Annotated in this window: 44 protein-coding genes, 1 pseudogene and 1 riboswitch; of the genes and pseudogenes, 18 read left to right on the top strand and 27 right to left on the bottom strand. The window is 71.5% G+C overall.

The annotated features are described in order from the left end of the window. Positions 1 to 123 precede the first annotated feature (123 nt). The 3 genes from AC2CHE_RS17495 to AC2CHE_RS17485 form a co-directional block, all read right to left on the bottom strand. Positions 124 to 1,224, bottom strand: a complete 1,101-nt coding sequence (locus AC2CHE_RS17495; protein WP_484505958.1) for an L-dopachrome tautomerase-related protein — start codon at positions 1,222 to 1,224, stop codon at positions 124 to 126. Positions 1,225 to 1,364: 140 nt separating this feature from the next. Further along, the gene (locus AC2CHE_RS17490) at positions 1,365 to 3,332 is read right to left on the bottom strand and encodes an ABC transporter ATP-binding protein (protein WP_484505957.1); all 1,968 of its coding nucleotides are present in this window, start codon (positions 3,330 to 3,332) and stop codon (positions 1,365 to 1,367) included. Between the two features lie 207 nt (positions 3,333 to 3,539). Further along, positions 3,540 to 3,875, bottom strand: a complete 336-nt coding sequence (locus AC2CHE_RS17485; protein WP_484505956.1) for a YnfA family protein — start codon at positions 3,873 to 3,875, stop codon at positions 3,540 to 3,542. A 185-nt stretch (positions 3,876 to 4,060) separates the two neighbouring features. On the opposite strand from AC2CHE_RS17485, the gene crcB (AC2CHE_RS17480) reads away from it, so the two are divergent. Together crcB (AC2CHE_RS17480) and crcB (AC2CHE_RS17475) are read left to right on the top strand one after the other, a co-directional pair. Beyond that, positions 4,061 to 4,549, top strand: coding sequence for a fluoride efflux transporter CrcB (crcB, locus tag AC2CHE_RS17480; protein ID WP_484505955.1), 489 nt, complete (start codon positions 4,061 to 4,063; stop codon positions 4,547 to 4,549). Then, a complete protein-coding gene (crcB, locus tag AC2CHE_RS17475) occupies positions 4,546 to 4,920 on the top strand; it encodes a fluoride efflux transporter CrcB (protein ID WP_484505954.1) in 375 nt (124 codons plus the stop codon). Before crcB (AC2CHE_RS17480) ends, crcB (AC2CHE_RS17475) begins: the two co-directional genes overlap by 4 nt. Positions 4,921 to 4,964: 44 nt before the next feature. Here crcB (AC2CHE_RS17475) and AC2CHE_RS17470 read toward each other — a convergent pair whose 3' ends face one another. After that, on the bottom strand, positions 4,965 to 7,616 hold the full coding sequence (locus tag AC2CHE_RS17470) for an HAD-IC family P-type ATPase (protein ID WP_484505953.1): 2,652 nt from the start codon (positions 7,614 to 7,616) through the stop codon (positions 4,965 to 4,967). A gap of 207 nt (positions 7,617 to 7,823) precedes the next feature. Further along, positions 7,824 to 8,579, bottom strand: a complete 756-nt coding sequence (locus AC2CHE_RS17465; protein WP_484505952.1) for a potassium channel family protein — start codon at positions 8,577 to 8,579, stop codon at positions 7,824 to 7,826. 312 nt (positions 8,580 to 8,891) lie between these two features. On the opposite strand from AC2CHE_RS17465, the gene AC2CHE_RS17460 reads away from it, so the two are divergent. The 5 genes from AC2CHE_RS17460 (at position 8,892) to AC2CHE_RS17440 (ending at position 14,997) form a co-directional block, all read left to right on the top strand. Continuing rightward, the gene (locus AC2CHE_RS17460; RefSeq protein ID WP_484505951.1) at positions 8,892 to 10,508 is read left to right on the top strand and encodes a potassium/proton antiporter; all 1,617 of its coding nucleotides are present in this window, start codon (positions 8,892 to 8,894) and stop codon (positions 10,506 to 10,508) included. 59 nt (positions 10,509 to 10,567) lie between these two features. After that, the gene (locus AC2CHE_RS17455; RefSeq protein WP_484505950.1) at positions 10,568 to 11,509 is read left to right on the top strand and encodes an ABC transporter ATP-binding protein; all 942 of its coding nucleotides are present in this window, start codon (positions 10,568 to 10,570) and stop codon (positions 11,507 to 11,509) included. Then, positions 11,506 to 13,113 (top strand): ABC transporter permease, encoded by a 1,608-nt coding sequence (locus AC2CHE_RS17450; protein WP_484505949.1) that lies wholly within the window; start codon positions 11,506 to 11,508, stop codon positions 13,111 to 13,113. The genes AC2CHE_RS17455 and AC2CHE_RS17450 overlap by 4 nt, the downstream gene beginning before the upstream one ends. 282 nt (positions 13,114 to 13,395) lie before the next feature. After that, a complete protein-coding gene (locus AC2CHE_RS17445) occupies positions 13,396 to 14,022 on the top strand; it encodes a universal stress protein (protein ID WP_484505948.1) in 627 nt (208 codons plus the stop codon). A gap of 111 nt (positions 14,023 to 14,133) precedes the next feature. Beyond that, positions 14,134 to 14,997 (top strand): zf-HC2 domain-containing protein, encoded by an 864-nt coding sequence (locus tag AC2CHE_RS17440; RefSeq protein ID WP_484505947.1) that lies wholly within the window; start codon positions 14,134 to 14,136, stop codon positions 14,995 to 14,997. A gap of 9 nt (positions 14,998 to 15,006) precedes the next feature. Here the strand turns inward: AC2CHE_RS17440 and AC2CHE_RS17435 are convergent, their stop codons facing one another. After that, the gene (locus AC2CHE_RS17435) at positions 15,007 to 15,582 is read right to left on the bottom strand and encodes a sigma-70 family RNA polymerase sigma factor (protein ID WP_484505946.1); all 576 of its coding nucleotides are present in this window, start codon (positions 15,580 to 15,582) and stop codon (positions 15,007 to 15,009) included. Positions 15,583 to 15,698: 116 nt separating this feature from the next. Here AC2CHE_RS17435 and AC2CHE_RS17430 point away from each other — a divergent pair, with 116 nt between their 5' ends. Together AC2CHE_RS17430 and AC2CHE_RS17425 are read left to right on the top strand one after the other, a co-directional pair. Next, positions 15,699 to 16,544: an MEDS domain-containing protein gene (locus tag AC2CHE_RS17430; RefSeq protein ID WP_484505945.1), complete on the top strand. Its 846-nt coding sequence runs from the start codon at positions 15,699 to 15,701 to the stop codon at positions 16,542 to 16,544. After that, positions 16,541 to 17,500 (top strand): anti-sigma factor RsbA family regulatory protein, encoded by a 960-nt coding sequence (locus tag AC2CHE_RS17425; protein ID WP_484505944.1) that lies wholly within the window; start codon positions 16,541 to 16,543, stop codon positions 17,498 to 17,500. The genes AC2CHE_RS17430 and AC2CHE_RS17425 overlap by 4 nt, the downstream gene beginning before the upstream one ends. Before the next feature lie 58 nt (positions 17,501 to 17,558). On the opposite strand, the gene AC2CHE_RS17420 is transcribed toward AC2CHE_RS17425, so the two are convergent. The 4 genes from AC2CHE_RS17420 to AC2CHE_RS17405 form a co-directional block, all read right to left on the bottom strand. Further along, positions 17,559 to 17,732: a CsbD family protein gene (locus AC2CHE_RS17420; protein WP_484505943.1), complete on the bottom strand. Its 174-nt coding sequence runs from the start codon at positions 17,730 to 17,732 to the stop codon at positions 17,559 to 17,561. Positions 17,733 to 17,803: 71 nt separating this feature from the next. Further along, positions 17,804 to 20,053 (bottom strand): heavy metal translocating P-type ATPase, encoded by a 2,250-nt coding sequence (locus AC2CHE_RS17415; protein WP_484505942.1) that lies wholly within the window; start codon positions 20,051 to 20,053, stop codon positions 17,804 to 17,806. An 11-nt stretch (positions 20,054 to 20,064) separates the two neighbouring features. Beyond that, positions 20,065 to 21,036: a hypothetical protein gene (locus AC2CHE_RS17410; RefSeq protein WP_484505941.1), complete on the bottom strand. Its 972-nt coding sequence runs from the start codon at positions 21,034 to 21,036 to the stop codon at positions 20,065 to 20,067. A gap of 32 nt (positions 21,037 to 21,068) precedes the next feature. After that, positions 21,069 to 21,278 carry a heavy-metal-associated domain-containing protein gene (locus tag AC2CHE_RS17405; protein ID WP_484505940.1) on the bottom strand — a complete coding sequence of 70 codons (210 nt, stop codon included), beginning with the start codon at positions 21,276 to 21,278 and terminating at the stop codon, positions 21,069 to 21,071. Between the two features lie 115 nt (positions 21,279 to 21,393). Here AC2CHE_RS17405 and AC2CHE_RS17400 point away from each other — a divergent pair, with 115 nt between their 5' ends. The 3 genes from AC2CHE_RS17400 (at position 21,394) to AC2CHE_RS17390 (ending at position 24,631) form a co-directional block, all read left to right on the top strand. Further along, the gene (locus tag AC2CHE_RS17400; RefSeq protein ID WP_484505939.1) at positions 21,394 to 21,690 is read left to right on the top strand and encodes a metal-sensitive transcriptional regulator; all 297 of its coding nucleotides are present in this window, start codon (positions 21,394 to 21,396) and stop codon (positions 21,688 to 21,690) included. A 276-nt stretch (positions 21,691 to 21,966) separates the two neighbouring features. Next, a complete protein-coding gene (locus tag AC2CHE_RS17395) occupies positions 21,967 to 23,313 on the top strand; it encodes a YibE/F family protein (protein WP_484505938.1) in 1,347 nt (448 codons plus the stop codon). Between the two features lie 166 nt (positions 23,314 to 23,479). After that, positions 23,480 to 23,611, top strand: a riboswitch (cyclic di-AMP (ydaO/yuaA leader). A 3-nt stretch (positions 23,612 to 23,614) separates the two neighbouring features. After that, the gene (locus tag AC2CHE_RS17390; protein ID WP_484505937.1) at positions 23,615 to 24,631 is read left to right on the top strand and encodes a coiled-coil domain-containing protein; all 1,017 of its coding nucleotides are present in this window, start codon (positions 23,615 to 23,617) and stop codon (positions 24,629 to 24,631) included. Positions 24,632 to 24,707: 76 nt separating this feature from the next. On the opposite strand, the gene AC2CHE_RS17385 is transcribed toward AC2CHE_RS17390, so the two are convergent. Continuing rightward, positions 24,708 to 25,406, bottom strand: a complete 699-nt coding sequence (locus AC2CHE_RS17385; RefSeq protein ID WP_484505936.1) for a carbonic anhydrase — start codon at positions 25,404 to 25,406, stop codon at positions 24,708 to 24,710. A 207-nt stretch (positions 25,407 to 25,613) separates the two neighbouring features. Here AC2CHE_RS17385 and AC2CHE_RS17380 point away from each other — a divergent pair, with 207 nt between their 5' ends. The 4 genes from AC2CHE_RS17380 to AC2CHE_RS17365 all read left to right on the top strand — a co-directional run bounded on the left by AC2CHE_RS17380 (position 25,614) and on the right by AC2CHE_RS17365 (position 28,738). Then, positions 25,614 to 25,940, top strand: coding sequence for a helix-turn-helix transcriptional regulator (locus AC2CHE_RS17380; protein WP_484505935.1), 327 nt, complete (start codon positions 25,614 to 25,616; stop codon positions 25,938 to 25,940). A 97-nt stretch (positions 25,941 to 26,037) separates the two neighbouring features. Then, complete coding sequence (locus AC2CHE_RS17375) at positions 26,038 to 26,436, top strand: hypothetical protein (protein ID WP_484505934.1); 399 nt, start codon at positions 26,038 to 26,040, stop codon at positions 26,434 to 26,436. 228 nt (positions 26,437 to 26,664) lie between these two features. Continuing rightward, complete coding sequence (locus tag AC2CHE_RS17370; RefSeq protein ID WP_484505933.1) at positions 26,665 to 27,450, top strand: hypothetical protein; 786 nt, start codon at positions 26,665 to 26,667, stop codon at positions 27,448 to 27,450. A gap of 91 nt (positions 27,451 to 27,541) precedes the next feature. Next, entirely contained in the window at positions 27,542 to 28,738 is a 1,197-nt protein-coding gene (locus AC2CHE_RS17365) for an AI-2E family transporter (protein ID WP_484505932.1), read from the top strand. 68 nt (positions 28,739 to 28,806) lie between these two features. On the opposite strand, the gene AC2CHE_RS17360 is transcribed toward AC2CHE_RS17365, so the two are convergent. Continuing rightward, positions 28,807 to 29,469, bottom strand: coding sequence for a dienelactone hydrolase family protein (locus tag AC2CHE_RS17360; RefSeq protein ID WP_484505960.1), 663 nt, complete (start codon positions 29,467 to 29,469; stop codon positions 28,807 to 28,809). Between the two features lie 166 nt (positions 29,470 to 29,635). On the opposite strand from AC2CHE_RS17360, the gene AC2CHE_RS17355 reads away from it, so the two are divergent. After that, positions 29,636 to 29,815 carry a hypothetical protein gene (locus tag AC2CHE_RS17355; protein ID WP_484505931.1) on the top strand — a complete coding sequence of 60 codons (180 nt, stop codon included), beginning with the start codon at positions 29,636 to 29,638 and terminating at the stop codon, positions 29,813 to 29,815. 16 nt (positions 29,816 to 29,831) lie between these two features. Here the strand turns inward: AC2CHE_RS17355 and AC2CHE_RS17350 are convergent, their stop codons facing one another. The 15 genes and pseudogenes from AC2CHE_RS17350 to AC2CHE_RS17280 form a co-directional block, all read right to left on the bottom strand. After that, positions 29,832 to 32,207, bottom strand: a complete 2,376-nt coding sequence (locus tag AC2CHE_RS17350; protein ID WP_484505930.1) for a glycoside hydrolase family 65 protein — start codon at positions 32,205 to 32,207, stop codon at positions 29,832 to 29,834. After that, positions 32,204 to 32,956, bottom strand: coding sequence for an HAD family hydrolase (locus AC2CHE_RS17345; RefSeq protein ID WP_484505929.1), 753 nt, complete (start codon positions 32,954 to 32,956; stop codon positions 32,204 to 32,206). The genes AC2CHE_RS17350 and AC2CHE_RS17345 overlap by 4 nt, the downstream gene beginning before the upstream one ends. A gap of 110 nt (positions 32,957 to 33,066) precedes the next feature. Next, entirely contained in the window at positions 33,067 to 33,651 is a 585-nt protein-coding gene (locus tag AC2CHE_RS17340) for a hypothetical protein (protein WP_484505928.1), read from the bottom strand. A 337-nt stretch (positions 33,652 to 33,988) separates the two neighbouring features. Continuing rightward, positions 33,989 to 34,465 carry a hypothetical protein gene (locus AC2CHE_RS17335; protein ID WP_484505927.1) on the bottom strand — a complete coding sequence of 159 codons (477 nt, stop codon included), beginning with the start codon at positions 34,463 to 34,465 and terminating at the stop codon, positions 33,989 to 33,991. 136 nt (positions 34,466 to 34,601) lie between these two features. Beyond that, positions 34,602 to 35,237 carry a DUF305 domain-containing protein gene (locus AC2CHE_RS17330; protein ID WP_484505926.1) on the bottom strand — a complete coding sequence of 212 codons (636 nt, stop codon included), beginning with the start codon at positions 35,235 to 35,237 and terminating at the stop codon, positions 34,602 to 34,604. 3 nt (positions 35,238 to 35,240) lie between these two features. Further along, positions 35,241 to 36,266, bottom strand: coding sequence for a DUF1996 domain-containing protein (locus AC2CHE_RS17325; RefSeq protein WP_484505925.1), 1,026 nt, complete (start codon positions 36,264 to 36,266; stop codon positions 35,241 to 35,243). Between the two features lie 226 nt (positions 36,267 to 36,492). Continuing rightward, entirely contained in the window at positions 36,493 to 37,551 is a 1,059-nt protein-coding gene (locus AC2CHE_RS17320; RefSeq protein ID WP_484505924.1) for a glycoside hydrolase family protein, read from the bottom strand. 195 nt (positions 37,552 to 37,746) lie between these two features. Beyond that, positions 37,747 to 39,663, bottom strand: a complete 1,917-nt coding sequence (locus AC2CHE_RS17315) for a sigma-70 family RNA polymerase sigma factor (RefSeq protein WP_484505923.1) — start codon at positions 39,661 to 39,663, stop codon at positions 37,747 to 37,749. 144 nt (positions 39,664 to 39,807) lie between these two features. Further along, positions 39,808 to 40,272, bottom strand: coding sequence for a DUF4442 domain-containing protein (locus tag AC2CHE_RS17310; RefSeq protein ID WP_484505922.1), 465 nt, complete (start codon positions 40,270 to 40,272; stop codon positions 39,808 to 39,810). A 315-nt stretch (positions 40,273 to 40,587) separates the two neighbouring features. Beyond that, positions 40,588 to 41,889, bottom strand: coding sequence for an ABC transporter ATP-binding protein (locus AC2CHE_RS17305; protein ID WP_484505921.1), 1,302 nt, complete (start codon positions 41,887 to 41,889; stop codon positions 40,588 to 40,590). Positions 41,890 to 42,035: 146 nt separating this feature from the next. Then, positions 42,036 to 44,225 carry a bifunctional glycosyltransferase/CDP-glycerol:glycerophosphate glycerophosphotransferase gene (locus AC2CHE_RS17300; RefSeq protein ID WP_484505920.1) on the bottom strand — a complete coding sequence of 730 codons (2,190 nt, stop codon included), beginning with the start codon at positions 44,223 to 44,225 and terminating at the stop codon, positions 42,036 to 42,038. Between the two features lie 15 nt (positions 44,226 to 44,240). After that, positions 44,241 to 46,388: a DUF5941 domain-containing protein gene (locus AC2CHE_RS17295; protein WP_484505919.1), complete on the bottom strand. Its 2,148-nt coding sequence runs from the start codon at positions 46,386 to 46,388 to the stop codon at positions 44,241 to 44,243. Beyond that, positions 46,385 to 46,990: pseudogene (locus tag AC2CHE_RS17290) on the bottom strand (ABC transporter ATP-binding protein); the annotation flags it as partial. The pseudogene AC2CHE_RS17290 and the gene AC2CHE_RS17295, both read right to left, overlap by 4 nt. A gap of 140 nt (positions 46,991 to 47,130) precedes the next feature. Then, complete coding sequence (locus AC2CHE_RS17285; RefSeq protein WP_484505918.1) at positions 47,131 to 47,958, bottom strand: ABC transporter permease; 828 nt, start codon at positions 47,956 to 47,958, stop codon at positions 47,131 to 47,133. A 118-nt stretch (positions 47,959 to 48,076) separates the two neighbouring features. Next, entirely contained in the window at positions 48,077 to 49,453 is a 1,377-nt protein-coding gene (locus AC2CHE_RS17280) for an L-serine ammonia-lyase (protein ID WP_484505959.1), read from the bottom strand. A 504-nt stretch (positions 49,454 to 49,957) separates the two neighbouring features. Here AC2CHE_RS17280 and AC2CHE_RS17275 point away from each other — a divergent pair. Beyond that, positions 49,958 to 50,164: a PspC domain-containing protein gene (locus AC2CHE_RS17275; protein ID WP_484505917.1), complete on the top strand. Its 207-nt coding sequence runs from the start codon at positions 49,958 to 49,960 to the stop codon at positions 50,162 to 50,164. Positions 50,165 to 50,272 lie beyond the last annotated feature (108 nt).

Raw genomic sequence — 50,272 nt, 5'->3', positions numbered from 1 at the left:
TTGGTGGCCGCCGCGGCGGTGCTCCTGCTGCGCCGCCGCTCCGGCACCGACCCGGCGCGCTGAGCCGTACCGGCAGCGACCCCGGCGCGATGAGCCGTACCGGGGCTGCCGGCGGGCGCGGGCTCAGCGCCGCAGCAGCACCGGTCCGGCGTCGATCCGGATCCGGAACAGCGCGTACGGCTTGCGGCGCAGATCCCTGCCCTGCTGGAGGCTGGGCTGCCGGTGCAACTGGTTCGCGGTGACGTAGAGGTGCCCGTCCACCGCCACCGACAGGGTGTCCGGCCAGAGCAGCCGAGGGTCGTGGACGACCGTCTCGTACTCGCCGTCCGGGTGCCGCCGCAGCACTGCGTTGTGCTCGTACGCGGTGAGGTAGATCCGCCCGGCGTCGTCGGTCTCCAGGCCGTCGGAGCCGGTGCCCTTGTCGCCCTCGTGGACCACCGTCGCGGCGACCTCCTCCGCGCTGGCCGAGACGTCGGCGAGCGCGTCGGTGGCGACGCTGTACCACTGGCGCGAGGCCAACGGACAGTAGTAGAGCCGGGAACCGTCGGCGGAGATGGCGATCCCGTCCGCGCCGATCGTCAACGGACTCGGCGGCCCGTCGGCCGGTCGTTGCAGGAGGGGTCTCCCCTCCACCACCGGCCGGAAACGGGACAGTGGCTCCGCCTTGGTCGAGGGATGGTCGTGCAGTCGTCGCCAGGAGGCACCGCTGGCCAGGTCGACCACGATGATCCCGTTCGGCCCGGCCGCCGAGGAGTCGGTGATGTACGCCAGGCCCGCCTCGCCGCGCCGCAGGTCGAAGCGCACGTCGTTGAGGTACGTGGTGGGCGGCGCCACGTCCGGCGGAAGAGTGATCACCTGGGCGACGGTGTCGCTGACCAGGTCGATCCGGACCAGTTTGGGGCCGCCCGGTCGAGTCGGTTGGAATCTCGGGCTGCCGGTGTCGAGCACCCAGAGCCGGTCGACGGGGTCGACCACCACGCTCTGCACCGAGACGAAGGCAGCCGGGTCGTCGTCACGCGGCTGGTTCCACCGCTCGTCCGGGTACGGCACCTCGGCACCCTCGCGCAGCTCGACCACGGTGACGGGCACCTCGTCGCCCCACCGGGGAAAGTTGACGAAGATCCGGCCGGTGTGCGAGACGCTGACCCCGGTGGGCATCGGCCCGGTGAAGGCATGGACCAGTTCCAGCTCGCCGACGGGCTCGTCGGACACGGGCTCGCTCATCCGCTGCTCCTGCCGTCGGGCCACGTGCCCGTACCCTTGCCCGGGTCGCCCACCGGACGCGGCCGGTGCAACCCCCGTTCCCGTCGTCGGATGCGGCAAACCCGACGGCGCGGCTGCTCCGTCCGACGCGCCGGCGGGTCTCAGCCAGCGGCCGGGTACGGACGTTGCCGGGGCGCGGGTGAGCGGTCGGTGTCCGCGTAGCCGGCGGCCTGGAGGGCGAACAGCTCGGCGTACCGACCACCGGCGGCGACGAGTTCGTCGTGGGTGCCCTGCTCGATCAGACGACCGTGATGCAGCACGAAGATCCGGTCGGCGTGTCGGACGTTGGCCAGCCGGTGCGTGATCAGGATGGTGGTGGCCCGGCCACGCCGGTCGCGGATGGCCTGGAACAGCGCGTCCTCGGCCCGCGGATCGAGCGCCGAGGACGGCTCGTCCATCACCAGCAGCTCGGCGTCGCGGAGGAAACCACGAGCCGCGGTGATCCGCTGCCACTGGCCGCCGGAGAGGTCCTGCCCCTTGGCGAACGTGCGGTCGAGCAGCGTCTCGTACCCGTGCGGCAGCTCACGGATCATCTCGTCGGCGACCGCCCGGGCGGCGGCGGCCTCGATCCGGTCCTGCCGGGCCTCGGTGTCGATGTCCCCGATGGCGATGTTCGTGGCGGCGGTGAACGGCCACTTGTGGTACTCCTGAGTGACCACGGCGATGCGACCACGCAACTCGTCGCGGGCCAGCTCGGGCAGGGGCCGTCCGTTCCAGCGGATCACCCCGTCGCTGGGCGTGCGCAGGGCCGCGATCATCGCGGCCAGGCTGCTCTTGCCGGATCCGTTCTCCCCGACGAAGGCCACCGTCTGCCCCGCCTCGACGGTCAATGTCACATGATCCACCGCCGGCACGTCGCGATCCGGGTAACGCAGGCTCACCGCCTCTACGGTCAGCACCCGCAGCCGGTCGGGTGTCGCCACCGCCGCCTGCTCCGGCAGGTAGGTGGCGGCGCGGGTCATGAACCCGGTGTAGTCGCGGAAGTGCTGGCCCTCGGTGTAGACGCGGTCCATCTGGAAGGTCACCACGGCCAACGAACGCTGCGCCGCCTGCACCGCGATCACACAGGTGGCCGCCGCCGCGAGCGGGATCTGCCCGTCGATGAGCAGCAGGCCGAGCAGCACGTAGACCACGGCGGTGGCGATGCCCCCGATCATCGAGCCCACCGTGACCGTCGTGGTCACCCGACGCGCCAGGGCCAGCTCGATGTCGGTCTCCACCGCCATCACCCGGTCGTACTGGTCGAGCAGGAACCGGCGCAGGCCGTACGAGCGCAGTTCCGGCGCCGACGCCCGTTCGGCCATCAGCCGGTGCAGCAGCCACATCCGACGTCGCCGGACCGAGCCGGCGATGTAGGTCTGGTACCGCAGGTGCCCGGCCCGCAGCGACGCCCACGCGTTCGGCACGGTCGCGACCAGCAGCGCCGGCAGCAGCAGCGGATGGATCACCGCCACGGCCACGGTCACCGCGACCACCCCCACCAGCCCGGCGAGCAGGTTCATCGAGGCGGGCACCAGGTCCACGGCGGAACCGGTGCCCCGGGAAGCGCGTTCCATGTCGTCGGCGAAAGCGTCCGCGTCGAAGGCCTCCAGTCGCACCGCGGTGGTCACCTCGAACAGCCCGCGCTCCACCTCCCGGCTGACCCTGGGCGTCAGCCCGTTCAGGGCGTAACCGGTGGCGATCGCCATGCCGGACCGCGTAGCGGTGGCGACCGCCAGCACCGCGAGCGCCGGCAGCGCGGCCACCACCTTCTCCCCGGTCGGCCCACCGGCGAACAACTCCACCAGCACCCGCTGCGTCGCGAGCAGCCCGAACGCCGACATCACGCCGGCACCGACCGTCGCCACGGCGACCACCGAGGTACGCAGCCGGTCGGCCCGCCAGCTGATCCGCAGGGCTGCCCAGATCAGCCGGGGCAGTTCGGCGAAGACGGCGAGCAGACCGGCCTGGGTCCGCGCCCGCATCCCCGTCTCCCACCACATGGCCCGCATCTCGGGGAGCACCGACTCCCCGGCCGACGACCCGGCCTGCTCCGCTCGGTCACGACGCCGGGTCGACGTGGCGGCCATGGCACACCTCCCTGGTCCGTGAACGTGGCCGCCATCTCCGGCCGGGCGATGGCACCGAGGTACGGAGCGGGGCGACCGCCAGTCGTAGCCGGCAGCATTCGACCAGCCACCTATAGTCACCGTCGAAGCGACCGAGGTCCAGCCCTGTCGGCGCGCCGACCCGCCCGGCCGGTCCGGTCACCGCCTCTCGGCGAACTCCGGCAGCCGTCAGGCACCGCGCGGGGCGTACATGATGACGGCGACGCCGAGCAGGCAGATCGCGGCACCGGTGAGGTCCCAGCGGTCCGGACGGAAGCCGTCGAAGATCATTCCCCAGGCGAGCGAACCGGCGACGAAAACCCCGCCGTACGCGGCCAGGATGCGGCCGAAGTTCGGGTCGGGCTGAAAGGTGGCGACGAAACCGTACGCGCCGAGGGCGAGCACCCCGGCGGCGATGAACCAGAGCCCCCGGTGCTCCCGCCAGCCCTGCCACACCAGCCAGGCCCCGCCGATCTCGGCGATCGCGGCCAGGGCGAACAGCAGGACGGAACGCAGCACGGTCACCGCCGGACCCTACCGTCACCGGGTGGCCGCACCCCCCGGTCGACGTCGGGCGAGCGGCGTTATCCTCGGCGCAGGGCACCCACCGGAGGTGCCCGTGGCGGTGGGGCCCGCCACCGGTGCCGGTGCGGGACAACCGCGGCACCGCCGCCAACGGTCCCTGCCAGACACCCGCGTACTGGTAAAGGATGAGCGTGGACGCACAGCGACCGCCCGTCGATCCGGATGTTGATCTCAGTGTTCCGCGTCAGCGCGCGGAACTGCGGGGCGGGACCGCCAGTCTACTCGCCGCGATCGCCGTCGGCGGAATGGTCGGCGCGCTGGCACGTCACGGGCTGACCGTGGCCTTTCCGCATCCGCCGCGCGGTGTTCCGTGGGCCACCTTCGCCGTCAACGTCGCCGGCTGCCTGCTCATCGGGGCGCTGATGGTGATGATCACCGAGGCGTGGACCACGCACCGCCTGGTCCGGCCCTTCCTCGGCGTCGGCGTGCTCGGCGGCTTCACGACCTTCTCGACGTACGCCGTCGAGGTGCAGCAGGCGGTGGCGGCCGGAACGGTGCGGACCGGCCTGCTGTATCTCGCCGGTACCCTCGTCGCCGCCCTCGTGGCGGTCCGGTTGGGCGTGACCCTGACCCGGCTGGCGACCGGCGTGGACCGGGACCGGAGCGTCGGATGACCGTCATCCTGGTGGCGCTCGGCGCCGCTCTCGGCGCGCCGCTGCGCTACCTCGTCGACCGGGCGGTGCAGGCACGTCACGAAACCGTCTTTCCGTGGGGCACCCTCGTGGTCAACGTGGTCGGCTCGCTCCTGCTCGGCGTCCTGATCGGTGGGGCCACCGTGGGTGCGGTGCCCGGTTCCCTGGTCGCCCTGCTCGGCGTCGGTCTGTGCGGCGCGCTGACCACCTACTCGACCTTCGGCTACGAGACGATCCGGCTCTTCGAGGACGGTGCCCGGCTCTCCGCGCTGATCAACGCCGGCGTCAGCGTCGTCGCCGCGCTGGGTGCCGCGCTCGTCGGCGTCACCCTCGCCGAGACGATGTGGGGCTGAACGCGGCGCGTTCTCGCGATCGCCGGCAGCGTGGGGTGGGACGTTCAGCCGAGATTGTGGCGCAGCCGCTTGTCCACGGCGACCACGGCGGCGGAAACCGCCCCGACAGCCAGGATGCGCAACCACACGTCGGGCCCGATCGGCGCCGTGTCGAAGATCGCGTTCATCGGTGGCAGGTACGTGATGGCGAGTTGGCACAGGGCCTGCGTGGCAACGCCGAGCAGCAGCAGGCGGTTGGTGAAGAAGCCGATCCGCCATGCCGAGCGGCTCAGCGACCGGCAGCTGAACAGGTAGAAGGTCTCGACCACGACGAAGACGTTCATGGCTGCGGTACGCGCCTGCGCGACCTCGGCACCGTTGGACTGTTCCCACTGGAACACCCACCACGCGCCGGCCACCAGCAGCGTGGCCACCAGCAGGATCCGGATCACCAGAGGGCCGGTCAGCAGCGGCCGGGCCGGGTCGCGGGGCTGCCGTCGCATGATGCCGCGCTCCTTCGGCTCGAAGGCCAGCATCAGGCCGAGCAGGACCGCGGTGGTCATGTTGATCCAGAGGATCTGGGTGGGCAGCAGCGGGAGCGTGACACCCAGCACGATGGCGACCAGCACCACCAGCCCTTCACCGAGGTTCGTCGGCAGCGTCCAGACGATGAACTTGATGATGTTGTCGAAGACCCCGCGGCCCTCCTCCACCGCGGCCTCGATGGTGGCGAAGTCGTCATCGGTGAGGACCATGTCGGCCGCCTCCTTGGCCACCTCGGTCCCGGATCGGGCCATGGCGATGCCGATGTTCGCCTGCCGCAACGCGGGTGCGTCGTTGACGCCGTCGCCGGTCACCGCGACGACGTGACCTCGTTGCTGAAGGGTCTCGACCAGCCGGAGTTTCTGTTCCGGGGAGACCCGGGCGAAGACGGCGGCCCGGTCCACCGTCTCGCCGAACCCCTCGGCGGGCAACTCTTCGAGATCGGTCCCGGTGACCACCCGGTCCGGGCGGTCCGAGTCGAGCAGGCCGAGCCGGCCGGCGATGGCACCGGCGGTCGCCGCATGGTCGCCTGTGATCATCTTGACGTCGATGCCCGCCGAGTGGCACGCCCGCACCGCCGGGGCGGCGGCGCTGCGGGGTGGGTCGAGCATCGCCTGCAACCCGGTGAGGACCAGGGTGCCGGGCAGCGCGACCTCGTCGAAGCCGTCGTCCGCGCCGTCCGGTGGTCGTACGGCGGTGGCCAGCACCCGCAGCCCGCGACCGGCCAGATCCTCGGCCGCCCGGAGCGCGGCGTCGGCGCGGAGCGGGCGGACTTGCCCGTCGGCACCCAGCTCGCCCCGGCACATCGACACGATCCGCTCGACACCACCCTTGACCAGGACCACCGCGCGGCCCGTGGCCCGCTCGTCGTGCAACGTCGCCATGTACTGCCGCTTGGAGTCGAAGGGGATGGTGTCCCGGCGTGGATAGTCGGCGGACAGCCGGCCGTGGTCGATTCCCGCCTTGGTTGCGACCACCTGCATCGCGCCCTCGGTCGGATCACCGGCCAGCAGCCACTCGCCGTCCTGCTCGCGTACCCGCGCGTCGTTGCATCCGGCCCCGGCCAGCAGGGACCAACGCAGCGCCTCGCCGCCCCGGCCGTCGTCGCGGACCTCCCCTTCCGGCCGGTAGCCGGCGCCGGTCACCTCGAACTCGGCGTCCGGAGTCCACAGCGCCCGGACCGTCATCTGGTTCTCGGTGAGCGTGCCGGTCTTGTCGGAGCAGACGACCGTCGTGCTGCCCAACGTCTCGATCGCCGGCAGACGACGGATCACCGCCCGTCGGCGGGCCACCCGGGTGACCCCGATCGCCAGGGTGATGGTGACCGCCGCCGGCAGCCCTTCGGGGATCGCACCGACGGCGAGCGCCACGGCCGCCGTGAACGTCTCGACCACGTCCTGGCCACGAAGCAGGCCGACCGCGAACGTCACCGCCGCCAGCACCAGGATGATCACGGTCAGCACCTTGCTGAACCGGGCCAGCTTGCGGGTCAGCGGGGTGGCCAGCGCCTCCGCCGCACCGACCAGACGGTGAATCTGGCCGAGTTCGGTCTCGGCCCCGGTGGCCACCGCGATACCGGCGCCGCCACCGGCCGCGACGAGCGTGCCCGACCAGACCATGTTGCGCCGGTCGGCCACCGGTGTGCCCACCGGCAGCTCCGCCTCCAGCTTGTCCACCGGCACGGATTCGCCCGTCAGCGCCGACTCGTCGACCCGCAGCTCGGCCAGCCGGACCAACCGCAGATCCACCGGCACCTTGTCGCCCGCCTCCAGCACCACCAGGTCACCGGGGACCAGATCGTCGGAGGAGATCGCCCGCAACTCGCCGTCGCGGATCACCCGCGCCTCGGTACGCACCATCGAGCGCAGACTGTCCAGCGCCGCCTCGGCCCGCGACTCCTGGGCGTACCCGATCGCGGCGTTGATCAGCACCACCGCGAAGATCACCGCGGAGTCGACGTACTCGCCGAGGACCGCGGTGACCACGCCGGCCGCGATCAGCACGTAGATGAGCGGGTTGTGGAACTGCCGCAGGATCCGACGCAGCAGGCCGCCACCACCGGCGGCGGGCAGCACGTTGGGTCCGTACCGGGCCAGCCGCCGGGCGGCCTCGGCATCGCCGAGACCACGCTGCGGATCCGTCTCCAGCAGCAGCACCACCTCGTGGGTGGACATGCCGTGATGTTCGTTGGACCGCGACCCCGCTGACTGTTCGAGCGTCACCGTCACCCCGCCGACGATCAGAAGACCGGTTCCGCGACCGCCGGCCCGGGTCGCCGCCCGCGTCCCGGCGGCCGGCCGGACGCCGCGCCCACCATCTTGCGGGACGAACTCCGTCCGGCAGGCCGGAACGCCCGATCACGCACCGCCGGCCGGCATCGTTCAGTCGGCGGACCGCTCGGCCGGATCGGGGTCGAGACGTCGCCGCAGGGCGGCGATCTCGGCGCGCAGGGCCGCCACGTCGTCGCCGGTGACCTCCGCCGGCTTGTCGGCGGAGGCCGAGACGCGGTCGACGATCCAGGTCGCCAGCGAGCCCGTGACGAAACCGATCAGGCCGATCCCACCGATCATCAGACCGAGGGCGACGAATCGCCCCGCGGTGGTCACCGGGAAGAAGTCGCCGTAGCCGACGGTGGTGATGGTGACCGTCGACCACCACAGCGCATCGTCGAAGGCGGTGATGTTGGCATCCGGCGCGAGTCGTTCGGCGTCGAGCACAGCCAGCGCGGAGACCAGCACCAGCAGTGCCGTGGTGGCGGCGACGTAGACGGCCAGCCGGCCGCGCGCCCACACCTCGGTGCGGCGGTTGATGGTCAGCACCACCATGACCAGGCGTACCGCGCGCAGTGGTCGCAGCATCGGCAGCGTCAGCACCGCCAGGTCGAACAGGTGCTCCCGGAGGAACTTCCGCCGGTTCGTGGCCAACCGCAGGCGAACGAGGATGTCCACCCAGAACAGCGCCCAGACGATGACCGCCGTGGCGGAGCAGGCGGCCCGCCATGCCGGGCTGAGGTCCGGGCGCAGGATCGGTGCCGCGTACACCACCAGGAACACCACGGACAGCACGGTGAGCGGTGCGGCGCTGACCCGCTCCCATGCCTCCAGCCGATCGGTCCGCTGTGCCGTCTCGCCGCTCATGAGCCGTCTCCCGTCTGCTCCGTCGTCGTACGCGTGACCGGGCCATGGTCGCGCAGCCGCACATCGGTCCCCACAGGCGGTCCGCGGACCGTCCGGGCAGTGCGTCACCGTCACGCTCGGCATTCGGTGGCTGCTCGCCCGGTAACGTGAGGGCGGGGACACACCGTGGCACGGGTTGCCGCCCGGCTGACAGAGCCGGGCGCGCCGGCTGTGCGGCCTCGTGGGGGCGGGTGTCGGCGTTTGTACCCCACAGCGGGCGCGAGCGTGAGGGAGCGGATGCATGGGTCGACTGCGGCTGGGGCGGGTTCCGGAATGACCCTGCAACAGGTCAATCTGCTGATGATCGCCGCGGCGGCGACCGTGCTGGTCAGCGTCACCGCCGCCCGGTTGGCCACCCGGGTCGGCGTACCGATGCTGCTGGCGTACCTCGGCATCGGGCTGCTGCTCGGCGAGAACGGGCTCGGGCTGCGCTTCGACGACGCCGCTCTGGCACAGGCCCTGGGCACGGCGGCGCTTGCGGTGATCCTGGTGGAGGGTGGTCTGACCACCCGGTTCTCCGACATCCGGCCGGTGCTGGCGCCGGCGACCGCGCTCGCCACCGCCGGGGTGCTGATAAGTGTCGGGGTCACCGCCCTCGGCGCGCACCTGCTGCTCGACGTCTCGTGGCAGCTGGCTCTGCTGCTGGGCGCGGTGGTGTCCTCCACCGACGCGGCGGCGGTCTTCTCGGTGCTGCGTACCCTGCCGCTGCCCCGTCGGCTGGCCGGGCTGGTGGAGGCCGAGTCGGGGCTTAACGACGCACCCACCGTCATCCTGGTGCTCGCCTTCAGCGCCACCGGACTGACCGCGACCAGCCCGGTGGAACTGCTGGTCCAGATGATCTACCAGCTCGGCGCCGGTGGCGCGATCGGCATCGTGATCGGCATCGCCGGAGTGTGGTTCCTGCGTCGGCTCACCCTGCCCGCCTCCGGCCTCTACCCGATCGCCACCTTCTCCTGCGGCATCCTGGCCTTCGCCACCGCCGGGCTCGTCCAGGCCAGTGGTTTCCTCGCCGCTTACCTTGCCGCGTTGATCCTGGGCAACGCCCGGCTGGCGCACCGCCGGGCCACCGTGTCGGTGGCCGAGGGACTCGGCTGGATCGCGCAGATCGGTCTGTTCGTCATGCTCGGCCTGTTGGCCAATCCCAGCGAGCTGCCCGCCGCGATCCTGCCCGCCCTCGCCGTGGGTCTGGTATTGCTGCTGCTCGCTCGCCCACTGTCGGTGCTGGTCACCCTGCTGCCGTTCCGGATTCCGCTGCGCGAACAGGTGCTGCTGTCCTGGGCCGGGCTGCGGGGCGCGGTGCCCATCGTGCTGGCCACCATTCCCGTCGTGGCCGGCGTCGGTGGCAGCGGGCAGCTGTTCAACATCGTATTCGTGCTGGTCGTGGTCTTCACGCTGGTGCAGGCTCCGACGCTGCCGTGGCTGGCCAAACGCCTGCGGCTCAGCTCGGCCGGGATCGGTCCGGACCTGCAGGTCGAGTCCGCGCCGCTGGACGCCATCGACGCGGACCTGCTGCACCTCACCGTCGAGCCCGACTCCCGAATGCACGGCGTGCACATCCGCGAGCTGCGGCTGCCGCCGCCGGCCGCGGTCACCCTCGTGGTCCGCGACGGGACCACCTTCGTACCCGAGCCGGACGCCCGGCTGCGCCACGGTGACCAGCTGCTGGTGGTCACCACGCCACATGTCCGGGACCGGGCGGAACGCCGTCTGCGGGCGGTCGCCCGGGCCGGACGGCTCGCCCACTGGCGCGGCGAGACCGGCGACCCGGAGCGGCCGGCCAGGGTCCGGCGTCCCCCGGAGACCCCCACGGTCCCGCCACGCGCGGCGCCGTCGCCGTCGCCGGACACCGGCGACGAGTCGCCCTCCACCCTCGTACCGACGGCTGGTTGAGCAGCACGGCGAGTGGCCTGCTTCCCACCGTTGCCGGCCGGGCCTAGGGTGAGGCTGGTGTGCCGGGAAGCCTGGTCGGCGGTCGTGTCCTCAACAACCCCGCGGAGGCCGCCGTGCACCCACCCGCCATCCGTACCGAGCACCTCACCAAGCGGTACGGCTCCCTGCTCGCCCTCGACGATCTCGACCTGATCGTCGACGCCGGTGAGGTGTTCGGCTTCCTCGGCCCCAACGGCGCCGGCAAGTCCACCACCATCCGGCTGCTGCTCGGCCTGGCCCGCCCGACCGCCGGCCAAGCGTGGATCTACGGCACTCCCGCCGCCGAGGTGGCCACGGCACACCAGCGGATCGCGTACGTCCCGGCCGATGTGACGCTCTGGCCACAGCTCACCGGCGCGGAGATCCTGGAGTTGCTCGGCTCGACCGGGCCGGGCGTCGACGCCGCCTACCGGGACGAGCTGGTGGCCCGGTTCGCCCTCGACCTGTCGAAGCCGGGACGGGCCTACTCCACCGGCAACCGGCAGAAGGTGGCACTGGTCGCCGCATTCGCCACCCGCGCCCCGCTGCTCGTCCTGGACGAGCCGACCGCCGGCCTGGACCCACTGATGGAACGCGAGTTCCGCCGCGCGGTGAACGAGGCCCGCGACGCCGGAAGCACGGTGTTCCTCTCCTCCCACCAGTTGGCGGAGGTGGAGGCCGTCTGCGATCGGGTGGGCATCCTGCGCGCCGGGCGCCTGGTCGACGTCGCCACCATGCCCGAGCTGCGTCGGCTGCACCGCACCGAGGTGCTGGTGCGCTTCGCCGGCCCGGTGCCGGAGTTGACCGACGTCGAGGGGATCGACGGCGTTCAGGTCGACGGGGCTGCCCTGCGATTCACCCTCACCGGGCCGCCCGGCCCGGCCCTGCGGGCGCTGGCGGCGGCCGACGTCACCACCCTCACCATGCGCGAGCCCACGCTGGAGGAGATCTTCCTCGACTACTACGGGGAGGGGAGCCGGTGACCGCCATCCGAGACCGAGGCACCGCCAGGGCCGCCGTCACCCGGCTCGCGCTGCGCCAGATCCGTCGGCCCGCGCTCGTCGTGTCCGCGGTAACGGCCGGCGTCACCGCCGTTGTCGTCGCCGGGTACGAGAACACGGCCGGCACCCCCCTCGACGCCGCCGCGTTGGCAGCCCTCGCCGAGAACCCGGCGGTCCGCACCCTCTTCGGCGAACCGTTCGCGCTGGACACCGCGGGTGGGTTCACCGTCTGGCGGACCGGCACCGTACTGGCCGTCCTGCTCTCGGTGTGGGGGGTGCTCGCCACCACCCGGGTCACCCGGGGCGAGGAGGAGAGCGGTCGGTGGGACCTCCTGCTGGCCGGCCGGCTGGCGGTGCCGGCCGTGCTCGGTCGGCACCTCGCCGTCCTGGCCGCCGCCATGGTGATCGCCGGGGGTGCGGGCGGCGTCGTGCTCGTCGCGGCCGGCACACCACCGGGCGGGACACTCCGGTACGCGGCGGGTCTCGTGCTGGTCGCTCTCTGCGCCGTCGCGACGGCGCTGTTGAGTGCGCAGGTGATGCCGACCCGGGCCGGGGCGAGCGGGTTGGCCCTCGCCGTGCTCGGTGTCGGGCTGCTGGCCCGGATGGTCGGGGAAGGTGTCGCCGCGTTGGGGTGGTTGCGCTGGCTGTCGCCGTACGGGCTGCTCGCCCTGATCCGCCCCTACCACGACGACCGGCTGTTGCCGCTGTTCGTGCTCGCCGGTGCGGCGCTCCTGGTCGGTGCGGCCGCGATGGCGTTGTCCGGGCGTCGTGACGTGCGGGCCGGACTGGTTGCCGCGCCGGCCGGTCGGCCGGCCCGGAAGTGGCTGCTCGGCACGGCCGACGGGTTCGCGGTACGGCGGATGGTGCGCCCGCTGGCCGGCTGGGCCGCCGGGATCGGCGCGTACTTCCTGCTGATCGGTCTGCTGGCGACATCGATGGTCCGCTTCTTGTCGGACAATCCGCGCTTCGCCGAACTTGCCGCGCACGCCGGCTTCACCGAACTGGGCAGCGTACGCGGCTACACCGCATCCCTGTTCGTCCTGCTCGCCGTGCCGGTCGGCGTCTTCGCCGCGGCCCGGATCGCCGAGTTCGTGGCCGCCGAAACGGATGGCCGGCTGACGTCGCTGTACGCGCAGCCGGTCAGCCGCGGCCGGCTGCTGACCGGCGAGACGCTCGCCACCCTCGCCGGGGTGGCGGTACTCGTCACCGTGGCGGCGACGGCGACCTGGGTCGGCGCCAATCTGGTGGACGCCCCACTGCCGCTGGCCGCGGCCCTGACCGGCACCTGGAACGTGCTGCCGGTCGTGCTGCTCTGCCTCGGCGCGGCGATACTCGCACTCGGCTGGCTGCCCCGGGCCACCGCGACCGTCGGTGTCCTACCCGCGGTCGGTGGGTTCCTGCTCCAGGTGCTCGCCGACAGCGCCGACCTGCCGGGGTGGGTGGCCGCGATCTCACCGTTCACTCATCTGGCGGCTGTTCCGGCCGAGTCGGCCTACTGGACGGCGTGGTGGACCATGATCGGGATTGCGGTCCTCGCCGCCGTCCTCGGCATGTTCGGCCATCGGCGTCGCGACCTGCTGGGTTGATCATCGGACGACGGTACGCAGCCGGCCGTAGCTGTGCCAGGCCGGGAGGAGACGCGGCCTGACCGGCCGGGTGGGCCATGGTCCCGGTGCGCGCCACCGTGCCCGGCAACCGGGTGTTGGAGGCGACACTGCCGGGCCGGGTCACGAACGGACGGGACACCCCCGGCAACCTCCTCACGGCGGACGGACCGTGCGCTTACCCCCGGCCTGGCGGGGTAGTCGCGGGTATGGCCGAACCCGTCCCTGCCAACTCGAAGGCCCCATCCACCGGCGGGAAACGTCGTGTCTGAGTGGTGGTACGCGGCACTGGTGGCGGTGCTGTGGCTGACCGTCGGTCTGGGCACGGCTGCGGTTTTCGTCACCCGGGGCGGGCATCGTAGCCCGCTCTGGTATCTGGTGGGTGCGCTGCTCGGGCCGCTGTTCGTGCCGATCGCGGTCGAGCGGGGCCGGGCCCGCCCGCAGTTGGTCGACGTACGCCACCGGCCGGCCGAACCGGTCGGCACCGGGCTGCGCGTCCTGGTCGGGGTGGACGGCTCGGCGCACTCCGACCGGGCGCTGCGAGCCATCGGCCACGCCCTCACCGGAAGCACCAGTGAACTCGTCCTGGTCACCGTGACCAGCCCCGACCTGACCGACGCGGAATCCCGGCGGGAGCACGAGCAGGCCCGCCGCATGATCGACGAGTGGGCCGCCGGACTGCCCGACGGGCTGCCCCGGCCCACCACCGTGGTCGTCACCGGTCATCCCGTCGACGCCCTGCTGACGGTTGCCGACGACCGGGACGTGGATCTGCTGGTGGTCGGCCGGCACGGACACGGGATAGGCGACCGCTTGCTGGGCAGCGTCGCCGAGGGCCTCGCCCATCGGTCCACGCGGGCCGTCCTGCTGGGCAGCCTGCCGGGCCGCTGACCTCCCACGGCCCGCGCCAGAGTGCCGCGCCCGGCGCCCTGACCTCGGTGCCGGCCGGTTACGGCGATTCCGACCGGGAACCATGCCGGTCCGGGGAGCGACTATAGGTACATGCGGTGTGAGCAGTGGCGGGAGATTCTGTCGGCGCAGTTGGACGGTGAGGTCACGGCGGACGAGCAGCGCAGGGTCGGTGGGCACCTGGAGACCTGCGCCGGATGCCGGACCTGGCTGGATTCGGCGGCGAAGGTGACCCGCCGGGCGCGTACCCAGGTGGTGACCCCGCTGCCGGATCTGACCGAGGCGATTCTCGCCGCCGCGCCGCCGCCCCGCCGGCGCCGGCGCACGCTCGTCGCCGCCGCGCTGCCGACCCGTTGGTCGCCGGCTGCCGGCGGGCGAGCCAGTCTGGTCAACGGGCTGCGGGCCGCGCTGGGTCTACTCGGTGCCGTGCAACTGGTGCTCGGGCTGGCGCAGATCGGCCGGGCCGAGGTCGCCGAGCACCTGCACTCCAACGGCCAGCACCTGTGGCACGAATCCGCCGCATGGAACGTCGCGGTGGGCGCGGGCTTCCTGTTCGTCGCGTTGCGTCGGACCTCACCGTCGGGGCTGCTGCCGATGCTCGGTGCCTTCGTGGTCACCCTGGTGTTGCTGTCGGTCAACGACCTCGTCGCCTCGCAGGTCGCGGTGGAACGGCTGGTGAGTCACGGCTTCCTGGTGGTCGGCTACCTGATCACCTTGTTGCTGGCACGAAGCTCCCGCCAGCCCGGCACACCGAGCGACCGGCACCAGCCGGAGCGGCCCCGCTGGCAGTTGCGCCTCGACGAGGTCGACGAACCCGCCCCGCTGCGACTGCTGCCGCCCTACTCGGCCCAGGCCCGGCATTCTGCCGCCCACGCCCACCAGAGTGCCGCACCGGTCCGCAGCCGGACCGCCCCCGGCGATGACGGCCGGCGCCGCGACCAGCGGCGGGTGGCCTGACGGGACATCTCAGCCGACCGCGCCGGGGCGGTCCGCCGGATGGTCGGCCGCCCGCATCGCCGCGATCAGGTCCTCGCGGGCCCGGGCCACCCGGGACCGGATGGTGCCGACCGGCACGTCACACACCTGCGCGGCCTCGACGTACGGCAGGCCGAGCAACTGGGTCGCCACGAACGCCTCCCGCCGCTCGGGTGCGAGACCGTCGAGCAATCCACAGAGCACCACCTGCTCGTCCACCCCGGCACGCACGCCGGCCGGTGTGCTCTCCGCGGCGGTCTGCCAGTCGCTGAGGTTCGCGGTCCGTGGCCGGCAGGTGGCGGCGCGCACCTGGTCCACCGCGACCCGGCGGGCGATGGCGAGCAGCCAGGTCCGTGCGGTGGAGCGGCCGGCGAACGACGGCAGTGCCCGCCAGGCTCGCAGGTACGTCTCCTGGACCAGGTCGTCGACCTCCCGCACCCCGGGCAGGTGGGTCAGGAACCGTCGTACGTCGTGCTGGGTGGCCCGCACGAACGCTGCCGCGGCGGCATGGTCGCCTCGGCCCGCGGCGAGCGCGTATCCACTGATGTCGTCCGTTACGGCTGTCATCGCCGTATTGGTCGGTGGAAATCGCCGGTTGGTTCCCGCGGACCGGCAACCGGGGCGACCGGCGTTGCCGGCCCGCTCCGGACGAGGCCGTAGACTGCACTGATGGGGCACCTCACGTGAGCGAGCGGAGTGCCGTGCTGCCCGACCAACCACCGCGGTACGGGCACCTTTGCTGGGCGTACGACGGCCCGGCCGGGTTCATGACCCATGCCGTGGAGTTCCTCCGCGCCGGCTTGGCGGCCGGCGAGCGGGTCTGGTTCATCGTCCCCGGTCCCGCCGAGCCGGTCCGGGATCTCCTGCTCGGTGTCCGGAATTTCGCCGACGCGTTGCTGACGGGCGCCGCCCAGGTCCGCTCCCTCGAGGGCGCCTACGGCAGCACAGGGGTGATCGATCCGGCGAGTCAGGTGGCGGCCTACCACCGGGCGACCCGGGAGGCGGTCGCCGCCGGATACACCGGCCTGCGGGTGGCCGCCGACGCCACCGAGCTGGTCCGTACCACCGCGCAACGCGACGCGTTCGCCCGTTACGAGCAGCGCGTGAACGAGATGATGCACACCGAGCCGTTCCGGGCGATGTGCGCCTACGACCGCTCGCAGCTGGGCGAGCCGGCGGTCGCCGAGCTGGCCTGCCTACACCCGGAACACAACCTCGGCCAGCTGCTGTTCCGGCTGTACGCCGTACCGCTGGCCCAGGGGCAGGCCGCTCTCGCCGGCGAGTTGGACCCGTCCAACCACGACCTGTTCCGCACCGCGCTGGACCGCGCGGATCTGCAACCCGTGGATGACGAGTTGGTGCTGGACGCCGACGGGCTCCGCTTCCTCGACCACCGGGCGCTCATCCACCTGAACGAGTATGCCCGGGACCGGCAGGTGACGGTGGTGCTGCGGGCCGCCCGCTCCGGGGTGGCCCGGCTCGCCGCCCTGCTGGACCTGCCCGACCTACGGGTGGAGGTGGCTCGGTGAGGACCGGTGCGGCGGCCGAACGCACCGGCTACTTCCACGAGGCTCTCTGTTACGGCTCCGACGAGGAACTGCTCGCCGTAGTGGTGCCATTCCTGGTCGACGGGGTGGCGGCGGACGAGCCCACCTTCGTCGCGCTCGGCGAGCGCACCGGCAACCTGGTCCGCGCCGCGTTGCCGGCCGACACGAAGGTCGAGTTCCTGGCCGGCGGTGACGTCTACGCCCGGCCCACCGCCGCCATCCGGATGTACCGCCAGCTTCTCGCCGATCTGGTCGCCGACGGCGCCACCCAGATCCGGATCATCGGCGAGGTGCCGCCGCTCGGTCTCGGCCCCACCTGGGACTGGTGGGCCCGGTACGAGTCGGCGGTCAACCACGCGTACGACGACTGGCCGTTGTGGAGCATGTGCGCCTACGACACCCGGACCACCGCTTCCGGGGTGCTGGCGGACGTCGCCGCCACTCACCCGTGCTTCGCCGCAGCCGACGGGCGGCACCTGCCGAGTGTCGACTACGTCCCGCCGGAGACCTTCCTGCGCCAGACGCGCCCGATGCCGCCCGACCCGATGCAGACGACCCCGCCCCTGGTTGACCTGCTCGGCCCGACGGCGGCGCAGGCCCGCGCGGCGGTGCACCAGGTGGGCCAGGGCGGGTTACGGGATGACGAGTTCGACGACTTCGTCGTCGCCGTCAGCGAGACCGTCACCAACGGGCTGCGGCACGGCCGTCCCCCAGTCCGGTTCCGGTTGTGGGCGGGCGCGGACCGCATCGTCGCCACGGTCAGTGACGTCGGTTCCGGCCCCCAGGATTCGTACGCCGGGCTGTTGCCGTCGGCCGACGGGGTGCCGGGCGGTCTGGGCCTGTGGATCACCCACCAGTCGTGCAACCACGTCACCCACCACAGCGACGAGCAGGGGTTCACCCTGCGACTCACCGCGGGCCGACCGCTGGGCGCCTGAGCACACACGAACCGCCGGGCCGGTGTGCACCGGCCCGGCGGTTCGTCGCGTACCTGGACTACTTGCGGAACGCGTCCTTGATCTTCTCGCCGGCCTGCTTGAGCTTGGCGCTCGTCTGGTCGCCGCGACCTTCGGCCTCTAGGCGCTCGTCGTCGGTGGCGCGACCCACGCCTTCCTTGATCTTGCCGCCGGCGTTCTCGGTGGTGTTGTTGAACTTGTCCTCGACGCCCATGTCACCCTCCCGGGGATCCGTGTCGCTACGTCAATTAGGTACCCAGCCCGGCATCAGCCAACCAGAAAATTTCAAAAAACAGGGCGGAACCGGCGCAGCCGGAGGCTGTTGGCCACCACGAACACCGACGAGAACGCCATCGCCGCCCCCGCGATCATCGGGTTGAGCAGCCCGACCGCCGCCAGCGGCAGGGCGGCGACGTTGTAGGCGAAAGCCCAGAACAGGTTGCCCCTGATCGTGCCGAGCGTGGCGCGGGCCAGCCTGATGGCGTCCACGGCGGCCAGCAGGTCGTCCCGGACGAGAGTCAGGTCGGACGCCTCGATCGCCACGTCGGTGCCGGTGCCCATCGCCAGGCCGAGGTCCGCCTGGGCCAGCGCGGCGGCGTCGTTGACGCCGTCGCCCACCATCGCCACCACCCGGCCCTCCCCCTGCAACCGGGCGACCACCTCGACCTTCTCCGTCGGCAGCACCTCCGCGATCACCTCGTCGATGCCCACCTCGCCGGCCACCGCCCGGGCGACCGTGTTGTTGTCACCGGTGAGCAGCACCGGCCTGAGGCCGAGCGCACGCAGCCGCCGTACCGCCTCCCGGCTGGTCGGCTTCACCTGGTCGGCCACGGCGAGCAGGCCACGGGCACGGCCGTCCCAGCCGACCAGCACGGCCGTGCGCCCCGCCGCCTCCGCGTCGGTCGCTGCCCGGGCGAGATCATCCGGTACGACCAGACCTCGCTCATCCAACAGCCGCGCCCGGCCGAGCAGCACCTGGCGGCCGGCCACGGTGCCGGTGACGCCCAACCCGGCCACGTTGGCGAAGTCGGCGACCGGCGGCAGCACGCCGACCTCGGCGGCACCGGCCACCACCGCCCGGGCGACCGGATGCTCCGAGCCGCTCTCCAGGGCCGCGGCCAGCCGCAGCACCTCGTCGCGTCGCTCGCCTGATGCGGGGGTCACCGCGAGCAGGCTCATCCGGCCGGTGGTCACGGTGCCGGTCTTGTCGAGCACCACGGTGTCCACCCGCCGGGTGGACTCCAACGCCTCCGGCCCCTTGATCAGAACGCCGAGCTGAGCGCCCCGCCCGGTGCCGACCAGCAGCGCGGTCGGGGTGGCCAGGCCGAGGGCGCACGGGCAGGCGATGATCAGCACCGCCACGGCGGCGGTGAAGGCGGCGGCCGTTTCGGCGCCGTTGCCCAACCACCAGCCCAGCGTGCCGGCGGCCAGGGCGATCACGATCGGCACGAACACCCCGGAGACGCGGTCGGCGAGCCGCTGGGCGGCGGCCTTGCCACTCTGTGCCTGCTCGACCAGCCGGGCCATCTGGGCGAGTTGGGTGTCGGCACCGACCCGGGTCGCGGTGACCACCAGCCGGCCGCCGGCGTTGACGCAGCCGCCGATCACCGCGTCGCCCGTTGCCACCTCGACCGGTACCGACTCACCGGTGACCAGGCTGCCGTCGACCGCCGAGGAACCCTCCTCCACCGTCCCGTCGGTGGCGATCTTCTCGCCGGGCCGCACCACGAAGCGGTCGCCCACCGCGAGCTGGTCGACCGGGATCCGGATCTCCACCCCGTCACGCAGCACGGACACGTCCCGGGCGCCCAGTTCCAGCAGGGCCCGCAGGGCCGCCCCGGCGGTTCGCTTCGCCCGCGCCTCGAAGTAGCGGCCGGCGAGGATGAAGGCGGTCACCCCGGCCGCCGCCTCCAGATAGATGTTGCCGACGCCGTCGGTACGGCCGATGTCCAAACTGAACGGATGGGTCATCCCCGGGGTGCCGGCGGTGCCGAGGAACAACGCCCAGACCGACCAGCCGAGGGCGGCCAGCGTGCCCAGCGACACCAGGGTGTCCATGGTCGCGGCGCCGTGCCGCAGGTTGACCAGCGCGGCCCGGTGGAAGGGCAGCCCGCCGTAGACCACCACCGGGGCGGCCAGAGTCAGCGACAGCCACTGCCAGTGGGTGAACTGCCAGGCCGGCACCATGGCCAGCGCGATCACCGGCACACTCAGCGCCACCGCGACCCACAGCCGGGTACGCAGGGCGGCAAGCGGGTCCGCCGGTTCGGCGGCGACCGCTGGTGCGGCCGGGGTGGGCGGCGGCAGGGCGGCCCGGTAACCGGTCTTCTCGACCGTGGCGACGAGGTCGCCCGGGGTGACCGGGTCGGCGTAGGAGACGGTCGCCCTCTCGGTGGCGTAGTTGACGGTGGCCTGCACGCCGTCCATCCGGTTGAGCTTCTTCTCGATCCGGGCGGCGCAGGACGCGCAGGTCATCCCGCCGATGGCCAACTCGATCAGGTGCGGTGCGGCGGTCAGGGGTCGGCTCGTACTCATTGTTGGTCCCGTCAGTCGTGCTCGTGCCCGGGAGTCCCGTGCCCGTCCGCGGACCCGGGGGTGGCAGGCCGGTCGGCCGGCCCGGTGGTGCCGCCCGGGTCTCCGACCTGCACCGTGAACTCGGCGGTACGCACCACACCCCGGTGGCGGAAGTCGAGGTAGAGCCGGTACGCGCCGGCCGAGGGGAACTCGGTGGCGAAGCTGACCCGTGGGCCGGGGGCGGTCCGCCCGTCTCCCGGCTCGCCCTCCGGATGTACGTGCAGGTATGCCAGGTCGCCACGACGCAGCGCCACCAGGTGACCGTACGCGCCGAGGTAGGGCTCCAGATCGGTGATCGGTGCGCCGCCCCGGCTGACGGTCAGCGTCAGCGTCGTGGCACGCCCGGGCTGCGGGGTGCCGGAGAGGACGACTGTGTAACCGTCGACCGTGGCGCTGCTCGTCGGGGCGGGAAGCGGTCGCTCGGTCAGTGCTCCGGGGACGGTCACGTCGACGCCGAGCGTCAGGGGGTCGCCGCCGGTCGGGACGAAGTCGGCGAAGGCCCGCCACACCCCCGCAGAGCCCAGCGGCGAGGCGACACGCCAGGTGCCGTCCTCGGCCAGTTCCGGATGGACGTGCCGGAAGCCGGAGAGGTCGCGGCGGGCCACGATGAGGTGCATCCGTTCGTCGTGGGTGACGTCGAACCCGGTCACCGGACGGCCATCGGGGCCGGTGATCCGGAACGCGAACTCACCCGGTGACGCGTCGACCGGCACCAGGGTGTAGCCACGGTCGGAAACGAGCAGGCCGCCGGGCAGGTGCCCGGCCGCGTGCTCCGGGCTGTCGTCGCCCTCGTGGCCGGGACCACCGCTGTGGTCCGCGCCCCCGCTGTCGTGGCCGGTGGCGACCACGTTGACCGGGTCGGTCAGCTGCCCCAACCCGTACGCCGCGCCGAACACCGCCGCCAGGCCGAGCACGAAGCCGCTCAGCTTCGTCGCCGTATGCATGGTTGACCCTCGGTTTCCGCCCGCCGACCAGTTCAGGCGTCGGCGAGCTCGTATCCGGCCTCGTCCACGGCGGCACGTACCGCGTCGTCGGACAGCGGCTGGTCGCTGGTGACGGTGACCCGACCGGCGGCCAGATCAACCTGAACGTCCTTGACACCCTCGAGCGCACCGACCTCGGTGCTGACCGCGTTGACGCAGTGTCCGCAGGTCATGCCCTGCACCTGGTACGTCGTGCTGACCATGGCACTCTCCTCACCTCTTCGGAAGGGTGGGTCGACCACCCGCCCTTATACCCGCAGGGGGTATCCTTCGCACCGACCGTACCATACCCCCCAGGGGTAGGTTATCCTTGCCCGCATGAGCACCCCCGCGCCGATCCGTGGCTACACCGCCAGCAAGGATCAACTCCTCGCCCGGCTGCGCCGCGTGGAGGGCCAGGTGCGCGGCATCGAGAAGATGGTCGACGATGACCGTTACTGCATCGACGTGCTCACGCAGATCTCGGCCATTCAGGCCGCCCTGGACAAGGTCGCCCTCGGCCTGCTCGACGGGCACGCCCGGCACTGCATGCACGAAGGCGCCGCCGAGGGTCGGGCCGACGAGATGGCGGCCGAGATGATGGCCGCCGTGGGCCGACTGATGAAGCGCGGCTGAGCCGACCCGCCGACGTACCCCTCGCGACCTGCGTCGGCAGGTCGGGCTGGTTACCATTCGCACACGATGGCCAGCCGAAATCCGTGCCGCGCCGCCCGCGGTCACTGCCGGGCACACGCCTCCACGGTCGTCCCGGGCCAAGCCACAGCTCACGGTACGCAGCCACCCCGCCACGTTCGGGCCATTCAGGCTGCCCTTCCAGATCGCCGGCCGGCAGCACTGAACCGTCTCGCCCGTCGACACGTACTCAGCCCTGAAATCGTTGGGAGACACTGAATGGGCGCCGACCACACCCGTTCCGCTCCGCCCACCCCACCCGGGGTGCGGCGGATTCTCGTCGTGACCGTGGTCCCCCTGTTCCTCGCCACCCTGGTCGCCGCCATCGTGCTCTGGCCTCGGGACGCCCCCCGCCCGGAGGCCACCGACGACGCCCCCCGCTACCACGGCACGGTCATCCGAGTGGTCAGCGAGCCCTGTCCACCCAACCCGGTGGTGCCCGAGGGCACCCCGACGGCCGCGGACGGTCCCTGCGGCACGGTCACCGTCCGGGTCCAGACCGGGCCGGACGCCGGACAGGAGGTGCAGACACCTGTCCCTGCCGGGCCGGGGGCGCCCCACGTCGAGGTCGACGACGACGTCATCCTGGTCTCGCTGATCGACCCTGAGGACCCCTCGATCAGCTCCTACAACATCGCCGAGCACCAGCGCGGAAAGCCGCTGATCTGGCTGGCCGTGCTCTTCGCCGCCGCCATCGTCGCCTTCGGGCGGTTGCGGGGCCTGGCGGCGCTGGGCGGCCTGGCCGCCAGCTTCGCCATCCTGCTGACCTTCGTGCTGCCCGGCATCAGCGCCGGCCAGCCGCCGCTCGCCGTGGCCATCGTCGGCGCCTCGTTGATCATGTTTGTGGTGCTGTACCTGACCCACGGCATATCCGCACAGACCTCGGTGGCCGTGCTCGGCACGCTGGCCAGTCTGGTGCTGACCGGGCTGCTCGGGCTGGCCGCGACCGGGGCCACCCACCTGACCGGATTCGGCAGCGAGGACGCCACCACCCTGTCCATGTTCCGCGCCGACGTCGACCTGCACGGTCTGCTGCTGGCCGGCATCATCATCGGCTCGCTGGGGGTCCTCGACGACGTCACTGTCACCCAGGCCGCCGCGGTCAACGAGCTGCGCCACGCCAACCCGAACCTCTCCCGCCGGGAGTTGTACCGCTCGGCCACCCGGGTCGGGCGGGCCCACATCGCCTCGGTGGTCAACACCATCGTGCTGGCGTACGCCGGCGCCTCGCTGCCGCTCCTGCTTCTGCTGACCGCGGACTCCCGTGCGCTGGGGCAGATCCTGACCAGCGAGTTCCTCACCACGGAGATCGTCCGAAGCGTGGTCGCCACGCTCGGGCTGGTCGCCGCGGTACCGCTGACCACCGCGCTGGCCGCGGTCGTCACCACCGCCGGACGCGGCGACACCGGCGTCCCCAGCGGTGCGTCCACCCCCGTGATTCCCCGGCCGGCGACGGACCGGGCCGAGGCGCTCCGCGCTCTGAGCACCCCACCCAACCGAAACACGTCCCCCGCCGCCCCTTCGGGGTGGCCCGAACCGGACAGGAGCACGGACACCACATGGTGACACCCCTCAACGTGACCGCCCCTGCCAATGCGGCTCGTAATCGTGTCGCTGGTCACGCAGAGCGATTACGAAATGACGCATCTCGTCGGGTTCGGGGCGTAGAAGCACAGATGGACCCTCAGGTAACCTCACTGCCGGTCATCGCCGAAGGCGCGCAGCGGCGCCTGCGGTGCCACCGCCCAATCGCCGCGAGGCGAGCCGAGGACCCGAGTACGTGGGGTGAATCCGCGAGAGCGGTAGGGGCCACTTCCGTCCCGAACCCGTCAGCTAACCCGGTCGGCGGTCGATGGAAGGGAAAACAGTGACGGCACCCCTACGCCGCTGGCTGACGCCCGTGGTGGCCGTGTTCGCCGCGTTCGCCGTGTTCGCTGGTCCGATGCCGGCGCCGGCCGCACCGAACAACCCCAAACCCGCGGAGCACGACGACGACCCGCCGATGCTGAACGATCTGATCGAGGCGACCACCCGGGACTACTCCAAGGCCAAGGCCAAGCTGGAGAAGTCCAAGAAGCGCCAGCTCCGACTGGCGGTTGAGGTCCGTTCCGCCCAGGCCGACCTGGACGCGCTCTCCCCGCAGGTGGCTCAGATCGCCACCCAGTCGTACCGGACGGGCCGGGTCGGCGCGATCGCCATGCTGTTGCAGAGCGGCGCACCCGACTCGTTCATCAACCGCGCGTCGGCACTGGACGAGCTGAACCTGGTCAACGACAAGAAGCTGGGCGAGGTCAACGCGATCAAGCTTCGTGCCGAGCAGGCCAAGCTCGCGCTCGACGCCGAGGTGCGCGAGCAGAAGAAGCTGACCAACGACATGGCGCGCAAGAAGAGTGAGGCGGAGAAGTCCCTCCGGCTGGTCGGCGGTGTCGGCCTGACCGGCGGACTGGTGGACGCCACCTCGCCGGTGGCCAGGATCGCGCCGAACCGGTCCTCGGACGGCGGCTGGAAGCCCGAGTCGTGCAGCCAGAACGACCCCACCACGTCGGGCTGCATCACGCCGCGGACGCTGCACATGTACAAGGAGGTCAAGCGGGCCGGGTTCAACCGGTTCGTCGGCTGCTTCCGACCGGGCGACAAGTTCGAGCATCCCAAGGGCCGGGCCTGTGACTGGTCGTTGCAGAACAGCGGCTTCAGCCCGTGGCACAACAACGACACCCGGATCTACGGCAACAACCTGGCGGCCTTCCTGGTCCGCAACGCCGACCGGCTGGGCATCTACTACGTGATCTGGAACCGGCAGATCTGGTTCGCGGCCACGGAGCGCTGGAGTTCCTACAGCGGCCCGTCCAACCACACCGACCACGTGCACGTGTCACTGCTCTGACCGCCCGACGCGACGCACCGAGGGCCGTCCCGCCAGCCGTGGCGGGACGGCCCTTTCGGTCCGATCACCGAGCGGATCAGGGTGCGGTCGCCAGCGCACCGCCGAGTTCGGCGGGTTCCGCGGCGACCGCCCGCACCTCACCGGCGGCCAGCCGGTAGGACATGCCGACCACCGCACATCGCCCGGCAACCACCTCGGCCGCGAGGGTCGCGGAGGAGGCCAGCATCGTCTCGACCGTCCGGGCGATGTGGATGTCCACGATGCCGTCCAGGTCGTGCACTCCGGCATCCTCTGCCCGGTGCAGACTCGGCACCACGGCGTCGACCACGGCACCCAGATGCCCGGGCGGCGTCGTGGCGGTGGCCAGTGCCTCGCGGGCCGCCTGGACAGCGCCGCACGAGTCGTGGCCCAGCACCACCACCAGCGGCGTACGCAGGACGGCCACCGCGTACTCCACGCTGCCCAGGACCTCCGGCCCGACGGTGTGCCCGGCGGTACGCACCACGAAGAGGTCGCCCAACCCGCGATCGAAGATGATCTCGGCGGCGAGTCGGGAGTCGGAGCAGCCGACGATCACCGCGAAGGGATGCTGCTCGGCCGCGAGGGCGGCCCGTCGTCCAGCGTTCTGGTTGGGATGCCGCAGTGCGTCGGTGACGAACCGCCGGTTGCCGGCGAGCAACTCGGCGAGGGCCCGCTGCGGGGCACCGGGAAGCTCCGCGGTGAACGGCTCACGGTCCGGTCCGGGCTGGGAACCGAGCGTTCCGGGTCGACTCATCCGGCTGCACCTCATCTCTGAGAGGAATGCCTGGTCATCCCGGCCGGCGCTGGTCACGGGCTGCCATCACGGTCACACGCGGGATGACGCACGTCAAGCTTTACGTGATATGTATTTCATGCATCAGTCGACGCTTGCGCTCGACCGAACCGGGGCCGGCAACGACGCGGGCCGGGGCACTCGGACGGCAGGTCATACGATGGCGGCATGGCGAGCACTGAAGAACGGGAAAGCGTGCGGAACTGGACTTTCCTCACGAACCACGCGCACGTCCTGCTCGCCATCGCCCGTAACCCCACCGCCCGGCTCCGGGACGTCGCTACGGAGGTCGGCGTCACCGAACGTGCCGCTCAGGCCATCGTCGCCGACCTGGAGGCAGGCGGCTACCTGCACCGCACCCGGGTGGGCCGGCGCAACGAGTACACCCTCAACCCGGCCGGGCGGTTCCGCCACCCGGCGGAGGCCGACCACCAGGTGGGTGACCTGCTGGCCCTCTTCACCAAGGAGCAGGTGACCAACCCCGCCGACCACTGAGCCGACGGCCCTCCTGATCAGACGACGTGGCGCGCTTCACCCACCCGGAACGATCGCCGCGCTGCGATCACGCCGACGGCGGGATAGGTTGGATCCCGTGTCGTCTCCAGCGTTCGCCCGTCCACTGTGGCCGGCGATGCTGTGCGCACTCCGTGAACTGACCCGGTTGGCGTTGGCGACCCTGGTGCTAGCCGTAGGTCTCGGCGGGGCCGTCACGGCCGATCCGCCGGCCCGGCCCACCGCCATACCACCACCGAGCGCCGCGGTCGTCGACGGTTCGCCATCCACCGCGATGTCGGCCGTCCAGCCCATCGTCGAGCCCGCTCGGGCGGTCGACGCCGGGCAGGATTGGCGGGTCTCGGCGAACAGCGCGCCGCTGTCGCCCGCAGGTGCCGACGCCACGCCGGCCGACGCCACCCGGATCGACCACCGCGTCGCCCCGGTGCCCGCCGTCCGTGCTGGCGAGCCGACCCGGCGCGGCCCACCCACCGGCTGACCGACGCGGTCCGGCCGACCGATCGAGCCAGGTGACACTGCCGCCCGCCGGCCAGGCCCAGCGGCCGGTCGACCTCATCGCGCCACCGCCGCAGTGATCCCGGGACGTCCCGGTGAGTCCGATCCGACCGCCCGGGAACGGCATCAGCCGCGCTCCGGGTAGCCGGCCCGCCGTCACGATCCGCGTCCATCACAGTCGACGACCCACCCCGACCGCGAGGTGTTGATGATGCGTACCGCTCTCTCCTCCGTCCTGCTCGACGCGCCCCGTGCCGCCGCCATCTGGCTGGGCCTGCTCGGCGTGGTGATGCTCGCCGTCACCGGCCTGCTGTTACGACCTCGACTCTTCCGCTTCGACGCCGGCACCCGCATCCGCGAGGCCGCGCTGCCGAGCCGGTCCGACCACGCCGAGCAACGACGTGACCAGGAGCGCTGGGCCGACGAGGTCACGATCGCCGCGGAGCGGGCCGACGCGACGGCCCGGCACCGCCGCGACGAGTGGCTCGCCGCGCAGGACGAGGCCGGGCAGGCATGGCGGGCGTACGAGGCGGCGGAAGCGGACGTACGCCGGCTCTCCGATGCCGCCGGCATGCCGCTGCCGCAGACCGCCCGCACCCCTGCCGAGTACGCCGACCGTGAGCGCTGGCTGCACCGGGCCGCCCTGGACGCGTACTGGCGGCGGGACCTGTCGGTGGAGCAGCTCAGCGACGTCTTCGCGCACCGCGGCTGGGATCCCCGGTTGCACCCGGTGGAGCAGGAGTTGCTGCTGCGCCGGGCGGTACGCGACCACCTCCTGACCCGGCAGCGGGCGGCCCGGGAACGGGAGCAGGCGACCTGGCGGGCCGCGGAACTCTCCGCCGCCGCTGCCCGCAGCCTTCGCGAGGAAGCGGCCGCCGCGCTGTTGCCGGTGGCAGAGGAACGCGGGTCGGTCCTTCCATCGAGCACACCCGGTGCCGTCGAGCAGACCCGGGAAATCCCGGCGGTCGTCGGCCGGGCACCGGTCGCCGCGTACTGATACCCGAACGCCCGCCGGCTCGGTCTCCGGCAATTAGTGTCGGAAGAACGTCGACCGGGTACGACCTCGCCGGACATTGAGGAGGGCCGACGTGGTCGCAAGCGAAGGCGGGAACCAACCCGACGAGACGGCGGTTCGGGGCGCCGGGCCGCGCCAGACCTGGGCCGCCCTGCCCTGGCTGATCCGTTCCGCGGTGGTGTGGAGCGCCTGCCTGGTGGTGATCGCCGCCGGGCTCTACCTGCTGGCGCGGATCACGCTGCTGGTCACCCCGCTCGCCATCGCCGTGGCCGCGACCCTGTTCCTCGCTGCGCTGCTCGATCCGGTGCAGCTGGCGTTGCGCCGGCTTCGCCTGCCGGCCGCGCTCGCCGCCCTACTCAGCGTCCTGCTCCTGCTCGGCATCCTGGGCGGCGTCGGCGCGCTGGTATGGAGTCTGACCGCCGACCAGTTCAGCGAGCTGGGCGAGGAACTGCGTCAGGGGCTGGAGCGCACCCGGGACTTCGTCACCTCGGCCCTGCCGGTAAGCGACCAACAGCTCGACGATCTGCTCGCCCAGCTGCGCCGGGCGACCAGCCAGGAGCAGGTGGATCCGATTGCCAGCGCCCGCACCGCGGCCGAGGTGGTCGGCTCGACCCTGCTCGCTCTGGTGCTGCTGTTCTTCCTGCTCAAGGACGGCCGGGAGATGTGGCAGTGGACGTTGCGCCGGGCCGCCGGGCGCAACCAGGACGTCGCCGCCGAGGCAGGCCGCATCGGCTGGCACACCCTCGGCTCGTACAGCCGGGGCACCATGCTGATCGCGGCCATCGACGCCATCGGTATCGGTCTGGCGCTGGTGCTGCTCAGGGTGCCACTGGCGTTCCCGCTGGCGTTGATCACGTTCATCGGCGGATTCGTTCCGATCATCGGTGCCACCGTGGCCGGCGCGGTCGCGGTACTGGTGGCACTGGCCGCCAACGGGCCCACCACCGCCCTGCTCACCCTGGCCGCCGTGATCGCCGTCCAGCAGATCGAGGGCAACCTGCTGGAGCCGCTGGTGATGAAGCGCCAGGTACGGCTGCATCCGGTGGTGATCCTGGTCGCGGTGACCGCCGGCACCCTCATCGCCGGCATCGCGGGCGCCTTCGTGGCGGTTCCGATCACGGCGGTCACCTGGCGAATCGTCGACAGCGTCCAGCGTCAACGGCAGTCCGTCGCGAACGCGTCGGATTCGGCGTCCGGCCCGTCGACCACACCCCCCGCACCATCGCCCTCCCAACCGTCGTCGTCCGGACCCGCCCCTGAGCCCACCTGACGGCGGCAGCTGGATTCGGCCTCCCCACGCTGGCCGCCGACGGGGCCGGGGACGGGTGGGTGGGTGTTCTAGGCGGGTTGCGGGTGCAGGTGGTCGTGGAACCAGTCAGCCGCCGCCCCAGCGACCTGATCGAGCGTGCCCGGCTCCTCGAAGAGATGTGTCGCGCCGGGGATCACCCGCAGTTCGGCCCGGGAGGTGAGCTGACCGAGCGCCCGCTCGTTGAGGGTGATCACCTGCTCGTCGAGCCCGCCGACCAGGAGCAGCGTGGCGGCGCGCACCTGGCCCAGCAGGTCGCCGGCCAGGTCGGGACGACCACCGCGGGACACCACCGCGCGTACCAGATCCGGTCGTCGCGCGGCGGCGACAAGCGCGGCGGCGGCCCCCGTGCTCGCGCCGAAGAGGCCGACCGGGGTCGCCCCGAACGGCCGCTCGGTGGCCAGCCAGTCCACGATCCCGGCGAGACGGTCGGCCAGCAGCTCGATGTCGAAGCGCAGATCGGCGGTGACCGCGTCCAGTTCGTCCTCGGCCGGAGTCAGCAGATCCACCAGGACGGTGCCGAGCCCGGCCCGGTTGAGCTGGTGGGCCACCGCCACGTTGCGCGGGCTGTGCCGGGAGCTACCGCTGCCGTGCGCGAACAGGACCGCCCCGACCGGCTCCGCCGGCACCAGCAGATCGGCCGGGAGCAGTACCTCACCCGCCGGGATCGTCACCGCTTCGCCGCGCACGTCCATCTCGCCCCCCAGTGGCTGACTCACCCACCCGGATACCCGGCCCGGCCGCCGACACGCCCTCCGGTCGCCCTCGGAGCGGGTTTGCGCCGGGGGGTGCCGGGTAGCCGACTGGCGACCGCAGACGGACCGGCGTCACCGGCGCCGCCGACAGATCGCGAGGACCGTCATGGCGCATCACAAGCGTGAGCCGGTACAGGCCGCTGCCGAACGTGAGCGGCGGGAACAGGACGACAAGCGCGGACGGGACTGGGCGGACGAGGCCGCCCAGGCGCGTTCGGCCGACGATCCCCGGGCGAGGACGCCCCACGATGCCACCGGCCGCCCTTCCCAGGGTGAGCCCATCTGACGACGAGGTACCCGGGTCAGGCCGGGTTCTCCGGCAGCCGGAGCAGGGGTGCCCGACCGGGTGCCTGCTCCGGCTTCGGCAGATCCGTACGGGGCGGCGGATTCGGTACGGTCACCGGCTCGTCGCAGGTGACGCGCACCGGTTTGCCGTGATGACGCAGCTCGATGACCGCGTCCGGGGGGGCGTGGTGCAGGGCGTACGTCGTGTCGTGGCGGCGTACGTCGACCCGCAGCCGCATGTCGCACCACTGGAGCGAGAACGACAGGGCGTTGAGCCGGCTGGACAGGGACGGTGAGAACGACAGCGTTCCGTCATGGTCCCGCAGGCCACCGAACCCGGCGACCAGTGCGATCCAGGCCCCCGCTAGCGAGGCCATGTGCACCCCGTCGCGGGTGTTCTCGTTCAGGTCGTGCAGGTCCATCAGCGCGGCCTCGCGCAGGTAGCTGTGCGCCAGGTCGGCGTAACCGACCTCCGCCGCCAACACCGCCTGGGTGCAGGCCGACAGTGACGAGTCGCGGACCGTACGGCGCTCGTAGTAGAGGAAGTTGCGCAGCTTCTCCTCGCTGGTGAAGGCGTCGCCCCGCCAGTGCATGGCCAACTCCAGGTCGGCCTGTTTGATCACCTGCTTGCGGTACAGGTCGAAGTACGGATAGTGCAGCAGCAGCGGGTACTTGTCCGGTGGGGTCTGCTCGAAGTCCCACTCCTGCAACCGGGTGAAGCCCTCCACCTGCTGGTGCACCTGAAGTTCCTCGTCGTACGGGAGGTGCATGGCCGCGGCGGCGTCGCGCCACGCGGCGGCCTCCTCGTCGGTGACCCGGAGGTGGAACGCCTCGTCGCGGTACCGCATCGCCGCATCGGCGGCGGCCCGTAGGTTCCGCTGGGCCATCAGGTTCGTGTAGATGTTGTCGTTCTTGACGGCGGTGTACTCGTCGGGACCGGTGACCCCGTCGATATGGAAGTTGCCGGCACGGTCGTGGTGCCCGAGCGAGCGCCACAGCCGCGCGGTCTCCACCAGCAGCTCCAGCCCGATCTCCCGCTCCAGCTGCCGGTCGCCGGTCGCCAGCACGTAGCGACGCAGCGCGTCGGAGATGCCGGCCGCGACGTGGAACGCGGCGGTGCCCGCCGGCCAGTATCCCGACGACTCCGGCCCCGCGATGGTGCGCCACGGGAAGGCGGCACCGGCCAGGTTGAGCGTACGCGCCCGCTCCCGGGCCTGCTCCAGAGTGGAGAATCGCCAGTACAGCGCATCCCGTACGGCGACCGGGTGGGTGTATGTCAGCACCGGCAGGACGAACAGCTCGGTGTCCCAGAAGGCGTGCCCGTCGTACCCGGGGCCGGTGAGTCCCTTGGCCGAGATGGGCCGGCGTTCCGCCCGCGCGCCCGCCTGGAGCACGTGGAACAGGCCGAACCGGACCGCCTGCTGCACCTCCGAATCCCCGTCGACCACGACGTCGGCGGCGTCCCAGAACTCGTCCAGGTACTCCCGCTGCTCACGGACCAGCCCGTCCCAGCCGTCCAGCTTCGCTGCGGCCAACGCGGCACCGACCTGGTCGCGCAGCGCCGGCAGCGAACGCCGGCTGGACCAACCGTAGGTCAGGTACTTGACCACCTGGAGCTTCTGCCCCGGCTCCAGTACACACGCCACTGTGGTACGGACCCAGTCCTCGTAGCCTTCGGAGCAAACGGAAGTCCGGGCCGGCGAGGCCACCTCGTGGTCCATGGCGGCGGCGACCCGCAGCCCGGAGACCTTGGTCTGGTGGATCAGCAGCCCACCGGCGGGGGTGGTCAGCTCCTCCTCCGCCTGCAACGGCGACTCCAGCACGGCGGCGACGCGCGGGTCGCGACTCTGCGGTGGCAGGGTCTCGTTGGCCACCAACTCCGACTGGACGATCAGCCGCAGCGGCTCGTCGTCGGCCACCTCCACCTCGTAGCGGATCGCGGCCACCGAGCGCTGCCGGAAGGAGACCAGTCGGGTGCTGTTCACCCGAACCTCGCGCCCGGCGGGCGAGCGCCAGTGCAACGACCGGTGCAGGGTGCCGGCGCGCATGTCGAGGATCCGCTCGTGGGCGAGCACCTCGCCGTAACGCACGTCGAGCGGCTCGTCGTCGACCATCAGCCGGAGGAGTTTGCCGTTCGTTACGTTGACGATGGTCTGGCCGGACTCGGGGAAGCCGTACCCGGCCTCCGCGTACGGCAGGGGCCGCAGCTCGTAGAACGAGTTGAGGTAGGTGCCGGGCAGCCCGTGCGGCTCGCCCTCGTCCAGGTTGCCCCGCAGCCCGACGTGCCCGTTGGACAGCGCGAACACCGATTCGGACTGGGCGAGCACGTCCATGTCCAGGCGGGTCTCCCGGACGTGCCACGGATCGACCGGGTACGCCCGTTCCCGGATCACTCGGGCCGTCCGGTGTCGAGCAGGTCGGCGAGGTCGTCGACCACCACGTCGGCACCGTGCGCGCGCAGTTCGTCGGCGTGGCCGGCCCGGTCCACGCCGATCACGTACCCGAAACCGCCGGCCCGGCCGGCTTCGACACCGGCCAACGCGTCCTCGACGACAGCCGCCTTATCCGGCGTGACGTCGAGTAGTTCCGCCCCGGCGAGGAAGGTGTCGGGGAACGGCTTGCCGCGTAGCCCCTCGGCTCGGGCGGTGAGCCCGTCCACCCGGGCCTCCAGCAGCGGCTCCAGGCCGGCGGCGGCGACCACCTCGCGGCCGTTGGCGCTGGCCGTGACGACCGCCCGCCGCAGCCCCGCCGCAGCCACCGCCCTGAGGTACGCGACCGAGCCGGGATAGACGTCCACCCCGGTCGTACGGATCCGCTCCAGCACCATGGCGTTCTTCTGGTTGCCGAGGCCGTGCACGGTCTGGGCACCCGGTGGATCCTCCGGTGCGCCCTCGGGCAGGGTGATGCCACGGGATGCGAGGAAGGTCCGCACCCCGTCGAGACGGGGGCGGCCGTCGACGTAGCGGTGATAGTCCGGCCCCGGATCGAACGGCCGGTACGGCTCACCGGTGGTGGCCGAACGCCGCCGCAGGTAGTCGTCGAAGGTCTCGGTCCAGGCGGCGTTGTGCACCCGGGCGGTCTGGGTGAGCACACCGTCGAGGTCGAACAGAACAGCGGTCACATGATCAGGCAGGCCGAGCATCGTATCAATCTATCCGCCGACGCGTGCCGGCAAACGCACTTCCACGGATACCGGCGCGGCGGCGTGCGATGGTGCGGTCAATCGGGCGCACCCGGGCCTGCCTGGCGTGGTCAGAGTCCGGCGGCGGAGTCGTACCGGCGGCGCAGATCGGCCATCTCGGACGGCTCCAGGGCCTCCCGCTCCGCCAGCTCCGCGTACTTGGCCGGGAACATCTGCCGCAGCCGGTCGATGAACCTGGTGTCCTCGGTCGCCTCGACCACCTGGATGCCCACCGGTTCGGTGGACATGTCGATGATCAGCGGGCCGGCCAGCTTGACCGCCCAGTCCCAGGGGCGCCCCTGCTCGGCGACCCCGCAGAGGTGGAAGCCGTAGACCGTCCGCACGTCGGCGAGCACGCTGACCTCGGCCGGCTCGTAGCCGTAGACGTGCACGCCGCAGATCACCGCGGGCTTGGTCTCCTCACCGTTGGCCACCTGCTGAATGTCGTGCCCGGCGTGATTGTGCTGCTCCGGGTCCGCCTCCTCCAGCGTGGTACGCATCCAGTTCACGATCTGCCCGTGCAGATCCGGCGGCCCCGTCTTGGAGCTGGCCGAGTTGACCAGTACGACAGCGCCCGCCGACACCACCAGCAGGATCGCCGCCGCCCACACGTAGCGATGCCGGAGCCACCCTGCGAAACTCTCCCGGGAATTCATGATCGCTTCTCACCTCGTCGCCGGTTCTGTGCGTTGCGGACCGCTGGGACGCCTCCGGCGCGTCGACCGTCGACCGAGTCGGTGGCGACGAAGACACGTGCCGGTGCTACGTACGGCGGGACACCCTGCCCCGGGGAAGGTGTGACCGTCGTGGTGACGTGGCCCGACGAAGCGGCGCGTGGCGTACCCATTGGCGCGCTGCCGGTGCTGCTGCTCCCGTGCTGGCCGTGCTCAACGCGGTTGCCCCCACGCTGCGGCGATATGAGCCCATTCCAGCACGCCCGACCCCAGGTCGGCAACATCGACAATCCTCGACAGCCGAGGTGCCGGCGGTCGGTCAGTGGTGAGCGTTCCAGAAGCCGATGAGCGTGGCGGTCCACCAGCCGAGTTGCGAGATACCGGCAGCGACGGCACCGGTGAGCACGGCCGATCGTGGTACACCATCGTCCGAGGCTGCCAGCCGGTCACCCGCCCGGGCGAGCAGCACCCCGTTGAGGCCGACCAGCAGCACGGCGAGCAGCTTGATCCGGACCAGTCCGGCCGAGGTATTCGGACCGAGCATGGTGCCGCTGACCACCAGACCCATCAGCGCCGTCCAGATCAGCGGATGGGCGCCCCGGGCGGTGACCAAAACCGTGCCGATCGTCTCGAGGCGCAGCACCCAGCGCAGACTGAACCAGTCCACGGTCAGTACCGCACCGAAACCCGCCACCACGCAGACCAGGTGGAGCAGCAGGGCGGCGAGGCGCCAGTCCGCAGGCACGCTCAGACGCTCGGCGGCCAGGATCATGACCAGCCAGGCGGTCGTAGCCACAAATGCCGTGCCGGCGATCGTTCGTCCGCTGGCGGGCCGACGGTGACTGCCACGCCATCCGGCCGGGGGTGGCACTTCGCGACGTCGCCGCGTCGTACCCTGCCGCGCCCGGCTCCGCACGGTGCCGTGGGCCAGGTCAGCCATCGGAGACGGCGGCCACCGCGCCGGTCAGTGCGTCCAGTTCCGCCAGCTCAGCCGTCCGGTCCTGGTGCATCCGGGCGGTGAGCGTATGCAGCGCTGGACTGTCACCGGATCTCTGATGGCCCTGACACAGCAGGATGGTCTGCGCCAGATGTGCCCGAAGCAGGGCCGTCGCTCTTACCGATGTCTCGCCGACGGGTGCGGCCCGGAGTTCGGCGAGGCCGATCTCGGTCACCATCCCGGGCATCTGGTGGCCCTCATGCACGTTCTCCTCGGCGAGGTTGCCGGCGGCGAGCAGTGACCGCATCTCGCGCAACTCCCCGAGATGGGTGGCGCGCAGGCGCTTGGCGAGGGCAAGCAGATCGGGATCGACGTGCCCGGCTCGGGCGTCGAGATGGTCGAAGAGCGCCAGCGCGCCCTCATTCATCGGGATGAGCAGTTGCACGAAGGCGTTGTCGGTGCCGTTGAACACGACCGCTGCCGACGGCACGGCCGGCGCGGGCGGCACGCTGTGGTCCGCCCGGCCCAACCCTTGCAGTACGCCGACGGCCAGCGCCGTCGTGGCCAGAGCCACGACGACGCTGGCGACCCGCCGGGTACGGGCCGTGGGCGGAAGACCCACGATGCTCATCGATCAGTACTCGCCGTCCGGCCCGCACTTGACGATCCGGTTGATGCAGTCGCGCACCCGACGGGACAGCTCCTCTTCGTTCCACGCGTTCATGAAGTCGGCGTGCATGGTCAGGCCGTCTCCGGAGGAGAGCCGGAGCTTCGCCGGGTCACCCGAGACCGGGTAGCGCAGCACCATCCGGATCTTCGGAACGGCGATCGGGTGGCTGGACGGGCACTTGTCGGCCTGCGGGTACGCCATGTGGGCCGAGTTTGCCCGGTACAGGTTCTTGCCGTCCCAGCACTGCGGGAAGTCCAGGTACGTCTCCAGCTTGGTGCCGGCCGGGCAGTTGACGAAGTCCTTCGAGGCACCGACGTGCCCGGCGTGCAGGCAGGACCAGCGGGACCGGCTTTCCGCCTCGCTGGTGGCCTTGGCGTTCCCGGCGACCATCTTCAGCCCGACCGGCATCGGCCGGATCTCGGCCGTGATGTCCCGCGAGACTCCTTCGCCCAGGTAGTAGAAGGTCGCGCTGTCCGGCGGGACCTCCTTTTCGGCCGCCATCAGGGTCGGGGCCCAGTACGACGACAGGTCCACGTTCGGCGCACAGTTGGTCTTGCCGCCCTTGAGGTCGCCGAGGTTGGTCATCGCGTCGGTGACGTTGTTGCCGAAGAAGTCGTGCGAGTGTGAACCGCCGGGCAGGCCGGGGACCACGATCGGATCGTCCGGCAGCCGGTGGGAGAACGTGCACTCCGCAACGAACTCGGCGATCCGTACCGCGTTGCCCGGGATCGGCTTCGTGCCGGCCGCCGGCACCGGCGGCACGTTCGCTGCCACCTCGGTGCCACCAGACGACGATGGCGGCGTGCTCGCCTCCACGGCCGACTCACTGCCGCTCGGGCTCGGGCTGGCGCTGGTGACGTTGGGGCTCGGCGACTGCGGGTCGGACTCACCGAGACCTTCGTTGGTCGCCGGCGCGGTCGAGCCTGGCAGGCCGGTGGGGCCGGTGGCATCCGGCACGGATGGCAATTCCCGGCAACCGGCCAACAGCACCGTGCCGAGTAGCACGGTAACGGTTGCCGGGCGCAACCTCTTCGATAGGGGACGCAGGAGCATGCGAGGTAGGACCTTTCTGATGGGTGTGACCATTATGCCTTGAGCAGTACTACCGAAATAGCTGCGCTGGTTCTTTTCGCCTGGCCTTCCGGCGTGATTTTTTTATCACCCGAAATCGGTAATCCGGCGGCCGTTCGGTGCGTCTAGCGAATGCCGGGACGCCTCAGCGGGCGGCCTGGAAGGCCCGACCCACGGCCGTGGCCTGAGTGCCGGTACGGAACAACCCGGACCGATCCCGATCGGTGGCCGGCAGCCCGAACCAGGCGTAACGCTGCACGTACGGCAGCCCGGCCAGCATCTTCGTCGCCGCGCTCAGGAACGCCGCCTGCTGCGCCTGCGACGGAAAGTGCTGACCCCCACCGTCGAACCGGATCAACGCGAACTCGGTCAACCAGATCGGCTTGCCGTACCGCTGATGCACCGCCTCCACGTACCGCCGCAACTGATCCACCGCATTCGCCGTGGTGAAGTCACCGCCGTACCAGTGCAGCGTGACGAAGTCGACCCGGTAACCCCGCTCCTTCGCCCCGGCCATGAAGCGGTCCAGCCAACCACCCGCGTCCGCACCACCCCAGGCCACCGCCGGGCTCCCCAACGTGCTGCCCGTGGCCATCAACCGCGGCCACAACTCCAACGCCCGCTCGACGCTCATGTTGGACTGCTCTGCCATGTCCGGCTCGTTGAATCCGAGCAGGTACGGGCCAGCGGCCTTGGCACGGGCCAACTCCTGTGTGGTGACGCTGTCCGCGCCCCAGATCATCGGCACGAAGTCGGCGCCCCGGGAGGCGCTGATGCCCGGATGCTGCGTGCCCCAGGTGTAGAACCACCCCGCCCCCGAGTTCGCCAACGCCTCACCCGCACCCTCGAAGTTCCACACCCCCACCCCCTTACGAGCCGACGACACCACCGCCTTCGGCTTCGGGGAGTTCGCCTGCGGGCTGGGCGACCGATCCGTCGGGGCGTCCGACGGGGAGGACGCGCCCGCCCGTGAGGGGGTGGGCGTGCTGGCGGAGGTGGCGGAGATGTCCGCACCGGCGGAGATGTTCGGGGCGGCGGCGGTGCTCGGGCCCGCGGCAGCGCCCTGCGGATCAGGCAACACGGGTGCTGCGGCTGACTGCCCGCGCGGCTCCGCCGACTGCGCGCAGGCAGTGAGCAGTAGCGCGCTGGACAGCAACGCGACGGTAAGCGATCGATAGGTCCGGCGGACGACCGGCTTGGCCATTTGCGGTGCACCTCCCTTGTACGTGAGGGACCATACGGCCGCCGGCACCCGACTCTCGACCTCGCTGACTTATGTCTGGCTTAATTACAGAAACCGCACGAAGGTCGACGCCGAAACAGCGAGTGGGGGTGAAATAAGTGTCACTGATCGGGTCGCCCAAAAACCGTAATGCCGGGCCCCTGGAGCGAGTCGGCCTCAGCGGGCGGCCTGGAAGGCCCGACCCACGGCCGTGGCCTGAGTGCCGGTACGGAACAACCCGGACCGATCCCGATCGGTGGCCGGCAGACCGAACCAGGCGTAACGCTGCACGTACGGCAGCCCGGCCAGCATCTTCGTCGCCGCGCTCAGGAACGCCGCCTGCTGCGCCTGCGACGGAAAGTGCTGACCCCCACCGTCGAACCGGATCAACGCGAACTCGGTCAACCAGATCGGCTTGCCGTACCGCTGATGCACCGCCTCCACGTACCGCCGCAACTGATCCACCGCATTCGCCGTGGTGAAGTCGGCACCGAACCAGTGCAGCGTGACGAAGTCCACCCGGTAACCCCGCGCCTCGGCACCGGCCATGAAGCGGTCCAGCCAACCACCCGCGTCCGCACCACCCCAGGCCACCGCCGGGCTCCCCAACGTGCTGCCCGTGGCCATCAACCGCGGCCACAACTCCAACGCCCGCTCGACACTCATGTCGGCCTGCTCCGCCATGTCCGGCTCGTTGAAGGTCAGCAGGTGCCTCCCGGCCGACTTCGCCCGCGCCAGTTCGGCCGGCGTCACGTTCTCCTCGGCGCGGATCATCGGCACGAAGCTGGCACCACGGGGTGCCGTGATGCCCGGATGCTGCGTGCCCCAGGTGTAGAACCACCCCGCCCCCGAGTTCGCCAACGCCTCACCCGCACCCTCGAAGTTCCACACCCCCACCCCCTTACGGGCCGACGACGTCACGGTCACCGGTGGCTTCTGAGAGGTGACCCGGGGGCTTGGGGACGGGCTCTCCGTAGCGACGGATGGAGCCGGGGAGGCCGAAAGGGTGGTTGGTGCCGGCGGTGGCGCCGCGAATGAGGGCGGCGCTTCGTCCGGCCGGGTGACCACCACGGCGGCGGAGCCGATCACCAGCGCCAACACCCCGGCCGCGATCGACCCGACGAGCCCGCGAGGGGCGCTCGTGACCAGGTCGGCCAGCCTCGTTCCGGCCTCGCCGGCGGGTGGTGTCGCCGGGTGCTCGTACCCGCCGGGAAGGACGGACTGGTGACCGCCGGCATCGGGCGTGGCAGGCGCGAGGGGATGATGCGCGGCGACACCCGTGGTGGGCATGGCTGCGGCCGGCAGCTCGGCACCGAGACCGGGCGGCAGCGGCAGCAGCGGCAGGCCGGCGAGCAGCCGGTCGATCGGTACGAGGACGCCACTCGCCCGCCCACAGGACGCGCAGGTACGGACATGCCGAGCCAGGCGCTTGCGCCACAGCGGTGTCGGGACGCCGTTCCATCCTTCGGTCACCACCCGCAGGTCGGAGCAGCCCGGTTGCGCCCGCAGCGCACGTACCACCAGGCGGGCAGCCTGCAACTGCTCCTTCATCCGGTGCACCCGCACGGCCACGTGCCCGACTGGCAGGCCGAGAGCCTCGGCCAGGTCCGCCCTGGTCAGGTCACCGGTCTCCTCCAGCCACCAGAGCGCCAACAGTTCTTGGTCGCCTTCGTCCAGCCACCGGGTCGCCTCGGCGACTTCCCGCCGCTGGTCGGTCAGGCCGAGCCGGAGGATGGTCAGCCCGGCGAAGTCGGCCCGGGGGTCGGCAAGGTTCTCGGCGGCGTCCAGTTCGGCGAGACGATTCAGTGCGAAGCGGCGGCGCTGCTCCCAGTCCCGCACCTGCCGGACGGTGATCGCCACGAGCCATGACCGGAACGCCGCCGGGTCGTGCAGGTCGGACAGGTGACGCACCACCCGTACCAGGGTCTCCTGCACCACGTCGTCCACGTCGGCGTCACCACGTAGGGCCCGGCCCACGATGTTGTAGACGAGGGGAAGCGAGGCCGCCACGACCTCGTCGAGCGCACGCCGATCTCCGCCCCGCGCGGCGATCACCAGCCCGACGTCGAGCAGCTCCCGACCCATTGCCGACATGTCAATTCCCCCAAGCGCGTCCGGCCACCGTGCGGGCATGGCCCCTGTATCGGAGACCCTGAGCCGTCGGTCGGATTACCGCATTGTGCGGCCATGACCTGGATCACTCGCAGGCAACCCGGGGATCCGGGTGCAGCGGGTCGGTCAGTTCGGGCGCAGGGTCCAGATGACGGTCATCTCCGAGGTCGGCTTGCCCTCCTCGGTGACGATCTCCACGCGTACCGGAAATTCGGGTCGCTCGCCGGCCTCAAGCTCCGCGACCACCTCCGCCGACGGGCGGCCGAGCCGCGCCGTCGCCCGCACCGGACCCAGAGCGAGTTTGCGGTACGCGATCTCCGCCCGCACCGCCAGCGGCGTGGCCCGGTCGAGCAGGTGACCGAACGCGGCGAGCACCACCGCACCGGAGGCCGTCTCCCCGAGGGTGAACATCGCCCCGGCGTGCGGGCCACCGACGTGGTTGTGGGTGGCCGGCGAGTCGGGCAGCCGGACCACCGCCCGGACCGAGCCCCCCGCCTCCGGGGCCACCTCGACGAATTCGAAGCCGAGCGTACGGGCGAAGGGCACCGCCTCAAGCATGCCGGCCGCCACCTGCCGCGAGTCGATAGTCATGCCGTTAAGCTACCCGCCAGTATCCGTCAGGCAAGGCGCGACTCAAGGTCGAGTACGGCCGCAACGAGATCGGCCTGTCGATCTACCTCTCCGGACTCTTCTACGAGGCAACCCGCGACCTCTACCGCCTCAACCCCCACGACGGCCCCACCCCACGGGAGCTGTTCACCCGTTTCGTCGCGTGGTCCCCCTACCGCCGCCCTCTTGCCCCACCGCGCTGATCATGCAGTTGTGGCACTCGACAAAAGGGTACTTCTGCCGCACATCAGGTGCCACAACTGCATGATCGACAGAGTGGGGGTGGGGTGGGGTGGGTTAGCGCCAGCCGACGTCGATGCGGTCGCCGCGCTCGTCGAAGAAGTGCAGGGCGTCCATGCGTACCTGGACCGTGAGCGGGTGGCCGGCGGTGACGGCGGGGTACGGGGCGAGCCGGACCGCGAGTTCGGCCGGGCGACGGTGGTGCCGGCCCGGGTCGTGCAGCACGCTGGTGCGGCTGCCGCTGGCCCCTGGCGCCGTCGGCTCGTTGGCCCGGCCGGTGATCCGCTGCATCACCTGGCCGAACCGGCGCAGGCCGCGCTGACCGGGCGGCGCGTCCGCGTCGGCCGGTGCGCCGATGTCGTCCACCATGATGGCGGTCGCACCGATGTCGAGGAAGGCGAGCGACTCGTGACCGTGGTGCTCCAGGTAGCGGATGCGGCCCTGGAGCACGTCGCCGGCAGTGTCCGGGGCGACCGGGGTGAGCGCCTCGGCCCGCATCCCGACCACGATCCGCTCGCCGTGGTAGTGCGCCACGGCCCGGCTGCGGATGTCCTTCCAGGGCAGGTAGAGCGCCTGTTCACCGAGGGTGAGCGTGACGTAGCGGTCGAGGTGAACGTAGACCGACGCCTCCAGCAGGTTCATCCGGGGACTGCCCAGGAACGCGGCCACGTAGAGGGTCGCCGGCCGGCCGTACACCTGGGTCGGGGTGCCGACGTCCTGGAGTACGCCCTTGCGCATGATGGCGACCCGGTCGGCCATGGTCAGCGCCTCGGCCTGGTCGTGCGTCACGTAGATGGTGGTGACCCCCAGCTCGCGGGTCAGACCGGAGATCTCTGCCCGCAGTTCCGCGCGCAGGCCGCTGTCCAGGTTGGATAGGGGCTCGTCCATCAGGAACAGCCCCGGCCGGCGGACGATCGCGCGACCCATGGCGACCCGCTGCCGCTGTCCACCGGAGAGCTGGCCGGGGCGCCGGGCCAGCACGTCACCGATGCCGAGGGCGCTGGCCACGTCGGTGACCCGCTCGCCGCGCGGGGTCGGCTCGACCCCGGCGAGCTTGAGCGGGAAGGCGATGTTGTCGTTGACGCTCATGTGCGGGTAGAGCGCGAAGTCCTGGAAGACCATCGCGATCTTGCGCTCCCGGGGCGGCAGGTCGTTCGCCAGTTCCCCGTTGAGCATCACCGCGCCGGAGGTCGGGTCCTCCAGGCCCGCGACCATCCGCAGCACCGTCGACTTGCCGCAACCCGACGGCCCGAGCAGCACCATGAACTCACCGTCGTTCACGTCCAGATTGATGCTGTCGACCGCGACCGTGCCGTCGCGGAAGACCTTTGTGACGTCCTTGAGTACGACGGTGGTCACCGTCTCCTCCCCACCTCGTCCACAAAATCCCGAATGACCGTGACAAGGATCATGCGGATGGCACATCGGGTAAACGTGCCATGTTTGAATCGTGACAGACCTATTACGTTCCATCGATTAGCAGCGATTGCGCGGAACTTCCAAAATCAGACCGGGTTCTCGCCGAGGAACACCCGGCGTACCACCCGCTCGGCGGCCCGCCCGTCCTCCAGGGCGCAGAACCGCTCCCGGAAGCGCGCCCGGGCCCGCTCGCCGTCGGGCGACCGCAGCGCACCCGAGCGGAACACGTCGAGCAGTTCGGGGAAGGTCCGGGCCACCGGGCCGGGCGGCTCGGCGACGATGTCCAGGTAGACGCCCCGGGTCAGCCGGTAGGCGTCCCAGTCCGGCGCGTAGATGACGATCGGCCGGTCCAGGACCGCGTAGTCGAACATCGCCGACGAGTAGTCGGTGACCAGCACGTCGGCGGCGAGGTACAGATCCTCGATCCGGGGATGGGTGCTGACGTCCAGGAGGCGACCACGGGCGGCCGGCGGTGGCAACCGCCGGTCCCGGTCATGGAAGTAGTGGCTGCGCATCAGCAGCAGGCCGGCGGGGCCGAGCGCGTCCAGGAAGCGCTCCGGGTCGAACGGCGGCCGGTACCGGGGCAGATACTCCCGATGGGTCGGCGCGTACAGCACGACCTGCTCGCCGAGGCCGGCGTCGAACTCCGCGCGCAGCCGCAGCACCTCGTCGGGGGTTGCGGTGACCAGCCGGTCGTTGCGCGGGTACCCCACCTCCAGAGTGGCGTACCCGGCCGGATAGGCGCGTTCCCACATCTGGGTGGAGAAGCTGTTCGAGGTGATGCTGTAGTCCCACCGGTCCACCCGGCGCAGCAGCCCGGCGAAGTCCATCCCGCCCGCGCCCAGCGGGTAGCGCTGCTGGTCCAGCCCCATCACCTTGACCGGGGTGCCGTGGTGGGTCTGCACGTGCACCGTGCCCGGCCGCTTACCCACCGAGTCCGGGAAGTTGACGTTGTTGATCAGCCATCGGGCCCGGGCCAGTACCCGGTGGTACGCGGGGGTGCCCGCGACCACGTACTCGACCCCCTCCGGCAGGGTGTCCACCCGGTCCCGTCGGACGATCCACACCCCTCGGACCTGCGGTGCCAGCCGGCGGGCCGCTTCGTAGATCGCGGCGGGATTGCAGGTGTAGCCGCGGTACCAGTACGCGGCGTAGACGGCCAGATTCATCTCCACCGGCCGACGCCGCTCGGCCCGCTGGTACTGGCGCAGCACCGCGTCACGGGCCAGCCGCACCCCGACCCGGGCCGGTGGCAGCACCCGACGGCGGGTCCGGCCGGCAACCCGGCGAACGGTCTCCCCCGCCCGGCTCGCGGTCCGCAACGCGCTGAACGTACGCCACCGACCGGCCGCCACCAGCCGGTGCTTGAGCCCGGCCACCCCACCCGGCACCCGGTGCCCGTCGGGCGGCCGGAACCGGGCGTGCTCGATGGCGACCCGGGCGAAGAAGGTCGGTCGCAGCTCGGGTCCGATCCGGTCGCCGTTACCGAGCACCACCAGGTAGTGCCACATCATCCGCTCGAAGATCACCGGCCGCAGTTCCGCCGCGCCGAGCCGGTCCAGTTCCCGAAACACCCGGTGCCACTGCTCGAACACGTCGAAGTGGCGTTCGCCGCGGGTCCTCGTGATCGCCCCTGCCCGCCGCTGCCGGTAGTTCACGCAGACCAGGTCCAGCACGCCGATCCGGTCGGCGGCCAGCAGCGCCGGATAGCTGAACGAGACGTCCTCGTACCAGCCGGGTGCGAAGCGCAGCCCCACGTCGGCCAGGAACTGCCGGCGGACCAGCCGATTCCACGCGGTGTGCAGCAGTCGCACCGTCTCCGGCCGCTCGACCAGCCGGAACGTCACCGGCCCGGGCGGCACGGGAAAGACCTCCGCCATCGCGCTGCGGGTCACCGTGTCGTCCCAGTGCGCGCGTACGTGGTCGACGAGCAGCACGTCCGGCCGGGTCTCGCGCAGTCGGGCAGCCACCTCGACCAGGCAGTCCGCCGTCAGCCAGTCGTCGCCGTCGACGAACCAGACGTACTCGCCGACGGCCCGGTCCAGCCCGACATTGCGCGCCGGGCCGAGCCCGACGTTGCGGTCCAGGCGTACGGCGGTCACCCGGTCGTCGCGGTCGGCGTACTCGGCGAGGATGTCACCACTGCCGTCGGGGGAGCAGTCGTCCACCCCGATCACCTCGATGTCGGCGACCGGTTGGGCGAGGATCGAGTCCAGGCATTCCCGCAGGTAGCCCTGCACCCGGAAGGCCGGGACGACGAAGCTGATCACCGTCATCGTCCCGGCTCCTCCTCAGCGCGTCGCGCGACCTCCCGCACCCGCCGGCACCCGGGCGGGGCGTACCGGCCGGACCACCCAGGCCAGCACCACGCTCGCCACGAACAGCACCAACAGGTAGATACCGAGTGTAGCCAGACCAATACTCACGATTCCGGCGATCGCCGCCAGGGCCAGCAGCGCCGAACGCCCCTCCCAGCCGAGCGTGGCGGCGTGCAGCGGCGGTGCGGGCTGCCGCTTCTCCAGCCGGGCGACCAGGTCGTAGTGGTGCAGGGTGAGCACGAAGACGTACCCGAAGATCAGCCAGAGAGGCGCACCACCGATCAGCCCGACCGCGATGGCGAACAGGAACTCGGCCGCCCGCAGCGCGGCCGGCACCAGCCAGTCCAGCGGCCCGTTGTGCGCCGCCCGCGCCCCGGCCGCACCGAGCAGCAGCACCGCCAGCACCACCGGCACCGCGACCGACAGCACCGCCGGCAGCGCCGTCCACCGCCACCAGTCCACCGAATCGATCTCACCGGCCACGTCGGCGGCACCGAGCAGCTCCACCACCGGTGCCGGTAGCCGGAAAATCGACCCGGCCAGCAACAGGACCGCCGCGCCGAGTGCGGCAATGACCGCGAGCACCAGCGGGCCCGGCCGTCGCAGCGTGGGTAGCCGGGTGGCCAGCGGGCCGTCGTCGCGGTGCAGGGTCGCGTCGAGCGTGTCCAGCACCGGCACCCACATCCAGCGGGCGCGCAGGGTACGCAGCGCGCCGGTGTACGCGAACGCCAGCGAACCCCAGGTCAGCACGGCGAACAGGGCGATCCGCTGGTCGAAGAGCGCCACCGCCAGCGAGATCAACGCCCACCGCTCCCCGATCGGAAAGACCACGGTGCGCTTGAGCCAGTACGACACCGAGCCGGCGTCGGCCTGCACCCGGGTCGACGCCGCGTTCAACCGGTCACCGATGCCGCCGCCACCAGCGCCGACGTTCTTCGGCCGGCGTGCCGCCTCGTCGTGCAGCACGCCGTACCACGCGTCGGTCATGTGCCGCACGGTCTGCATCGTCATCGCGGCGATGGCGAGAGCCCAGCCGTACCGGAACCCGGCCTGGGTCGCGCCGAGACCGAGCCCGGCGTAGACGAGGTACTCCTTCGCCCGGTCGGCCATGGTGTCCAGCCAGCCGCCCCAGGCGCTGAAGTTGCGGGTGTAGCGGGCCAACTGGCCGTCCACGCAGTCCAGCACGAACCCGAGGTAGAGCAGCACCGCCCCGACCACGAGCAGCGGCCGGCCACCGGCGGCGAACAGCGCCGCCGCAGCCGCCGCGAAGGCCACCGACACCATGGTCACCGCTGTCGGGCTCAACCCCAGCCGGGCGCAGACCTTGGTGACGTACGGCGACCAGGTGCTGACGAAGTAGGTGGTGAAGAAGTCGTCCTTCTCCTTCACCGACAGCCGCAGCTCGGCCCGGTCCTCGTCGACCGCGGCCACCGCCGCCTCCGCACGGGCCAGCCCCGCGGCCTCGTCGACCCGATGCGCGACGAGCAGGCGTACCCGGTGCGCGAAGACCAGCGCGCCCTGCCCGGTGAGGGCGGCGAAGAGTTGATCAACGACGGGCCCCGCCGCCGTATCCGCGGGGGCGGCCGGCTCGGCCGGTTCGACCGGTCCCGCACCCTCGACCGGTCCGGCCGACTCGAACAGCTCGACCGCGACGGCCCCGGCCGGCAGCCGACCGGCGGCGACCGCACGGGCGGCGGCCACCAGCTCCGGTACGTCCTCCCGGCCGACCCGGACCGCACCGCCGAAGATGCCAGTGGCCGCATCCCCCGCCAACTGTTCGGGGTGGCCCGCGTCGATCACCTGGCCGCGCTCCTCGCGCAACACTGTCCGTCCGTCGCTGGGCGGATCGGTCAGCACCAACGCCACGGTCGGCCCGACCGGGCTGGTCAGCAGGTGCCGCAGGACGGCCGTGTGAGCAACCAGGTCGGCCCCGCTGATCACCACCGGGCCATTCGCCGAGCCGGCCAGTTCGGCCAGCTCGGCCAGGTCCGTGGCCACCCGCACCTCGGCCGCGCCGGCCTGGCGCCACTGGGTGGCCAGCCGTTCGCCCATCGTCTCGCCGGTACCCGTCGGCAGGCCCGCGGCCGGTGACCCGGCGGCGAGCACGATCGCGAGGGTCACCGGGGAACCGCGTCGTGGTACGCGGCCAGCGCCTCGGCGATCGTTCCGTCGACGCTCAGCCGACCCGCGTCGAGGTAGAGCCCCCGACGGCAGAACCGGGTCAGATCCTTTTCGTTGTGTGACACCAGCACCAGAGTGCGCCCCTCCCCGAGCAGCCGATCGATGGTCGTGTAGCACTTTTCCCGGAACTCGGCGTCGCCGACCGCCGTCACCTCGTCCATCAGCAGGATCGGGTGCGGCAGGTGCGAGATGATCGCGAAGCCGAGCCGCACCTTCATGCCGGACGAGTAGTGGCGTACCGACGTGTCGATGGCCCGTTCCACCTGCTCACCGGCGAACGAGACGATGTCGTCGAAGTGCCGTTTCAGGTATCCCGACGAGAACCCGTGCAGGCCGCCCACCAGGTACAGATTCTCCCGCCCGGTCAGGTCGTTGGAGAAGCCGGCGGAGAGTTCGAGCAACGGCGCGACGTCGCCGGAGACCCGGATCCGCCCCTCGTCGGGGATCAGCACCCCGGCGATCAGCCGTAGCAGGGTGCTCTTGCCGGTGCCGTTGCGGCCGATCACCCCGACGGTCTCCCCCGGCGCGATCGCGAAGGAGACGTCGCGCAGCGGCCAGAACCGGCCGTCGGAGGCACCCCGCGTACCCCGGTGGATGAACAGCTCCCGCAGCCGCAACTGCCGGCGGCGGTTGCGGACGAACCGGATGCCGAGGCCCTCCGCCTCGATGATCGTCTCACTCATCAGAGTTCCTTCAGCACGGCGGGTTCAAGCCGGCGGAAGGCCCACCAGCCGGCCACGAGCAGCAGCACGCTGATGCCAACGGTGGTGGCGAGCAGTCGGGCACCCGGGAACTCGTCCGGGTACCACACCGCGTGGTGCAGCTGGAAGATGCCGACCAGTGGGTTGAGTTCGTAGATCACCCGAACCCAGCTCGGCAGGCCGGAGTCGTGCACCAGGCTCAGCGGGTAGATGATCGGTGTGGCGTAGAAGAGCACCCGGACGACCAGCCGCATGAACCGCTCCACGTCGCGCATCAGCACGTTGAACGCCGACAGCAGCAACGCCAGCCCGATCAACAGGGTCGCCTGCACCAGCACCGCGAGCGGCAGGGCGAGCAGCGACCAGCCCGGTTCGATCCGGCCCTGCGCCGCGTACCAGACCGCGATGCCGGCGAGGATCGGCAGACCGGCGGCGTACTCGGCGAAGCGGCCGGCGACCCGGCCGATCGGGAAGACCTGCCGCGGCACGTTCATCGTGGTGATCAACCGGGCCTGACCGGTGAGCGCGTGGGTGGCCTCGCTCAGCGCCGAACTGGTCCACATCCAGGCGAAGATCCCGGTGATCAGGAACAGCGGGTAGGACCCGGCGGCCTCGCCGAGATACCGGTTGGTGTCGCGGGAGTAGAGCAGGCCGAAAACGAACCAGTAGATCGCGCCCATGCCCAGCGGCTCGATCAACGACCAGAGGTAGCCCAGCACCGACTGCTGGTACTTCACCGCCAGGTCGCGCCGGACCAGGATGCGCAGCGAGTTGCGGTGCGACCACAACGCCCCGACGCCAGAGGTCACCGCCGTCTCCCGCCTGCTGAGAGCCTCGGCCAGGACCCGCCTCGCCGCCACCGCCCTACTGCCGGCCGCTCCAAACGGACGACAGGTTAGCAGCCGGTGAACGCCGCCCCACGAACGCTCAGCACTCGATCACGTTGACGGCCAGGCCACCGCGCGCCGTCTCCTTGTACTTGACCTTCATGTCGGCGCCGGTCTCCCGCATGGTCTTGATGACCTTGTCGAGCGAGACGGCGTGCACGCCATCGCCGCGCAGCGCCAGCCGGGCGGCGGTGATCGCCTTGATGCTAGCCACCGCGTTGCGTTCGATGCACGGGATCTGCACCAGGCCACCCACCGGGTCGCAGGTCAGCCCCAGGTTGTGCTCCATGCCGATCTCGGCCGCGTTCTCCACCTGGGCCGGCGTGCCGCCCAGCGCCTCGGCCAGCCCGGCGGCGGCCATCGAACAGGCCGAACCGACCTCGCCCTGGCAACCCACCTCCGCGCCGGAGATCGACGCGTTCTCCTTGAACAGCACCCCGATGGCGCCGGCCGCCAGCAGGAACCGCACCACTCCCTCCTCGGAGGCGCCCGACACGAACCGGGTGTAGTAGTGCAGTACCGCCGGGATGATCCCGGCTGCCCCGTTGGTCGGCGCGGTCACCACCCGGCCGCCGGCCGCGTTCTCCTCGTTGACGGCTAACGCGAACAGCGTCACCCAGTCCATCACGTGCAGCGGATCCCCACCGGGGCCCGCCACCGGCCCGGCCAGCGTCCCACCGGTCAGCGCCGTACCGGCGGGCGCAGCTACGGTCGGCGCGGCAGCGTCGGCCTCCAGACTGCGCCGCAGTTCGGCGGCGCGGCGGCGCACCTTGAGACCGCCGGGCAGGGTGCCGTCGCGGGTGCAACCGCGCTCGACACAGTCCCGCATGACCCGCCAGATGTCGAGCAACCCGGATCGGACGTCCGCCTCGGCACGCCGGGACACCTCGTTGGCGAGCATGACCTCACTGATGGACAGCCCGGTCGTGGCGGTCACGTCGAGCAGTTGCGCGCCGGTGAGGAACGGGTACCGGACCCGGGTGCTGTCCGGCTTGATGCGGTCCGCCCCGGCCGCGGCCTCGTCCACCACGAACCCGCCGCCCACCGAGTAGTAGGTACGCGTGCGCACCTCCGCCCCGCCCGCGTCGTACGCCGAAAAGATCATCCCGTTCGGGTGGTACGGCAACGACCGGCGGCGGTGCAGCGTCAGGTCCCGCTCGGGGTCAAAGTCGATCTCGTGGGTGCCGAGCAGGGACAGCCGGTGCTCCGCCCGGATCCGGCTCACCCGCGCCTCGACGCCGTCCGTGTCGACCGCCTCGGGAGCCTCGCCGGCCAGGCCGAGCAGTACCGCCCGGTCGCTGCCGTGCCCGTGCCCGGTGGCGCCGAGGGAGCCGAACAACTCGGCCCGCAACCGGGCGGTGCCGGTGAGCAGACCGTCGGCCCTGAGTCCGGCGACGAAGGTACGCGCCGCCCGCATCGGCCCCACCGTGTGCGAACTGGATGGCCCGATACCCACATTGAACAGGTCGAACACGCTGATCATGGCTGTGCCTTCTCGCCGCCGCCGGGGTCACCGGTCAGCGGCCGGTCATGGTCGGCTCCGTGCTGCGAAGCCGGCCCGGTCGTGGCCGGTCTCCGGTACGGTCCGGCCCTGGTTACGCCCGGGTGCGGGCGTCCGACCGGCGAGCCTACTACCCGATCAGCGGCCGTGACCGACCTGCGCTGTCGAGCCTGACGGCGCAGACAATCACACCCGGGATAGCGCAGACGGTTCAACGACGGCCACCGCCGAAGAACCCTGCTTTCCCTCGGCGTCGTAGTTGCCCTGATTCCGGCCGGTAGGCGTCGTCCGTAACCCACGCGGGTAAGCACCTACGGGTCAGCGCGGTGGCGTTCCTCCTCGCGACCGAGGGCAGGGCAGCCATCCGTTCCTAGCGTTGATTCCAGCAGCGGTGAACGCCGCAGAGGGGAAGTATCGACAATGAGTCGCAAACTGGTCCGCCCCCGCGAGGGGCGCATGTTCGCCGGTGTCTGCGCCGGCCTGGCGCGGCGGTTCGGCACGTCGGCCGGCCTGATCCGGCTGCTGTTCCTGCTGTCGCTCCTGCTGCCGGGCACCCAGGTGATCGTCTACCTCGCGCTCTGGATCATCATGCCCAACGAAGACCGCCACCTAGCCACCGGCCACTAGCCCACCCCCACGCGCAACTCCCCACCGCCAGCGGCGCGTCGTGCCGGGTGTGGGGGGGGGGGGGGGGGGGGGGGGGGGGCGCGGCGCCCGGGGTGGCGGGCGGGCGGC

The organism is Micromonospora sp. ATLC16 (assembly GCF_057196645.1).
This window is presented reverse-complemented; position numbering and strand designations above follow the sequence as displayed.

Excerpts from the sequence above, each read along its gene's own strand:
- AC2CHE_RS17360 (WP_484505960.1), bottom strand. The coding sequence starts at position 29,469 with ATGGACGTGCGCGGCGAAGCGGTGACGATCCCGGCGGGTGAGGTACTG.
- AC2CHE_RS17345 (WP_484505929.1), bottom strand. The coding sequence starts at position 32,956 with ATGCTCGGCCTGCCTGATCATGTGACCGCTGTTCTGTTCGACCTCGAC.
- AC2CHE_RS17330 (WP_484505926.1), bottom strand. The coding sequence starts at position 35,237 with ATGAGCATCGTGGGTCTTCCGCCCACGGCCCGTACCCGGCGGGTCGCC.
- AC2CHE_RS17280 (WP_484505959.1), bottom strand. The coding sequence starts at position 49,453 with ATGCGGGCGGCGCGTACCTTCGTCGCCGGACTCAGGGCCGACGGTCTG.
- AC2CHE_RS17275 (WP_484505917.1), top strand. The coding sequence starts at position 49,958 with ATGAGTCGCAAACTGGTCCGCCCCCGCGAGGGGCGCATGTTCGCCGGT.
- AC2CHE_RS17495 (WP_484505958.1), bottom strand. The coding sequence starts at position 1,224 with ATGAGCGAGCCCGTGTCCGACGAGCCCGTCGGCGAGCTGGAACTGGTC.
- AC2CHE_RS17340 (WP_484505928.1), bottom strand. The coding sequence starts at position 33,651 with ATGAATTCCCGGGAGAGTTTCGCAGGGTGGCTCCGGCATCGCTACGTG.
- AC2CHE_RS17420 (WP_484505943.1), bottom strand. The coding sequence starts at position 17,732 with ATGGGCGTCGAGGACAAGTTCAACAACACCACCGAGAACGCCGGCGGC.
- crcB (WP_484505955.1), top strand. The coding sequence starts at position 4,061 with ATGAGCGTGGACGCACAGCGACCGCCCGTCGATCCGGATGTTGATCTC.
- AC2CHE_RS17320 (WP_484505924.1), bottom strand. The coding sequence starts at position 37,551 with ATGGCCAAGCCGGTCGTCCGCCGGACCTATCGATCGCTTACCGTCGCG.
- AC2CHE_RS17435 (WP_484505946.1), bottom strand. The coding sequence starts at position 15,582 with ATGACAGCCGTAACGGACGACATCAGTGGATACGCGCTCGCCGCGGGC.
- crcB (WP_484505954.1), top strand. The coding sequence starts at position 4,546 with ATGACCGTCATCCTGGTGGCGCTCGGCGCCGCTCTCGGCGCGCCGCTG.
- AC2CHE_RS17380 (WP_484505935.1), top strand. The coding sequence starts at position 25,614 with ATGGCGAGCACTGAAGAACGGGAAAGCGTGCGGAACTGGACTTTCCTC.
- AC2CHE_RS17460 (WP_484505951.1), top strand. The coding sequence starts at position 8,892 with ATGACCCTGCAACAGGTCAATCTGCTGATGATCGCCGCGGCGGCGACC.
- AC2CHE_RS17415 (WP_484505942.1), bottom strand. The coding sequence starts at position 20,053 with ATGAGTACGAGCCGACCCCTGACCGCCGCACCGCACCTGATCGAGTTG.
- AC2CHE_RS17490 (WP_484505957.1), bottom strand. The coding sequence starts at position 3,332 with ATGGCCGCCACGTCGACCCGGCGTCGTGACCGAGCGGAGCAGGCCGGG.
- AC2CHE_RS17400 (WP_484505939.1), top strand. The coding sequence starts at position 21,394 with ATGAGCACCCCCGCGCCGATCCGTGGCTACACCGCCAGCAAGGATCAA.
- AC2CHE_RS17385 (WP_484505936.1), bottom strand. The coding sequence starts at position 25,406 with ATGAGTCGACCCGGAACGCTCGGTTCCCAGCCCGGACCGGACCGTGAG.
- AC2CHE_RS17310 (WP_484505922.1), bottom strand. The coding sequence starts at position 40,272 with ATGACTATCGACTCGCGGCAGGTGGCGGCCGGCATGCTTGAGGCGGTG.
- AC2CHE_RS17300 (WP_484505920.1), bottom strand. The coding sequence starts at position 44,225 with ATGACGGTGATCAGCTTCGTCGTCCCGGCCTTCCGGGTGCAGGGCTAC.
- AC2CHE_RS17465 (WP_484505952.1), bottom strand. The coding sequence starts at position 8,579 with ATGAGCGGCGAGACGGCACAGCGGACCGATCGGCTGGAGGCATGGGAG.
- AC2CHE_RS17470 (WP_484505953.1), bottom strand. The coding sequence starts at position 7,616 with ATGTCCACCCACGAGGTGGTGCTGCTGCTGGAGACGGATCCGCAGCGT.
- AC2CHE_RS17370 (WP_484505933.1), top strand. The coding sequence starts at position 26,665 with ATGCGTACCGCTCTCTCCTCCGTCCTGCTCGACGCGCCCCGTGCCGCC.
- AC2CHE_RS17315 (WP_484505923.1), bottom strand. The coding sequence starts at position 39,663 with ATGTCGGCAATGGGTCGGGAGCTGCTCGACGTCGGGCTGGTGATCGCC.
- AC2CHE_RS17405 (WP_484505940.1), bottom strand. The coding sequence starts at position 21,278 with ATGGTCAGCACGACGTACCAGGTGCAGGGCATGACCTGCGGACACTGC.
- AC2CHE_RS17355 (WP_484505931.1), top strand. The coding sequence starts at position 29,636 with ATGGCGCATCACAAGCGTGAGCCGGTACAGGCCGCTGCCGAACGTGAG.
- AC2CHE_RS17395 (WP_484505938.1), top strand. The coding sequence starts at position 21,967 with ATGGGCGCCGACCACACCCGTTCCGCTCCGCCCACCCCACCCGGGGTG.
- AC2CHE_RS17410 (WP_484505941.1), bottom strand. The coding sequence starts at position 21,036 with ATGCATACGGCGACGAAGCTGAGCGGCTTCGTGCTCGGCCTGGCGGCG.
- AC2CHE_RS17440 (WP_484505947.1), top strand. The coding sequence starts at position 14,134 with ATGCGGTGTGAGCAGTGGCGGGAGATTCTGTCGGCGCAGTTGGACGGT.